General features: G+C 71.9%; 53 protein-coding genes and 1 pseudogene (1 of these 54 cut by a window edge). 34 read left to right on the forward strand and 20 right to left on the reverse strand.

Annotation, left to right across the window (positions count from 1 at the left end):
• Positions 1-117: 117 nt before the first annotated feature.
• Complete coding sequence (locus tag AB0367_RS16375; protein ID WP_366227133.1) at positions 118-939, reverse strand: hemolysin family protein; 822 nt, start codon at positions 937-939, stop codon at positions 118-120.
• A gap of 60 nt (positions 940-999) precedes the next feature.
• On the opposite strand from AB0367_RS16375, the gene galE reads away from it, so the two are divergent.
• Positions 1,000-2,007, forward strand: a complete 1,008-nt coding sequence (galE, locus tag AB0367_RS16380) for a UDP-glucose 4-epimerase GalE (protein ID WP_366227134.1) — start codon at positions 1,000-1,002, stop codon at positions 2,005-2,007.
• Between the two features lie 39 nt (positions 2,008-2,046).
• Here galE and AB0367_RS16385 read toward each other — a convergent pair whose 3' ends face one another.
• Together AB0367_RS16385 and AB0367_RS16390 are read right to left on the reverse strand one after the other, a co-directional pair.
• Positions 2,047-3,354: a sialidase family protein gene (locus AB0367_RS16385; RefSeq protein ID WP_366227135.1), complete on the reverse strand. Its 1,308-nt coding sequence runs from the start codon at positions 3,352-3,354 to the stop codon at positions 2,047-2,049.
• A complete protein-coding gene (locus AB0367_RS16390; RefSeq protein ID WP_366227136.1) occupies positions 3,344-3,940 on the reverse strand; it encodes a sigma-70 family RNA polymerase sigma factor in 597 nt (198 codons plus the stop codon). The genes AB0367_RS16385 and AB0367_RS16390 overlap by 11 nt, the downstream gene beginning before the upstream one ends.
• A gap of 87 nt (positions 3,941-4,027) precedes the next feature.
• On the opposite strand from AB0367_RS16390, the gene trpS reads away from it, so the two are divergent.
• From trpS to AB0367_RS16410, 4 genes are read left to right on the forward strand one after another with little or no spacing between them, the layout of a single operon-like run.
• On the forward strand, positions 4,028-5,053 hold the full coding sequence (gene trpS, locus AB0367_RS16395) for a tryptophan--tRNA ligase (RefSeq protein WP_366227137.1): 1,026 nt from the start codon (positions 4,028-4,030) through the stop codon (positions 5,051-5,053).
• Positions 5,010-5,594, forward strand: coding sequence for a 2'-5' RNA ligase family protein (locus AB0367_RS16400; protein WP_366227138.1), 585 nt, complete (start codon positions 5,010-5,012; stop codon positions 5,592-5,594). Before trpS ends, AB0367_RS16400 begins: the two co-directional genes overlap by 44 nt.
• 3 nt (positions 5,595-5,597) lie before the next feature.
• The gene (locus AB0367_RS16405) at positions 5,598-6,587 is read left to right on the forward strand and encodes a YihY/virulence factor BrkB family protein (RefSeq protein WP_366227139.1); all 990 of its coding nucleotides are present in this window, start codon (positions 5,598-5,600) and stop codon (positions 6,585-6,587) included.
• 8 nt (positions 6,588-6,595) lie between these two features.
• Complete coding sequence (locus AB0367_RS16410) at positions 6,596-7,012, forward strand: hypothetical protein (protein WP_366227140.1); 417 nt, start codon at positions 6,596-6,598, stop codon at positions 7,010-7,012.
• A gap of 116 nt (positions 7,013-7,128) precedes the next feature.
• Here the strand turns inward: AB0367_RS16410 and AB0367_RS16415 are convergent, their stop codons facing one another.
• A complete protein-coding gene (locus tag AB0367_RS16415) occupies positions 7,129-8,043 on the reverse strand; it encodes a MerR family transcriptional regulator (RefSeq protein WP_366227141.1) in 915 nt (304 codons plus the stop codon).
• 57 nt (positions 8,044-8,100) lie between these two features.
• Here AB0367_RS16415 and AB0367_RS16420 point away from each other — a divergent pair, with 57 nt between their 5' ends.
• From AB0367_RS16420 to AB0367_RS16455, 8 genes are all read left to right on the forward strand, one after another.
• Positions 8,101-8,448, forward strand: coding sequence for a hypothetical protein (locus tag AB0367_RS16420; protein ID WP_366227142.1), 348 nt, complete (start codon positions 8,101-8,103; stop codon positions 8,446-8,448).
• A gap of 210 nt (positions 8,449-8,658) precedes the next feature.
• Positions 8,659-9,717 (forward strand): BMP family ABC transporter substrate-binding protein, encoded by a 1,059-nt coding sequence (locus tag AB0367_RS16425; protein ID WP_366227143.1) that lies wholly within the window; start codon positions 8,659-8,661, stop codon positions 9,715-9,717.
• Between the two features lie 88 nt (positions 9,718-9,805).
• Positions 9,806-11,326, forward strand: a complete 1,521-nt coding sequence (locus AB0367_RS16430; protein ID WP_366227144.1) for an ABC transporter ATP-binding protein — start codon at positions 9,806-9,808, stop codon at positions 11,324-11,326.
• Positions 11,323-12,492 carry an ABC transporter permease gene (locus tag AB0367_RS16435; RefSeq protein WP_366227145.1) on the forward strand — a complete coding sequence of 390 codons (1,170 nt, stop codon included), beginning with the start codon at positions 11,323-11,325 and terminating at the stop codon, positions 12,490-12,492. The genes AB0367_RS16430 and AB0367_RS16435 overlap by 4 nt, the downstream gene beginning before the upstream one ends.
• Entirely contained in the window at positions 12,489-13,745 is a 1,257-nt protein-coding gene (locus AB0367_RS16440) for an ABC transporter permease (RefSeq protein WP_366227146.1), read from the forward strand. The genes AB0367_RS16435 and AB0367_RS16440 overlap by 4 nt, the downstream gene beginning before the upstream one ends.
• A 22-nt stretch (positions 13,746-13,767) precedes the next feature.
• Positions 13,768-14,493: a cytidine deaminase gene (locus tag AB0367_RS16445; RefSeq protein ID WP_366227147.1), complete on the forward strand. Its 726-nt coding sequence runs from the start codon at positions 13,768-13,770 to the stop codon at positions 14,491-14,493.
• Complete coding sequence (locus AB0367_RS16450; protein WP_366227148.1) at positions 14,490-15,767, forward strand: thymidine phosphorylase; 1,278 nt, start codon at positions 14,490-14,492, stop codon at positions 15,765-15,767. The genes AB0367_RS16445 and AB0367_RS16450 overlap by 4 nt, the downstream gene beginning before the upstream one ends.
• Positions 15,768-15,804: 37 nt before the next feature.
• Positions 15,805-16,488 (forward strand): DUF4272 domain-containing protein, encoded by a 684-nt coding sequence (locus AB0367_RS16455; RefSeq protein WP_366227149.1) that lies wholly within the window; start codon positions 15,805-15,807, stop codon positions 16,486-16,488.
• Between the two features lie 16 nt (positions 16,489-16,504).
• Here AB0367_RS16455 and AB0367_RS16460 read toward each other — a convergent pair whose 3' ends face one another.
• Positions 16,505-17,332: a putative RNA methyltransferase gene (locus AB0367_RS16460; protein ID WP_366227150.1), complete on the reverse strand. Its 828-nt coding sequence runs from the start codon at positions 17,330-17,332 to the stop codon at positions 16,505-16,507.
• 17 nt (positions 17,333-17,349) lie between these two features.
• On the opposite strand from AB0367_RS16460, the gene AB0367_RS16465 reads away from it, so the two are divergent.
• The 5 genes from AB0367_RS16465 (at position 17,350) to AB0367_RS16485 (ending at position 23,501) form a co-directional block, all read left to right on the forward strand.
• Positions 17,350-18,435 (forward strand): adenosine deaminase, encoded by a 1,086-nt coding sequence (locus tag AB0367_RS16465; RefSeq protein ID WP_366227151.1) that lies wholly within the window; start codon positions 17,350-17,352, stop codon positions 18,433-18,435.
• A 345-nt stretch (positions 18,436-18,780) separates the two neighbouring features.
• Positions 18,781-22,047, forward strand: a complete 3,267-nt coding sequence (locus tag AB0367_RS16470) for a nitrate- and nitrite sensing domain-containing protein (protein WP_366227152.1) — start codon at positions 18,781-18,783, stop codon at positions 22,045-22,047.
• Positions 22,044-22,448 (forward strand): roadblock/LC7 domain-containing protein, encoded by a 405-nt coding sequence (locus tag AB0367_RS16475; RefSeq protein WP_366227153.1) that lies wholly within the window; start codon positions 22,044-22,046, stop codon positions 22,446-22,448. Before AB0367_RS16470 ends, AB0367_RS16475 begins: the two co-directional genes overlap by 4 nt.
• A 92-nt stretch (positions 22,449-22,540) precedes the next feature.
• A complete protein-coding gene (locus AB0367_RS16480; protein ID WP_366227154.1) occupies positions 22,541-22,918 on the forward strand; it encodes a DUF742 domain-containing protein in 378 nt (125 codons plus the stop codon).
• Positions 22,899-23,501, forward strand: coding sequence for an ATP/GTP-binding protein (locus tag AB0367_RS16485; protein WP_366227155.1), 603 nt, complete (start codon positions 22,899-22,901; stop codon positions 23,499-23,501). The genes AB0367_RS16480 and AB0367_RS16485 overlap by 20 nt, the downstream gene beginning before the upstream one ends.
• Positions 23,502-23,802: 301 nt before the next feature.
• On the opposite strand, the gene AB0367_RS16490 is transcribed toward AB0367_RS16485, so the two are convergent.
• The 5 genes from AB0367_RS16490 to deoC all read right to left on the reverse strand — a co-directional run bounded on the left by AB0367_RS16490 (position 23,803) and on the right by deoC (position 31,913).
• Positions 23,803-27,225, reverse strand: coding sequence for a hypothetical protein (locus AB0367_RS16490; protein ID WP_366227156.1), 3,423 nt, complete (start codon positions 27,223-27,225; stop codon positions 23,803-23,805).
• 234 nt (positions 27,226-27,459) lie between these two features.
• On the reverse strand, positions 27,460-28,575 hold the full coding sequence (locus AB0367_RS16495; protein WP_366227157.1) for a DNA primase: 1,116 nt from the start codon (positions 28,573-28,575) through the stop codon (positions 27,460-27,462).
• Between the two features lie 92 nt (positions 28,576-28,667).
• Positions 28,668-29,537 carry an aldehyde dehydrogenase family protein gene (locus tag AB0367_RS16500; RefSeq protein ID WP_366227158.1) on the reverse strand — a complete coding sequence of 290 codons (870 nt, stop codon included), beginning with the start codon at positions 29,535-29,537 and terminating at the stop codon, positions 28,668-28,670.
• Positions 29,527-30,957 carry an aldehyde dehydrogenase family protein gene (locus AB0367_RS16505; RefSeq protein WP_366227159.1) on the reverse strand — a complete coding sequence of 477 codons (1,431 nt, stop codon included), beginning with the start codon at positions 30,955-30,957 and terminating at the stop codon, positions 29,527-29,529. The genes AB0367_RS16500 and AB0367_RS16505 overlap by 11 nt, the downstream gene beginning before the upstream one ends.
• 20 nt (positions 30,958-30,977) lie before the next feature.
• Positions 30,978-31,913, reverse strand: a complete 936-nt coding sequence (gene deoC / locus AB0367_RS16510; RefSeq protein ID WP_366227160.1) for a deoxyribose-phosphate aldolase — start codon at positions 31,911-31,913, stop codon at positions 30,978-30,980.
• 25 nt (positions 31,914-31,938) lie between these two features.
• Here deoC and upp point away from each other — a divergent pair, with 25 nt between their 5' ends.
• Positions 31,939-32,592 (forward strand): uracil phosphoribosyltransferase, encoded by a 654-nt coding sequence (upp, locus tag AB0367_RS16515; RefSeq protein WP_366227161.1) that lies wholly within the window; start codon positions 31,939-31,941, stop codon positions 32,590-32,592.
• A gap of 16 nt (positions 32,593-32,608) precedes the next feature.
• On the opposite strand, the gene AB0367_RS16520 is transcribed toward upp, so the two are convergent.
• Both AB0367_RS16520 and AB0367_RS16525 read right to left on the reverse strand, forming a co-directional pair.
• A complete protein-coding gene (locus AB0367_RS16520) occupies positions 32,609-34,240 on the reverse strand; it encodes a phospho-sugar mutase (RefSeq protein ID WP_366227162.1) in 1,632 nt (543 codons plus the stop codon).
• A gap of 19 nt (positions 34,241-34,259) precedes the next feature.
• Positions 34,260-35,978, reverse strand: a complete 1,719-nt coding sequence (locus AB0367_RS16525) for a serine/threonine-protein kinase (protein WP_366227336.1) — start codon at positions 35,976-35,978, stop codon at positions 34,260-34,262.
• Positions 35,979-36,839: 861 nt separating this feature from the next.
• Here AB0367_RS16525 and AB0367_RS16530 point away from each other — a divergent pair.
• Positions 36,840-38,150, forward strand: a complete 1,311-nt coding sequence (locus AB0367_RS16530; RefSeq protein ID WP_366227163.1) for an amidohydrolase — start codon at positions 36,840-36,842, stop codon at positions 38,148-38,150.
• A gap of 257 nt (positions 38,151-38,407) precedes the next feature.
• Here AB0367_RS16530 and AB0367_RS16535 read toward each other — a convergent pair whose 3' ends face one another.
• Complete coding sequence (locus AB0367_RS16535) at positions 38,408-39,640, reverse strand: DUF4349 domain-containing protein (protein ID WP_366227164.1); 1,233 nt, start codon at positions 39,638-39,640, stop codon at positions 38,408-38,410.
• 114 nt (positions 39,641-39,754) lie between these two features.
• On the opposite strand from AB0367_RS16535, the gene AB0367_RS16540 reads away from it, so the two are divergent.
• The 4 genes from AB0367_RS16540 (at position 39,755) to AB0367_RS16555 (ending at position 43,091) form a co-directional block, all read left to right on the forward strand.
• On the forward strand, positions 39,755-40,387 hold the full coding sequence (locus tag AB0367_RS16540) for an MBL fold metallo-hydrolase (protein WP_366227165.1): 633 nt from the start codon (positions 39,755-39,757) through the stop codon (positions 40,385-40,387).
• Positions 40,388-40,396: 9 nt separating this feature from the next.
• Positions 40,397-41,197, forward strand: a complete 801-nt coding sequence (locus AB0367_RS16545) for a hypothetical protein (RefSeq protein WP_366227166.1) — start codon at positions 40,397-40,399, stop codon at positions 41,195-41,197.
• A gap of 82 nt (positions 41,198-41,279) precedes the next feature.
• Entirely contained in the window at positions 41,280-42,029 is a 750-nt protein-coding gene (locus AB0367_RS16550) for a hypothetical protein (protein ID WP_366227167.1), read from the forward strand.
• 60 nt (positions 42,030-42,089) lie between these two features.
• Positions 42,090-43,091 (forward strand): GNAT family N-acetyltransferase, encoded by a 1,002-nt coding sequence (locus tag AB0367_RS16555; RefSeq protein ID WP_366227337.1) that lies wholly within the window; start codon positions 42,090-42,092, stop codon positions 43,089-43,091.
• Positions 43,092-43,548: 457 nt separating this feature from the next.
• On the opposite strand, the gene AB0367_RS16560 is transcribed toward AB0367_RS16555, so the two are convergent.
• Entirely contained in the window at positions 43,549-44,004 is a 456-nt protein-coding gene (locus tag AB0367_RS16560) for a gamma-glutamylcyclotransferase family protein (RefSeq protein ID WP_366227168.1), read from the reverse strand.
• A 185-nt stretch (positions 44,005-44,189) separates the two neighbouring features.
• On the opposite strand from AB0367_RS16560, the gene AB0367_RS16565 reads away from it, so the two are divergent.
• Complete coding sequence (locus tag AB0367_RS16565) at positions 44,190-45,593, forward strand: NAD(P)H-quinone dehydrogenase (RefSeq protein ID WP_366227169.1); 1,404 nt, start codon at positions 44,190-44,192, stop codon at positions 45,591-45,593.
• 5 nt (positions 45,594-45,598) lie between these two features.
• On the opposite strand, the gene AB0367_RS16570 is transcribed toward AB0367_RS16565, so the two are convergent.
• Complete coding sequence (locus tag AB0367_RS16570) at positions 45,599-46,114, reverse strand: 2'-5' RNA ligase family protein (RefSeq protein WP_366227170.1); 516 nt, start codon at positions 46,112-46,114, stop codon at positions 45,599-45,601.
• Complete coding sequence (locus tag AB0367_RS16575) at positions 46,114-46,926, reverse strand: DNA-formamidopyrimidine glycosylase family protein (RefSeq protein WP_366227171.1); 813 nt, start codon at positions 46,924-46,926, stop codon at positions 46,114-46,116. Before AB0367_RS16575 ends, AB0367_RS16570 begins: the two co-directional genes overlap by 1 nt.
• A 139-nt stretch (positions 46,927-47,065) precedes the next feature.
• Between AB0367_RS16575 and AB0367_RS16580 the strand changes: the two genes are divergently transcribed.
• From AB0367_RS16580 to AB0367_RS16595, 4 genes are all read left to right on the forward strand, one after another.
• Entirely contained in the window at positions 47,066-47,800 is a 735-nt protein-coding gene (locus tag AB0367_RS16580) for a DUF3152 domain-containing protein (protein ID WP_366227172.1), read from the forward strand.
• 57 nt (positions 47,801-47,857) lie between these two features.
• Positions 47,858-48,376: a SigE family RNA polymerase sigma factor gene (locus tag AB0367_RS16585; protein ID WP_366227173.1), complete on the forward strand. Its 519-nt coding sequence runs from the start codon at positions 47,858-47,860 to the stop codon at positions 48,374-48,376.
• Positions 48,373-49,425, forward strand: a complete 1,053-nt coding sequence (locus tag AB0367_RS16590; RefSeq protein WP_366227174.1) for a hypothetical protein — start codon at positions 48,373-48,375, stop codon at positions 49,423-49,425. The genes AB0367_RS16585 and AB0367_RS16590 overlap by 4 nt, the downstream gene beginning before the upstream one ends.
• Positions 49,426-49,505: 80 nt before the next feature.
• Positions 49,506-49,847 (forward strand): heavy metal-binding domain-containing protein, encoded by a 342-nt coding sequence (locus tag AB0367_RS16595; RefSeq protein ID WP_366227175.1) that lies wholly within the window; start codon positions 49,506-49,508, stop codon positions 49,845-49,847.
• A gap of 57 nt (positions 49,848-49,904) precedes the next feature.
• Here the strand turns inward: AB0367_RS16595 and AB0367_RS16600 are convergent, their stop codons facing one another.
• Positions 49,905-51,656, reverse strand: coding sequence for a biotin carboxylase N-terminal domain-containing protein (locus AB0367_RS16600; protein ID WP_366227176.1), 1,752 nt, complete (start codon positions 51,654-51,656; stop codon positions 49,905-49,907).
• A 115-nt stretch (positions 51,657-51,771) separates the two neighbouring features.
• Between AB0367_RS16600 and AB0367_RS16605 the strand changes: the two genes are divergently transcribed.
• The 3 genes and pseudogenes from AB0367_RS16605 (at position 51,772) to AB0367_RS16615 (ending at position 54,243) form a co-directional block, all read left to right on the forward strand.
• Positions 51,772-52,404: a PadR family transcriptional regulator gene (locus AB0367_RS16605; RefSeq protein WP_366227177.1), complete on the forward strand. Its 633-nt coding sequence runs from the start codon at positions 51,772-51,774 to the stop codon at positions 52,402-52,404.
• An 80-nt stretch (positions 52,405-52,484) separates the two neighbouring features.
• Positions 52,485-52,946 (forward strand): annotated as a pseudogene (locus AB0367_RS16610) (ATP-binding cassette domain-containing protein); the annotation flags it as partial.
• A gap of 139 nt (positions 52,947-53,085) precedes the next feature.
• A complete protein-coding gene (locus AB0367_RS16615; RefSeq protein ID WP_366227178.1) occupies positions 53,086-54,243 on the forward strand; it encodes an MFS transporter in 1,158 nt (385 codons plus the stop codon).
• Between the two features lie 137 nt (positions 54,244-54,380).
• On the opposite strand, the gene AB0367_RS16620 is transcribed toward AB0367_RS16615, so the two are convergent.
• Positions 54,381-55,040: an O-methyltransferase gene (locus AB0367_RS16620; RefSeq protein ID WP_366227179.1), complete on the reverse strand. Its 660-nt coding sequence runs from the start codon at positions 55,038-55,040 to the stop codon at positions 54,381-54,383.
• Positions 55,037-55,648, reverse strand: a complete 612-nt coding sequence (locus AB0367_RS16625; protein ID WP_366227180.1) for a Maf family protein — start codon at positions 55,646-55,648, stop codon at positions 55,037-55,039. Before AB0367_RS16625 ends, AB0367_RS16620 begins: the two co-directional genes overlap by 4 nt.
• Positions 55,649-55,686: 38 nt before the next feature.
• Here AB0367_RS16625 and mscL point away from each other — a divergent pair, with 38 nt between their 5' ends.
• On the forward strand, positions 55,687-56,253 hold the full coding sequence (gene mscL, locus AB0367_RS16630; RefSeq protein WP_366227181.1) for a large conductance mechanosensitive channel protein MscL: 567 nt from the start codon (positions 55,687-55,689) through the stop codon (positions 56,251-56,253).
• On the opposite strand, the gene AB0367_RS16635 is transcribed toward mscL, so the two are convergent.
• Positions 56,159-56,455 (reverse strand): acyl-CoA carboxylase subunit epsilon, encoded by a 297-nt coding sequence (locus AB0367_RS16635; protein WP_366227182.1) that lies wholly within the window; start codon positions 56,453-56,455, stop codon positions 56,159-56,161. The two genes, mscL and AB0367_RS16635, sit on opposite strands and share 95 nt — an antisense overlap.
• A 35-nt stretch (positions 56,456-56,490) precedes the next feature.
• Here AB0367_RS16635 and AB0367_RS16640 point away from each other — a divergent pair, with 35 nt between their 5' ends.
• Positions 56,491-56,554, forward strand: partial view of a hypothetical protein gene (locus AB0367_RS16640; protein WP_366227183.1) — the start only. Its footprint extends 2,108 nt past the window's final position; the window shows 64 of its 2,172 coding nt (coding positions 1-64); its start codon is at positions 56,491-56,493; the stop codon falls past the right edge of the window.

Below are 56,554 nucleotides of genomic sequence, written 5' to 3' on the forward strand. Positions count from 1 at the left end.
GCTGCTGGCGGACGAGTATCGGCGCAACCGGACCACGGGCGGGTTCATCATCATCGACGAGTCCACCAACCGCACGGTCGGCGCCGGCATGATCATCGAGGCTGGCTGACGCTCGGGTTACGACGGCTGGCGCGGCGGGGGAACCGGCCGCGCCACCGAGATGCGGGCCACCCGGCGGCCCTCCACGGTGTTCACCCGCAGGTTCCAGCCGTCGTGGCGCACGTTGTCGCCCACCTTGGGCAGCTTGCCCAGCCGCGCCATCAGGAAGCCCGCCACCGTCTCATAGGGGCCGGTCGGCAGCGTCAGGCCGGTGCGCTCGGCGAGGTCGGCCAGGTTGAGCCGGCCATCGACCTCGTGGCTGCCCTCGTCCACCCGAGGCGGGGCGGGCGGCGCGTCGTACTCGTCGTGGATCTCCCCGACGAGCTCCTCGATCAGGTCCTCCAGCGTCACGATGCCGGCCGTGCCACCGTACTCGTCGACGACGACCGCCAGTTGGTGGCGCTCGCGGCGCATCTCGGACAGGGCGGCGAGCACGCGCTTGCTGGCCGGCAGCCGCTTGACCTCGCGGGTGAGGTGGCGCAGCGTGACCGTCGGGTCGACCGCGGGCAGCAGGGTCAGGTCGCGCACGTGGACGAAGCCGAGGACGTCGTCCGGGTCGCCGTCGATGACCGGGAAGCGGGAGTGCGTTGCCCGGCGTACTGCTTGAATGGAATCGGCGACCGTGAGCGACGCGTCGAGGAAGACCACCTCGGTGCGCGGCACCATCACCTCGCGGACGTGCCCGGTGCCGGAGTTCACCGTGATGAGGGTGCGCAGCTGCGCCTCGGATATGCGTGGCGGGGGCGGGGTAGCGTGAAGACGCTCCGCCCAGCGGTTCAACAGGGCGGCCACAGCCTGCCGTATGGTTCCGGGGCCAGTTTGATGGCCGGGCTCCGGCATAGCACAAAGTGTAGGCGTCCCGCTCCCGGTCGTTCACGCGCGAAGTGCGAATTTGTTGGAATGCGTCGAGTTTTGGAGGTTGCTGTGAAGCTGCTCGTCACCGGGGGTGCCGGGTACATCGGCAGCGTCGTCACCGCGCTGCTGCTGGACGCCGGGCACGAGGTGGTGGTGCTTGACGATCTCTCCACCGGGCACGCCGAGGCCGTGCCCGAGGGCGCGCGCTTCGTGCGCGGCCGGGTGCACGACGCGATCGGCGACCTGTTGACGCCGTCGGCCGGGTTCGACGGCGTGCTGCACCTGGCGGCCTTCATCGCGGCCGGCGAGAGCGTGCAGCGGCCGGAGAAGTACTGGGACAACAACGCGACCGCCACGCTGCGGCTGCTCGACGCGATGCACGCGGCCGGGGTGCGCCGCCTGGTGTTCTCGTCCACCGCCAACGTGTACGGCGACCCCGACGTGGTGCCGATCCCGGAGACGGCCGCGGTGCGCCCGCCCAACCCGTACGCGACCTCGAAGCTCGCCGCCGATCACGCGCTCACCGGCTTCGCCGTGGCGCACGGATTCTCCGCGGTGAGTCTGCGGTACTTCAACGTCGCCGGCGCCCTGCGCCGCCCCGACGGCTCGCTGATCGGCGAGCGCCACGACCCGGAGACGCACCTGATCCCGATCGCCCTGCAGGTGGCCGCGGGCCGCCGTGAGAAGCTGCAGATCTTCGGCGACGACTACGACACCCCCGACGGCACGAACATCCGCGACTACATCCACGTCGCCGACCTGGGCGCGGCCCACCTGAAGGCGCTGCGGACGATGGACGACCCGGGCTCCCTGGCAAGCCACCGGATCTTCAATCTGGGCAACGGCACCGGCTTCTCCAACCGCCAGGTCGTCGAGGTGGTGCGCCAGGTCACCGGCCACCCGATCCCGGTCGAGACGGCCCCGCGCCGCCCGGGTGATCCGGCCCGGCTGGTCGCGTCGTCGGACAAGGCGAAGCGCGACCTCGGGTGGACGCCGCAGTTCCCGGACCTGACGACGATGGTCGCCGACGCCTGGTCCTTCATGAACCGCTGACCGGCTACTGGGCTTGTTCCCCCGGTCAGTTCCCCCCGGTCAGTTCGGCAGCACGATGGCGGACAGGGTGGCCTCCCGCCAGGCGTGGGCGTCGGTGGAGACCTGTGTGGGATCGCCCAGGGACGCGTAGCCGTTGCCGACGGGGACGATGGCGCCGCCCGGGCCGGCGACGGCGCCGAAGTGCTCGCCGTCGTTGCTCTCCAGGACGATCGTCTCGGCGTCGGCCTGGAACCACAGCAGCACCGAGCGGTCGGGGCGGACCAGCGCACCGAAGGGGCGGTTTTCCAGCGTCTTCAGCGATGCCGGGAGCTCGATCGGGGTGCGCACCTCGCGCCAGTTCGCGCCGCCGTCCGAGGTGCGGAAGAAGCGGACGGCGTGGCTGTATCGCACGAAGGCCCACGCGTTGCGCCCGTCCAGGGTCGTCACGGTCGGCACGTCGATGCCGGGCGGGGCGTCCAGCGTGCTCGCGGTCCAGTGCTGGCCCTGGTCGACGCTCACGCTCACGGCCGGCGCCCCGGTGTGCAGGTCAGCGCCGGCGACCCACCACCCGGTCCCGGCCGGCAGCCCGTTGAGCACGGTGCGGCGGGCCAGCGGCGGCTGGCCGACGAGGCTCAGCGAGCCGTCGGTCCCGCGCACGCCGAACAGGTCGCCGTACTGCGCCAGCTGCACCGCCAGGTCGCCGCCGCCGAGCGCAAGGCGCTCGCTGGGCCCGATCACCGGCGAGCCGGTCTGCGCGGGCAGCGGGGCCTGGGCGTCACCGGTGAGCCGGAACTGCAGGCAGGAGCGCGACCCGCCGCTGACCTCGCCGCTGAGCATGTAGGTGCCAGTCGCGATGCGGGTCAGCTGGACGTTGCTGATCTTGTCCAGCGGGCTCTCGCGCAGCGCGTCGAGCACATATGGCGTCCGTCGCTCGGTGGTGCCGCCCAGCCTGGTGACCTGCAGGCTGCATCGGTGCGCCTGCGACACCTCGACGCAGACGTCGACGGCGGCGACCAGGTCCGGCAGGTCGCCCGCGGCGGCGAGCGGCGTGATCGTGGACGGAAAGCGGCCGGCGGTCGCCGCGGTGGAAATGCTCGGCGTGACCGTCGGCCCCGGGTCGTACGCCCCGCTGAGGTCGGGGTTGGGGCCCAGCACGGCGGGGGCCGGCCGGTGGGCCGGCCGGCCGAAGATGCCGGCGAGCGCGACCGGCGCGAGGACGCCGAGCGTGCCCAGCAGCGCGCCGAGCACGGCCAGCCGGTCGCGCATGCGAACCCGGCCGGCGCGCTGGTAGAGCATGCTGAAGTCGGGGACCCAGGTGGCCGCCTCGATCTGCGTGCGGAGCGTGTGGAAGTCCAGCTCAGGGCGCATCTCGCACCTCTTGCGGCTGGATGGCCCGCGCTACGGTCGGCTGCGGCGGCCGCCGGCGCGCTGAGTCCTCTCTGGCCGGCGAACCCACCTCGACGTCGCTGAGCAGGGTGGCGAGCATCGCGCGGCCGCGGGACAGGCGCGCCTTGACCGTGCCGACCGGCACGCCGAGCGCCTCGGCGACCTCGTGCACGGACATGTCCGCCAGGTGGTGCAGCACGATCGTCTCCCGTGTCGCCTGCGACAGCTGCTGCAGGGCGGCGACCAGGGCGACCCGGTTGGGGTCGACGCCCGGCACGCTCTCCACCGGCCGTGCGACCCGGCCGCTGCGCACCAGTGTGTCGAACAGGCGCCGCCGCCGCCAGCGGGTGCGTGCGAGGTTCATGGCGACGGTGCGCAGCCACGCCTCCGGGTCGGCGACGTCGAGGAACTGCCGGGGCCGGGCGAGGGCCCGCGCATACGCCTCCTGGACGAGATCCTGCGCCTCCGCGTGATCGCCGGTCAGCGCGTAGAGCGCGGCCACGAGACGGCGGTAGTGCGCCTGGTACGCGTCGCGTACGGCCTCGCGGGCCTCCAGCTCGTCGCCCACACGCCACCTCCCTCGTCCGCCACCCGTCTCGCTAACCAGACAGACGTCTGTGTGGAGCTTCCGGTTGCGCCTGACAGAATGGCGGGCATGTCGTCTCCCGCCAGGCCGCGGGTCCTCTCCGGGATCCAACCCACCGCCGACTCGTTCCATTTGGGCAACTATCTCGGTGCCCTGCGCAACTGGGTGGCGATGCAGGAGACCCATGACGCGTTCTACTGCGTCGTCGACCTCCACGCGATCACCGCGGGTCACGATCCGGAGCTGCTGCGTAAGCGCACTCGGGTGGGCGCGGCCCAGCTGCTCGCCGTGGGCCTCGACCCGGAGCGGTGCACGCTGTTCGTGCAGAGCCACGCGCCCGAGCACGCCCAGCTCGCCTGGGTGATGAACTGCCTGACCGGCTTCGGTGAGGCCAGCCGGATGACGCAGTTCAAGGACAAGTCGGCCAAGCAGGGCGCCGACCGCGCCAGCGTCGGGCTGTTCACCTACCCGATCCTGCAGGCCGCGGACATCCTGCTGTATCACGCGGACGCCGTGCCGGTCGGCGAGGACCAGCGCCAGCACCTTGAGCTGACCCGCGACCTCGCGCAGCGGTTCAACACCACGTTCGGCCCGACGTTCACCGTCCCGGTGCCGTACATCATCAAGGACACCGCCAAGATCACCGACCTGCAGGAGCCGACGGCGAAGATGTCGAAGTCGGCGTCGACCGCCAACGGCCTGGTCGAGCTGCTGGAGGAGCCGGCGCGGATCGCCAAGAAGATCAAGTCGGCGGTCACCGACACCGGCCGCGAGATCATCTTCGATCAGACGAACAAGCCCGGCGTGTCCAACCTGCTCACGATCTACGCCGCGCTGACCGGCCGGACGGTCGACGAGCTGGTCGAGGCGTATGCCGGGAGGGGCTACGGCGACCTGAAGAAGGACCTCGCCGAGGTCGTGGTCGAGTTCGTCAAGCCGATCCAGCAGCGCACCAATTCCTACCTCGACGACCCGTCCCAGCTGGACAAGCTGCTCGCGGTCGGCGCCGAGAAGGCGCGCGCGGTGGCCGCGCCGACGCTGAAGTCGGTGTATGACCGCATCGGCTTCCTCGCCCCCGGCGCTGCCGCGCACTGAGGTGGACAAGAGCACCATCGGAGTCGCGATCGACCTCCCGCAGCCGTGGGGCGGCGAGCTCACCGCCGCCCGGCTGGCCGCCGGTGACCGGGTCGCGGAGTATGTGCCGGCTCACGTCACCCTGCTCGGCCCGACCGAGGTCGACGCCGCGGACCTGCCCGGGATCGACCGGCACCTGGGCGACGTCGCCCGGGCGCACCGGGCGTTCACCGTGCGGCTGCGCGGCACCGGCACGTTCCGGCCGGTCACCCAGGTGGTGTTCGTCGCGGTCGCGGCCGGCATCAGCGAGTGCGAGCAGCTGCACGAGGCCGTGCTCGCGGCGCACGCGATCCGCGACCCCGCCCGCAGCACGGCGCGGTTTCCCTTTCACCCGCACGTGACGGTGGCCCACGACGTGCCGTCCGCGCAGCTCGACGCTGTGTTCGCCGACCTGGCCGGCTACGAGGCGTCGTTCGCGGTCGGCGGGTTCACGCTCTTCGAGCACGATGACGGGGGCCGGTGGCGTCCCTATGCGCAGTACCGCCTCGCGACGGACGATTGAGGGGTGAGCACCCTCGACCGGCTGGAGGCCGGTTTCGACCGCGTGGTGGCCGCCGCCCGGCACCGATCGCGGGGGTTCGACCATGTCTGGCGGGCGCAGCAGCGGTATTTCGAAGTCGACGCCGTCCGCCTGGCCGCCGCGACGGCCTATTACGGCTTCTTCGCCGTGTTCGCCATGGTGGTCGTGCTGTTCTTCGTCCTCGGCCGGGTGCTGGGTGGCAACAAGCTCGTCGTCGAGCGGGTGCAGGTCTATCTGCAGACCAACCTGCCCCAGCTGCACTCCGACGAGATCTTCGCCGGCAGCCAGCAGATCGGCCTGCTCGCGCTGGCCGGCCTGGTCTTCGCCGGCGTCGGCTGGGTGGAGAACGTGCGCTCGTCGCAGCGGGCCCTGTGGCAGCTGCAGCAGCACCCGGGCAACGCCGTCGTGCGCTGGCTCGTCGACCTCGCCGTTCTGGTCACGCTTGGCCTGCTGCTGCTGATCTCGATCGGCATCTTCGCCGGGATGCAGGAGCTGCTGTACTGGCTGGCCGGCGACGCCAGGCAGGACCCGGTTCGGGTCGCCCTGCGCGCCTTCTCCACGCTGCTGTCCGGCGTGGTCGACGTGTTCCTCGGCGCGGCCCTGCTGGTCGGGGTGCCCCGGCTGCGCATGTCGCTGCGGCGCCTGTGGCCCTCGGCGTTGCTGTTCGCCGTCGGGCTGGGCCTGCTCAAGACGGTGGGGAAGTGGTACATCACCCGCGCCGAGCACAACCCGGCCTACCAGCTGGTCGCCGGCACGATCGGGCTGCTGCTGTACATGTACCTGCTGCACCAGCTGCTGCTGTTCGCCGCGGCGCTGGCCGCGACCAGCCCGTACGGCCGGGTCGTCGACCTGGCCAGCGGCCGGCTGCGGACCGAGGTGCGGGCGGCGGAGACGACGGAGGGGGCGGGGGAGATCGCCGCGCACGTCACACCCTCCGGCGGTTCGGCGGGTGCCGAGCGCCCGAAACCGTCATGATGGGCGCCGTGGGTGCACTCGTGACTTTGGACCTGCCGGCCGACGCGCCGGCGCTGACCCTGCCGTGGATCATCACCTTCGGCCCGATGAACGACGAGGAGGAGTGGGAGCCGGTCGTGTGCGGCCCCTACGAGCGCGCGCACGCGCTCGCGCTCGCGGAGGCCGTGGTGGCCGACGAGGAGCTGATGGCGGTCGTGGAGCCGCTACAGCCGCACGTGACCGTCGCGCAGATCCAGGGCGACATCGCCGCCTCCCGGCTGGCGGCCGAGAACGAGGACGTGGAGGCTGCGTTCGACGCGGAGCTCGCCGGGTACGACGACGACCACGACCACGACCACGATCACGGCGACCACACGCACGAGCCGCCGTCGGTCGAGGAGATCCGCGAGGGCTTCGCCCGCATCGCGGCCAAGCTGACGAACTAGGCCCGGCTTGAAACCTGGCCTGAAGCTGGCTTGAATCCGGCCTGATCTCGCCCAGCGGCTCGGCGCCAGCGGTGCGCCGGGCCGCTGAGGCCTGCCGCCACGGCGCGAGATCGACGCTACCGGCCGCAGGACGCCTTCAGGGCCGACAGGAACCATGCCCAGCGGTGTGTCGTGGCGGGGATCGGCGGCCAGCCGTTGATGGTGGCCATCAGCTGCCAGTAACGCTCCGCCCGGGGCTCGATCGCCCCCTCCAGCGCCTCGATGACCTCGTCGCGCAGCTCGGGCCCGTCCGCGCGTCCGGCCGCCTCCGACCAGCGGCCCATCACCTCGTCGACCACCGCCGCCGGGTCGGGCGCGCCGCCGTCCTGGGCCTTGCCGACCCGCTCGACGAACCAGTTGATCTGCGACATGTCGGTCGGCACGACCCACCGCGCGCCCGGCTCGAAGCTGCGCCGGCCCATCTGTCGCAGCTTGTCGCGGAAGTCCTCCTGCCGCAGCATCTCGGCCAGCTCGATCCAGGCGTCGACCTGCTCGTCGGTCGGCTCGTCCGGCAGGTCCGCCGACACGCTGCGCATGCCCTCGGTGAACCGCCGTGCCGCATCGCTTTCGGCGATGTCGCTGAAGATGCTGTCGAAGAACTCCCCGACGATCCGCTTCCGCTCGTCGGCGCTGGCCTGCGCGATCTTCGTCAGGCGCTCCAGGTCGGCGGGGGTGGCGTCGCGGCCGGCCACCGCGCGCAGGGCCGCACGGCGCAGCCGCAGCACCCGGATCTGCGCACCGAGCGCGTCGGCGTGCGCGGCCGCCACCCCGCGCAGGTCCGCCCCGCGGTCGAGCACCTGGCGGATCGTGGCGAGGTCGAACCCCAGCTCACGCAGGGTGCGCACGAACTCCAGCCGCACGATCGAGCCGTGGTCGTAGCGCCGATAGCCGGCCCGCGACCGTTCGGCCTCGGGCACCAGTCCGACGTCGGAGTAGTACCGGATCGTCTTGACCGGCAGCCCGGTGAGGCGGGCCAGCTCGCCGATGTTCATGCCCGGATTCTGGACCCTCCAGTAAGGGGAGAGTCAACCGCCAGCTACCTTGCCCGGATGGAAGCTTTGCGCCTCACCCTCCTGTTCCTGCACCTCATCGGCTTCGCGATGCTGCTGGGCGGCTCGATCGCGCAGTACCTGACCGGCAAGCTGCGCATCAACCCGGTCATGCTGTGGGGCGCCGGCATCCAGGTGGTCACGGGCCTCGGGCTGGCGGCACCGCTGCGCGGCGGCGGCGAACACGAGCCGCCGTCGGCCAAGCTCGCCGTCAAGCTCGTGCTCGGCCTCATGATCTTCGTCATGGCGTTCTTCTCCCGTAAGCGGGACGAGGTCAACCGCGGCCACTTCCTCGCTCTGGCTGGATTGACGATCGTGAACGCCGCGGTTGCCGTGTTTTGGAAGTAACCCTCCGGCTTCCTGACGTGACTGCGGTGTACAAGGTCGGTCCCAGAAGGCGAAGCGACCCTCGACACGTCACGGCCCTGTAACGCACTCCTCCCAACCCGGCAGCGAAGGCGGGAACGGCACCATCTAGGGCGTACGCTCCCGCCGTTGGGTTCACCGCGTTGGGGCGGTGCATTGGGAAGGGAGACCGTCTTGCGCCGAGTGCGTGGGATGAAGGTTCTCGCGGCCGCCTCGGTGGCGTTCGTCGCGTTGGGCAGCGTCGCCGCTTGCGGTGGCGACAAGGGCAGCACGGGCAGCGGCAGCAGCGCGGCACCCGAGAAGAAGCACCTCAAGGTGGGCCTCGCCTTCGACATCGGCGGCCGGGGCGACAAGTCCTTCAACGACTCCGCCGCCGCGGGCCTGGACCGGGTCAAGAGCGACATGAACGTCGAGGTCAAGGACCTGGCGGCGGTCGCCAACGAGAGCGAGAACGACAAGTACTCGCGCCTGAAGCTGCTCTGCGACGCCGGCTACAACCCGGTCATCGCCGTCGGCTTCGCCTACGACGGCGCCGACGCCAAGAACGGCCCGCTCGCCCGCGCGGCCAAGGACTGCCCGACCACCAGGTTCGCGATCGTCGACGGCGGCACCCAGGCCGACAACGTCGCGGCCCTCACGTTCGCCGAGGAGCAGGGCTCCTACCTGGTCGGCGTCGCCGCGGCCCTGAAGTCCAAGACCGGCACGGTCGGCTTCATCGGCGGCTGCCAGGTCGACCTGATCAAGAAGTTCGAGGTGGGCTTCGCGGCCGGCGCCAAGGCCATCAAGGCCGACATCAAGGTGCTGACCAACTACCTGTCGACCCCGGCCGACTCCTGCAAGGGCTTCAACGACCCGGCCGGCGGCAAGACGGCCGCCAGCGGTATGTACGACCAGGGCGCGGACATCGTCTACGCGGCGGCCGGCGGCTCCGGCACCGGCGTCTTCGAGGCCGCCAAGGACAAGAAGACCCTGGCCATCGGTGTCGACTCCGACCAGTACAACACCGTCACCGACGACTCGCTGAAGCCGGTCATCATGACCTCGATGCTCAAGCGCGTCGACAACGCGGTGTTCAACTTCGTCAAGGACTACGCGGCCAACAACTTCAAGGCCGGCGGAACGGTCTTCGACCTCAAGACCGACGGCGTTGGTTACGCCACGTCCGGTGGTCAGGTCGACGACATCAAGGACAAGCTCGACGCGGCCAAGGCCGACATCGTGTCGGGCAAGGTCACCGTACCGAGCAAGTAAAGAATCCACCGAGTCGACGTAGACATCGGGTGTGCGGCGGGGGACTGTGATCCAGTCCCCCGCCATTCATCTTGTTAGAGGAGCCTGGATGACCGCGGACCCACCCGCCGTCGTACTGAAGGGGATCACCAAGAGGTTCCCCGGCGTTGTGGCCAACTCCGACGTCAACCTCACCGTGCGCAAGGGCACGATCCACGCGATCGTCGGTGAGAACGGTGCCGGCAAGTCGACCCTGATGAAGATCTTGTACGGCATGCAGCCACCGGACGAGGGCGAGATCGTCATCGACGGGCGGCCGGTTCGGTTCTCTTCGCCGCAGGGCGCGATCGAGGCGGGCATCGGCATGGTGCACCAGCACTTCATGCTCGCCGACAACTTCACGGTCACCGAGAACGTCGTGCTCGGTGCCGAGAAGCTGCACGGAATCGGGGCGGGGGCAAAAGCCAAGATCGCAGAGATTTCCCAGCGGTACGGCCTGGGCGTGCGCCCGGACGAGCTGGTGGAGAACCTCGGCGTCGGCGACCGGCAGCGCGTGGAGATCCTCAAGGTCCTCTACCGTGGCGCCCGGATTCTGATCCTGGACGAGCCGACGGCGGTGCTCGTCCCGCAGGAGGTCGAAGAGCTCTTCGGTAACCTGCGCGAGCTCATCCGCGAGGGCCTGACCGTCCTGTTCATCTCGCACAAGCTGGACGAGGTCCGCATGGTGGCCGACGACATCACGGTCATCCGCCGTGGCACCACGGTCGCCTCGGTCAAGCCGGCCGACGTGACCGCCCGCCAGCTGGCCACGCTCATGGTCGGCAGCGAGCTGCCCAGCCCGGAGGCACGCGAGTCGACCGTCACCGACGAGCCCGCGCTGGTCGTCGAGGGGCTCACCGTCCTCGGCGCGGAGGGGCGCCCGGTCGTCGACAACGCGACCTTCACGATCCACCGCGGCGAGGTCGTCGGTATCGCCGGCGTCGAGGGCAACGGCCAGGCCGAGATCGCGGAGGCGATCCTCGGCATGCGCCCCGCGACCGGCACGATCCGGCTCGGCGGCGAGGACGTCTCCGCCTGGCCGACCCGGCGCCGCCGCGAGGCTGGCATCGGCTACGTGCCGGAGGACCGCCACCGCCAGGGCCTGCTGCTGGACGCGCCGCTGTGGGAGAACCGGATCCTCGGTCACCAGACCGAGCGGCCCAACGCCCGCGGGTTCCTCATCGACGTCGGCGGGGCGCGCCGCGACACGCAGCGCATCGTCGAGGAGTACGACGTGCGCACCCCGAGCATCGACGTCGCCGCCGTGGCGCTCTCCGGCGGCAACCAGCAGAAGCTGATCGTCGGCCGGGAGATGAGCCACCAGCCGAAGGTGCTCATCGCCGCGCACCCGACCCGCGGGGTCGACGTCGGCGCCCAGGCCGCGATCTGGGACCACATCCGTAACGCCCGCATCGCCGGCATGGGCGTACTGCTGATCTCGGCCGATCTCGACGAGCTCATCGGGCTGTCCGACTCCCTCAAGGTCATCTACGGCGGCCGGCTCGTGGCCGACGCCGACCCGGCGACCGTCACCCCCGAACAGCTGGGCGTCGCCATGACCGGCGCCACGACCGAGGAGGCCTCGGAGTGAGCGCAGGATCCGCCGCGCCGCCCGCTTTCTGGCGGCGCATCGACCCGGCCAAGCTGGTGCCCCAGCTCGCCGCCCCGGTCGCCGCGCTGCTGCTGGCCGCCGTGATCTCGTCCATCGCGCTGATCATCACGGACAAGGACCCGCTCCAGGCCTTCTCCGACATGTACACGTTCGGCATCAAGCCGGACTCGCAGGTGGAGATTCTGAACAAGGCCAGCGAGTACTACATCGCCGCCGTCGCGGTCGCCATCGGCTTCAAGATGGGCCTGTTCAACATCGGCGTCGAGGGCCAGTCCAAGATCGGCGCCTTCATGGCCGGCGCGCTGGCCAGCGCGTCCTTCATGAGCTGGATGCCCGGCGCGTTGCGCATCGCGCTGATCATGGTCGTGGCCATGCTGGTCGGCGCGGCCTGGGCCTCCATCGCCGCGTTGCTCAAGACCCGGCGGGGCGTCAGCGAGGTCATCTCGACGCTGATGCTCAACGTGATCGGCGCCCAGGTGGTGACCTGGCTGCTCAACGACCACTGGGGCGTGCAGGCGCCGGGCGCGCAGATCAAGACCACCGGCATCCTGCCGGAAGAGTCGTGGATGCCCGGCCTGCCGATCGTCTCCGGCACCGACCAGAAGGTGCTCGGCTTCCTGGTCGTCGCGGTGATCCTCGGCGTGGCGTACTGGTTCGCCATCAACCGCACCCGCTTCGGCTTCGACCTGCGGGCCACCGGCTACAACCCGTTCGCGGCCACGGCCAGCGGCGTCAACGCCAAGAAGATGGTCATCACCGCGATGCTGGTCTCCGGCGGGATCGCCGGCCTGGTCAACCTGCCTCGCATGCTCGGCGAGACGCACACCTACACCGAGGGCTTCGGCGGCATCGGATTCACCGGCATCGCGGTCGCCCTGCTCGGCCGCAACCACCCGGTCGGCATGGCGCTCGGCGCGATCCTGTGGGGCTTCCTGGCCCGCTCGCAGCTGATCCTCGACCTCGACGGCATCCCGAAGGAGATCGTGCTGATCATGCAGGGCGTCGCGGTCCTGTCCGTGGTCATCGCCTACGAGCTCGCCGCCCGCATCGGCCGCCGTGCCCAGCAGCGGCGGGTCGGCGCCGCCACCGCGGCCCCGGCCGGCTCGGCCCCGCTGGCCCCGGCTATCACCGAGGAGTCGAAGTGAGCACCGACGCCATGCTCTCCACCGCCGCGGCGGTGACGGCGGCGCCGAAGCGACGCCGGATGGGCACCTCCCGGATCCTGCTCATCATCGCCGGCACGCTCGTCGGCCTGTCGCTGGTGCACCTGCTCACCGGCGCCGACGACGTCACCTCGCAGGGTGCCGTCCAGGCCGCGCTGCAGGCGGCGATCCCGATCGGGCTGGCCGGGCTCGGCGGCCTGTGGGCGGAGCGGGCCGGCGTGGTCAACATCGGCCTTGAGGGGCAGATGGTCCTGGGCACCTGGTTCGGGGCCTGGGGCAGCCTGCAGTACGGGCCGTGGGTCGGGCTGCTCATCGGTATCGCCGGCGGCGCCGTGGGCGGGCTCATCCACGCGCTCGCGACCGTCACCTTCGGCGTCGACCACATCGTCTCCGGCGTGGCGATGACGATCCTGGCGCCGGGCATCACGAGGTACCTTTCGTTCATCACGTGGGGCAGCGGCGGGGCCACCCAGTCGCCGGCGCTGAAGCCCGACCAGACCGTGCCGCGGGTCTCGGTGCCGTTCGTGAACCGGCTGGAGGGGCTGGAGAAGCACCACTGGTTCCTGATCAGCGACCTCGCGGGGGTGCTGCGCGGCCTGCTGGTCCAGGTCTCGCTGGTGACGATCCTCGCGGTACTGCTGATCGTGCTCACCTGGGTGGTGCTCTGGCGCAGCCCGTTCGGCCTGCGCGTGCGCTCCGTCGGCGAGGATCCGCGGGCCGCCGAGAGCCTCGGCATCAACGTGTACAAGTACAAGTACTACGGCGTGATCATCTCGGGCGCGATGGCCGGCCTGGGCGGCGTGTACCTGTCCACGGTCAGCGCGGTGATCTTCCGCGAGGGTCAGACCGGCGGCCGCGGCTACATCGGCCTCGCCGCGATGATCTTCGGCAACTGGCGACCGGGCGGCCTGGCGCTGGGCGCCTCGCTCTTCGGCTACACCGACGCGCTGCAGCTGCGCCGGGGCTCGGAGTCGGTGCACGCGCTGCTGATCCTGGTCGGTGCGCTGCTGCTGGCGCTGGCCGTGTGGGAGCTGCGGCGGCGCAACAACATCGTCGCGATCGCCTCGGCGGTGCTGGGCATCCTGTCGTACGTCATCTTCTTCGCCGTCGACAAGATCCCCACGGCACTGGTGCAGGCCGCGCCGTACATCACCGTGCTGGTGGTGCTCGCCCTCGCCGCCCAGCGGTTGCGGATGCCCGCCGCCGCCGGCAAGCGCTATCGCCGCGGCGGATGACGCCGAGAAGCAGAATGGAACCGTGAATTCTCAACAGACGGTGAACGTGGACTGGGCCGCGCTGCGCAGCGCGGCCATCACCGCCATGGGCCGGGCCTATGCGCCGTACTCGAAGTTCCCCGTCGGCGCCGCCGCCCTCGTCGACGACGGCCGGGTCGTGGTCGGCTGCAACGTCGAGAACGCCTCATACGGGCTCGGGCTGTGCGCGGAGTGCGGGCTGGTGTCCAGCCTGCAGATCACCGGCGGTGGCCGGCTGGTCGCGCTGGCCTGCGTGGACGCCGACGGCCGGCCGCTCATGCCGTGCGGCCGTTGCCGGCAGTTGCTGTGGGAGCACGGGGGCGCTGGGCTGCTGATCGACCACCAGAGCGGCCCGCTGCCGATGTCGGCGCTGCTGCCGTACGCGTTCGACGACGCAGACCTGGAGCGAGTGTCGGATCGGGACCGGGCGCCGGCGGTACCAGCGGCGCTGGCGCTGAAGGTCGGCAGCGGCACGGTCTTCGTCCACCCCGACATCGCCGGTGGCCGGCAGGTCTGGACGTCGTACTGGGAGCGCTCGTCCGGCTCCGGCGACGACGAGCCGGCGGGCATCCTCGAGGAGGGCCCCACTTTCGCCGCGGCCGCGGAGGCGGTCGAATGGGGGCGGATCCGCACCCCGCGGGTCGTGGTCGTGGACGCGCAGGGCACCGCGAGCTGGGCCGGGGACACCCCGCGTCCGGCCGGCATCGAACAGGACTGGAGCAGCCGATGAGCTTCGCGGCCGTGGACGTCATCCGCGCCAAGCGCGACCGGGGCGTGCTGAGCGACGAGCAGATCGACTGGGTGGTCGCCGCCTACACCCGCGGCGAGGTCGCCGACGAGCAGATGTCGGCCCTGGCGATGGCGATCCTGCTCAACGGCATGACCCCGGGGGAGATCGCCCGCTGGACCGCGGCGATGATCGCCTCCGGTGAGCGGCTGGACCTGTCCAGGGTCGGGCGCCCGACCGTCGACAAGCACTCCACCGGCGGCGTCGGCGACAAGATCACGCTGCCGCTCACGCCGCTCGTGGCAGCCTGTGGTGCCGCCGTCCCGCAGCTGTCCGGCCGCGGCCTCGGCCACACCGGCGGGACGCTGGACAAGCTCGAGTCGATCCCCAACTTCGGCACCAAGCTGTCCAACGAGGAGTTCGTCGAGCAGCTGCGCACCGTCGGCGCGGCCATCTGCGCCGCCGGCGAGGGTCTGGCCCCGGCCGACCGCAAGCTCTACGCGCTGCGCGACGTCACCGGCACCGTCGAGGCCATCCCGCTCATCGCGAGCTCGATCATGAGCAAGAAGATCGCCGAGGGCACCTCCGCGCTCATCCTCGACGTCAAGTTCGGCTCGGGCGCGTTCATGCGGGACGTCGCCGACGCCCGCGAGCTGGCCCGCACCATGGTCGAGCTGGGCAAAGCGCACGGGGTGACCACGGTCGCGCTGCTCACCGACATGGAGGTACCGCTCGGCCGGGCCGTCGGGCACTCGGTCGAGGTCGAGGAGTCCCTGGCGGTGCTCGCCGGCGGCGGCCCGCGGGACGTCGTCGCGCTCACCCTGGCACTGGCGCGGGAGATGCTCGACGCCGTCGGCCTCGGCGACGTCGACCCGCTCGACGCGATCGCCGACGGCCGGGCCATGGACTCGTGGCGGGCGCTCGTGCGCGCGCAGGGCGGCGACCCGGACGCGCCGTTGCCGGTCGCGAACGAGGTCGAGACGGTCACCGCGGACGCGGACGGGTTCGTGGCCACCATGGACGCCTACGCGGTCGGCGTGGCCGCCTGGCGCCTCGGCGCGGGCCGCGCCCGCAAGGAGGATCCGGTCAGCGCCTCGGCCGGCATCCTGCTGCACCGCAAGCCCGGCCAGGCGGTCCGGGCCGGCGACGTGCTCATGGAGCTGCGCGCCGAGGACGCCGCGAAGCTTCCGGCCGCCCTGGAGGTTGCCCGCGGCGCGGTGACCCTCGCCGAGAAGCCCCCGGCCAAGCGACCCTTGGTCCTCGACCGCATCTCCTGATGCACGGACCGCCCGAACGGCCGGTTATTGTGCGCGGGTGAGCGACACGGCGCCGGATCCCCAGCGGGTGCGGGAGGCGAGCCTCGAGGAGCTGCACCGCCTGCGGCTCCCTCTGCCCCCGCCCGACTTTCCCCTGGTCTGGGAGCCGGGGGACCAGGTCGAACTGCGCCCCGGGGGTGAGATCGAGGCGCGGGCCGCCTGCCTCAACGTGGTGCTGGCCCGCGCGCTCGGCATGCCGCCCGAGCTCGCACTGCAGTGGCTGGCCGAGTCGCGGCTGGTCGACCGGCTGACCCCGCCGGAGTGGCAGTTCGTCGCCGACGGCGCGGGCGACGAGCACTCGTTCGCGCTGCACATGGAGGCCCTGTTCGCCCTGGCGTGGCTGCTGGGCATCGCGATGGACCTCGACCCGCTGCTGGGCTGTGCCGCGGCCGGCCTCATGGAACGGTTGCCCAACCTGGCGCACGGCGAGAGCTTCGACGCCTGGCGCCGGCGCACCCTGGCCGCCCCGCGCTCGGCGATCGCCGCCGCGGAGCAGCTCGACCTGTACTACTGCCTGGACTGGTCGATCCTGGAGGCCGAGCGGCGCCGGTTGCCGCTGCCGGGCCAGGCCGACTCGAACACGGTGGGGCAGCGCCGGTGGGCGTTGGAGTGGGCGGTGGTCTTCACCGGCCCGTACCACGGCGCGGCGCCCAACTGGGAAGAGGTGGACCTCTCCACCTGATCCACCTGACGCCGTGTCACGGGCGCGGTCGCCAGACCGTCAGGTCCACGTCGAGCGTGGCCGGAATCGGTTCGGGCATGCCGCCCAGCGCCGCGGCGATCGCGGCCGGGTCGGAGTGCCACGCGCTCGGGCCCATGCCCACCAGCGCGTGTGCGTCGGCCCGCGACAGGGAGAGTGACGCGCGCACCCGTCGCTCGGTCTCGGGTACGAACCATTCGTCAAGACTCTTGTGCAGTCGCTCCCGCTTCGCGGGGTCGACCCGGATCAGGCCGAGGGCGTCGACCAGCTCGCCCAGGTGCCCGGCGCCGGGCGTGGCCACGACGAGGGCGCCGCCCGGGCTTAGCACCCGGGCGAACTCCGCGCCCGAGCGCGGGGCGAAGACGTCGAGGACCACCGCGGCGGACCGGTCGGCGACCGGCAGGCCCTGCCAGATGTCGGCGCGGACCGCCCCGATTCGCTCGCCGGCGCGGGCGGCGCGCTTGAGCGCGGCCTTCGAGGTGTCGACGGCGAGGCCGACGCTGCCGGTGTCGCGGATCGAGCGCGCCAGGTAGTGGGCGGTGCCGGCGCCGACCTCGACCACCAGCCCGGCGCCCTCCTGTGCGACCGCGTCCGCGACCGCCGCGGTCAGCGCCTCGAAATGGCCGGCCGCGAGCAGCGCCGTCCGGGCCGCGACCATATCCGCCGTGTCCCCGGTGTGCGCGGGGCGGCCGGCGGTGAGATCGGCGTACCCCTGACGCGCGATGTCGAACGAGTGCCCCTGTGCGCACCGCAGCGCCCGTTGCGCCGATGCGAGCGGCGCGCGGCAGACCGGACAGCGCAGATGAGTGATGACGACGGGGTGCACACCACTAGTGTCGTTCCATGGCCGCATCCACTCCTTCCACGGGCCCCTCCCTCGACGAGATCCGTCGCGCGCCCAAGGCTCTGCTCCACGATCACCTCGACGGCGGGCTGCGCCCCGCCACGATCCTCGAACTCGCCGCCGCGATCGGTCACGACCTGCCGGCCGCCACGCCCGAGGGACTGGGGGAGTGGTTCGTGGCCGCGGCGGACTCGGGGTCGCTGGAGCGGTACCTGACCACGTTCGCGCACACGGTCGCGGTGATGCAGACGGCGGACGCGCTGCACCGGGTCGCGCGGGAGTGCGCGCTCGACCTGGCGGCGGACGGGGTGGTGTACGCCGAGGTCCGCTTCGCCCCGGAGCAGCACCTGGAGCGCGGCCTGGCCCTGCCCGAGGTGGTCGAGGCGGTGCTGGAAGGCTTCCGGGCCGGCTCGGCCGAGGCGGCGGCGCTCGGCAATCCGATCCGCGTCGGCACGTTGCTCACAGCGATGCGCCACGCCGCGCGCTCGATGGAGATCGCCGAGTTGTCGGTCCGCTACCGCGACGCCGGCGTGGTGGGCTTCGACATCGCAGGAGCCGAGGCCGGATTCCCGCCCACCCGGCACCTGGACGCGTTCGAGTACCTCCAACGCGAGAACTCACATTTCACCATCCACGCCGGCGAGGCGTTCGGCCTGCCGTCGATCTGGCAGGCCATCCAGTGGTGCGGCGCGGACCGGCTCGGGCACGGCGTGCGCATCGTCGACGACATCGGGCCGGGCAACGCTCTCGGCCGCCTCGCCGCATACGTGCGGGACAAGCGGATCCCGCTCGAGCTCTGCCCGTCCTCCAACGTGCAGACCGGCGCCGCCGCCTCGATCCGGGAGCACCCGATCGGGCTGTTGCGTGATCTGCGCTTCCGGGTCACGGTGAACACCGACAACCGGCTGATGAGCGGGACGAGCATGTCCCGGGAGATGGCTCTGCTGGTTGAGGCGTTCGGGTATGGATGGGCGGAGCTTCAGTGGTTCACGGTGAATGCCATGAAGAGCGCCTTCATCCCGTTCGACGAACGCCTCGCATTGATCAACGACGTCATCAAACCGGCGTACGCCAAGTTGGCGTGATGTCCTGAATTGTCGCCTGCGATCATCTGGGTGTATCGGGTAAATCGCCCAGCGTAGGCGGATCATCGGCATAAATACGAGCTATTTGGACATTTATTTCAACATTGCACATAAGGTTCAGCGGGTGACCTGGACTTTCTTCTTGGCACGGGACATGGTGGAATCTCGGAGGTCCGGCCCAGTAGGGTCGGCCGGTCGCGGGTGCCTGCTGTTCCATAAGGCGCCGGTTCGGAGGGCGGTGAAGTGAGCAAACGGCCATCGACACGGGAGCCGGACTCGACGCGTCTGCGTTTCCCGATCGGCCGGCTCCGGGACCTGCCGATCTGGTCGAAACTCGGCCTGATCATGATCGTTCCTATCATCGCGACGATCGCGGTCGGCACGGGCGGTCTCGTCGGCAACATCGGTGAGGCGAGTGCAGCCGACAATGCGCGCACCCTTTCCGGTGTGTCCGCCCAGGCCTCGGCCCTGGTTCACGAGCTGCAGAATGAGCGGGCCAACGCGGCCGTGCTGCTGGGCGTCATGGGTGGCTCGGCCGACGTCGAGGCCCGCTCCGCCTTCGAGCGGCAGATTCAGAAGAGCGACGACGCGAGCCGTAACTACCAGCTCACCCGGTCCGGCCTGGCCGAGCAGCCGGAGGACTTCCGCAGGCGGCTCGCCGCGATCGACGCGCAGTTGCTCGATTTGTCCGGGATGCGCAAGCAGATCGCCGACGGCGCCAAGGACATCCTGGCCAGCACCGTGTTGAGCCGCTACCGCACGCTGATCGACGATCTGCTCGGTATTCGCGACGCCTCGGCCGGTCTGTCGAACAACCCGTCGCTCGCCGCCGACATGCGCGCCGCCGCCGCGATCTCGGAGATGAAAGAGCAGGTGTCCCTCGAACGGGTGGTTGTGCTCCGGGCGCTCACCAGCACGAGGTTCACGCCGCAGCTGCGCAAGGAGTTCGATTCGTCGCTCGCCGGCTACGACCGGGCCGAGGAGCAGTTCCGCGTCAGCTCCCGGCCGTGGCACCGTGACCTGTTCGACAAGAAGATCTCCGGCTCCGACCTGCGTGAGGCCAAGAAGTTCGAGGGCGTGCTGACGCCGCTCACCAGCGAGCGGCTGCCCGAGGGCATCTTCAGCACGTCGCAGTGGGACAACGCCATGATCAACCGGGCGAACCTGCTGCGCGGCATCGAGGCCGAGTTCGACGAGCACAACGTCGAGGCCGCCACCACGCACCACAACGACCTGCAACGCCAGGTGCTCCTCACCGCCGCCATCCTGCTCGGCATTCTGCTGCTCGCGATCTTCTTCGCCTGGGTCGTGGCCCGGTCGATGGCCCGCGCGCTGCGCGAGCTGCGCCACGGCGCGCTCACGGTGGCGCAGTTCGGTCTGCCCCATGCGGTGCAGCGCCTGCGCGACCCGGCGCTGACCGCGCAGATGTCGCCGCAGCAGCTCGCCCTGCAGATCGCTGAGCCGCTGCCCATCCGCAGCCGCGACGAGTTCGGTCAGGTGGCCGAGGCGTTCAACGCCGTTCACCTGGAAGCGGTGCGCACCGCGGCCGAGCAGGCCGCCCTGCGGGCCAGCGTCGCGACGATGTTCGTCAACCTCGCCCGCCGCTCCCAGATCCTGGTCGACCGGCTCATCGGTCACCTCGACCGGCTGGAGCGCGGCGAGGAGGACCCGGACCGGCTGGCCGAGCTCTTCCAGCTCGACCACCTGGCCACCCGGATGCGCCGCAACGACGAAAACCTCCTGGTTCTCGCGGGCGCCGACTCCACACGCATCCAGCGTGAGCCGGCCCCGCTGATGGATGTGCTCCGCGCGGCGCAGTCCGAGGTCGAGCACTACACGCGCATCGAGTTCGGCATGATCGACCGGGACATCGAGATCTCGGCGCACGCGGTCAACGACATGGTTCACCTGATCGCCGAGCTGCTCGACAACGCGACGGCGTTCTCGCCGCCGGACTCGGCGGTCATCGTCGAGGCCCGCCGCGTCGGCGACCGTTCGGTGCTGCTCGTCGAGGACCACGGCATCGGCGTCTCACCCGAGCAGCTCGCCGAGCTCAACGACCGGCTCGCCAATCCGCCGATGGTCGACGTGGCCGTCTCCCGGATGATGGGCCTGGTCGTGGTCGCCCGGCTGGCGGCCCGGCATGGTGTCAAGGTCGAGCTGCGGGCTGCGCGTGAGCGCGGCACCATCGCCGACGTGACGGTTCCGGCGGGTGTACTCGTGCCGCGGGCGCTGTCCGGGCGGCCGGCTGCCGGGATGCCCACCGCCGGCATGCCCGCCGCAGGCCCCGACGACGTCGTCCAGGCACGGTCGATCCAGTCAGGCCCCGCGCCGCACTCCCCGCTTGCCCTGGAGAGCGGGCCGACGGCCGATGGTCTCGACAGCGACCTGAGTTCCTCGCAGGGCCCGGGCCCACGCTTCGGCACGCTCACCAACAGCGGCCTGTTCGGTCCCGGCGGCAGCACCGGCGAGCGGCCGACGGTCAACGGCTTCGCCAACGGCGCCACGCCGCGGCCGGCCCCGCCCGCACCCCCGTCCCGTCCGAGCCTTCCACCGACCGGTGGCTTCAATGGCTTCGGTAGCCAGGGCGGCTACGGCGGATCGAGCAACGGCTTCGGCGCCGGCAGCGGTGCGGGGCACGACCGCAACGGCGCCTCCGGCGGCGGTCGTAACCTCCCGGCCTGGTCCGACCTCACCGGCGTGGGCGACGACCCGCAGGTGTCCCGCCCGGAGCCGCCGAGCGACCTCAGCCCGCTCCCGCAGCGCCGCGCGAATGAGAACTGGCCGACCGACGGCGACATCGACGGTGAGGAGGCCGGCGGCCCGATCTCGCGGCAGCGTCCCGGCTCCCACGACGAGGCGCTCGCCGGCCCGGCCGGCCTTTCGACGCCGCCCGCGCCCGCCCAGCCGCCGGCCGCCTGGCCGCCGCCGGAGGCCGTCCCGCAACCCGAGCCCCTCGCGCCGGTCGACCTGACGGCAGAGATCCCGCAGGTCCGGCTCGACTGGGACCCGGCGCCGAACGAGAGTGATGCTCACGACTCTCGGCAGCGGTTCGTCGACGAGACGATGGAACTGCCGATCTTCCGGGAGCTCGAGTCGGCCTGGTTCACGACCAGCCTGCCGCCCCTGGAGGACCCGACGCCAGCGGCTCCCTCTCCTGTTCAGCAGCCCTCGCCGGGCCCTCGCCCGGTCGAGGTCACGTACAGCGACGCACCGTCCCAATACGTGCCGCCGCAGCGATTCGAAACCCGTAGTCCGGGTGAAGCTTCGCGAGGTTCGGCCGACCGGGCGACGAGTGGTTCGGCAGTAAACTGGCACTCTGCGGCAGACGAAGGATGGCAAGCGGCAGCAGCACTCGCCCAGGCGCAGGAATTCACGAAGACCGACATTGGTTTGCCTAAGCGCGTCCCGATGTCGCAGTTGGTTCCAGGCGGGGTTGAAAAGAACCCCGCCGTTGCGCACAAGCGGACGCCGGAGTCCGTGCGCGGTCTGCTGTCGGCGTATCACCGAGGCGTTCAGCGCGGCCGCACGCGGTCCGACGACTCGAAAACCCCGGAGCCGACTTCGGCCGGGCCTCAAAACTCGCAGGTTGGCAAGGAGCAAGAGGCATGACATCTACGCAGGATCTCGGTTGGCTGCTCGCCAACTTCGCGGACCGAGTGCCGGGGGTCGCCCATGCGGTCGCCGTCTCGGCGGACGGTCTGCTGTTGGCTGCTTCTCGTGACCTGCCCCGCGACCGCGGTGACCAGCTCGCCGCGATCGCCTCCGGTCTCGTGAGCCTGACCCAGGGCGCGTCCCGCTGCTTCGAGGGCGGGGCCGTGCTGCAGACTGTGGTCGAAATGGACAACGGCTTCCTGTTCCTCATGTCGATCTCCGACGGTTCGTCGTTCGCGGTCCTCGCGGCTCGGGCCTGCGACGTCGGTCAGGTCGGCTACGAAATGGCGTTGCTCGTGGACCGGGTCGGTGACGCGCTTACGCCGTCGCCACGGCCTGCCGCGTCGATGCTTGGCTGAAGCTGAACTAGGTGACAGAGCGATATCCCTTAGCTGTAATAAACTTATTGGCTGCTTACGAGGCCCGACGAGTGAGGAGGTGAACGGCGAACATGGCCGAACGCGATGAGCCAACGGGCGCGTTGGTAAGGCCGTACGCCGTCACCCGAGGTCGCACCCGGCCCAAGCTGGACATTGCGATCGAGGCGCTGGTCGAGACCACCGTGCGTGGCCGGGCGGCCAATAGCCGGCCGGGCAGTGCGCACGGTCAGGAGCAGCAATACATTTCCACGCTTTGCGACGGTCGCCTGCAGTCCCTCGCCGAGATCGCGGCGCGCATGCAGCTCCCGCTGGGTGTCGCCCGCGTCATCGTGGCGGACATGGCTGCCGACGGACTGGTCGCGGTGTACGAGCCGACCTCGCTCGACGAAAACGAGTCGGTGGGCACAGAACTGCTTGAGAGGGTGCTGAGTGGACTTCGGAGGCTCTGACGTGGCGCACCGCCCAGGGCGGGTCACGTCAGCGAAGATCGTCATCGCCGGAGGTTTCGGCGTAGGCAAGACCACACTGGTCGGCTCGGTATCGGAGATCACGCCGCTGACCACCGAGGCCATCATGACCTCCGCCGGTGTCGGTGTGGATGACACCCGCAATGTGCCCGGCAAGACGACGACCACGGTCGCGATGGACTTCGGTCGTATCTCGATCGACCGGGACCTGATCCTGTACCTGTTCGGCACCCCGGGCCAGACCCGTTTCTGGTTCATGTGGGACGAGCTGGTGCGCGGCGCCATCGGGGCGGTCGTGATGGTGGACACGCGGCGCCTCGCGGACTGCTTCGCCGCCATCGACTTCTTCGAGCACCGGCGACTGCCGTACCTGGTGGCCATCAACTGCTTCGACGGCGTGCAGTACCACAACGCCGACGACGTGCGCGAGGCGCTTGCGATCTCCAGCGACGTGCCCGTCGTGTCGTGCGACGCGCGCACCCGCGAGTCGACCAAGAACGTGCTCATCTCTCTGGTGGAGTACGTGCTGTCGATGCGGCGGTCCCGCGCCACCGCGCCGGCGTAACCCGCGCTCCCCAACGCAAGACACCCCTCTCAGCCGCACCGCGCACCGAGTAGCCCGCAAGGGTCGCCCGGTGCGCGTTCGCGTTGTGCGGCCATTACGCTGCGTGCCTGCCCGACCCCCGTCGGGAAGCGACCAGCCCTGTGCCGCGCTGCCGTCAGTCGGGGTCTCTGGGTTGTCCGCGGCCGCGGGCAATGCCGCAGCGTGCTTCTCAGGCGGCTGGCCGCGGTGCTTCAGTCAAGGTCCGGGGCGTGGAAAGGGCCGCTCCCCGGGAAACCCCGGGGGCGGCCCTTTTCAGGCGTTGCTAACGGCGGGCGGAGCGGTATTCGTACTCGCGCTCCTGGTACTCCCGGCTCGCCGCGTCGCGGCTGAAGTCCCAGCCGCCGGCGGACTCGCGGCCCGGGCGGCCGCCGACCGAGAAGCCGCCGACCTCCTGGCCGCGGCGCCAGCCGCGGAAGTAGCCGGTCGTGTGCGCCGCGATCTGCGCGGCGTCGCGGACGATCCGCAGCGGGCGCTCCGGGCTGTCGTCGACCGGGGCACCGGGCACCAGGTTCTGCTGCGGCACGCGGCGCGGCAGGCCGGAGCCGGTCTCGTCGCCGATCTGCGGTGCGCTCGCGCGCTGGGCCGCCTGCCAGGCCGTGTCGTTCGAATTTTCCCAGCTCACGGACGGGCGTTCGGTCTCGCCGGTGGAGTCGGCGTCCCAGTCGGTGAACCAGGCGGACCGCGCGGCCGCGAAGATCAGCAGGTCGCCGTCGCCCTCGTCGGTCTGCTTGGCGGCCTCGCGCTCGGCGGCGGCCCGGCGGCTGCGACCGGCGGCGCTGCCGCTGCTGCGGGCCGTCGCGCGCTCGGCCGGGCGGTCCGAGTCGACCAGGCGGAGGGCCGGGGGCTCGAAGCGGAACTCGCCGCTGTACTCCCCGCTGAGCTCGTCCGAGTAGCCGCCCTTGAGCGCCGGGTCCGGCACCGGGGCCGGCTCGACCAGCCGCAGACCCGCGGGCTCGATCGGGAACTCGCCGGTCTGCCATGGCGGGGGCACCCGGCCCTCGCGCTGGCGCGGCAGTTCGACATGCCGCTCGGCGGAGCCGGATCGCTCGCTGGGCGGGATCTCGGTCCGGGACCGCTCGGAGCGGGGGATCTCGGTGCGCGAGCGCTCCGGCCGCGGGGCCTCGGTGCGGGACCGCTCGCTGCGCGCCGGCTCACCGCGATCTTCGGCCTCGGCCTCGGTCCGGCTGAGATCGGCACGCCGGGACTCCGACCGGGTCGGCTGCTCGGCCCGCTCCGCCCGTTCGCGCTCGGCGCGGTTGCGCTCGGAGCGGGAGAGACCGGACGTGGCCGACGGGGCGCCGGACGCGGCCGACGGGTCGGAGCGGGAGAGCTCGGGCCGGGAGAGCTCGCTCAGCTCGCCGCGGCCGCCCAGCGCCGGGAACTCCCCGGAGCCGAACGAGCCCAGCGAACCGCCGGTCTCCAGCGTCGAGCGCGACCCACCGGTGGCGGTCGGGGAAAGCGACGCGGTGGTCTCCAGCGGCGCGGAGGTGCCGAGCGCGCTGAAGTCCGGCGGCTGCGGGATGTCGCTCAGCTTCGGCAGGCTGCTCAGCTCTGAGGGGGAGGTGAGCGGGTCGGCCCCGAACGCAAACGACGGGGACTCCGGGGACGGCGTCTGCGCCCCGCCGAGCGTCCAGCCGGCGCGCGAACCGGCCGCTGGGCTGGTCGTGTCCAGCGTCGGCGGCTCCCCGAGCGCGCTGAGGTCACTGAGCCGCATCGCGCTGCTGTCCTGGGTGCCCGTGCGCCCGCCGCCCGAGGTGGGCGCGGAGGACACGGACGCGGCCGGCGGCGCCGAGGACGGGCCGGACAGCGGGTCCTGGCCGAACGAGTCGAAGCGCGCCGGCTCGGTGGACTCCGACCCGCTCAGCAGCGGGGCGATGCCCGGGGGCGGCGGTGGCATCAACGATGTGAACTGCGGTTCGCCCGCCGTCGGCTGCGGCGGGATCACCGGCGTCGGGGCGACGGGCGGCGGCGCGACCGGCGCGGGCGCCACGGGCAGCGGCGCGACGGGCACGGGCTGCGGCGGGGCCGGCTGCAGCGGCATCGGGATCGACTGCATCGACGCCGGCACCGGCGGTTGGTAGGTCGGCGGGACCGGTGGCGCGGGCGCGTACATCGGCGTCGGCGGCTGGTAGGCGGCCGGCTGGTACGGCGGCGGCGTGGCCTGGGAGCCGTGCGTGGGCGGCGTGTACCCGGGCGGGGTCGACGTCACCGGCGGCGCGGAGGGGACCCCGTACGCCGGAGGCGCCGATGCGACCTGCCCGTAGGCGGGCGGCGCGGACGGGACACCACCGTAGGCGGGCGGGGCCGAGGTGACCTGGCCGCTCGCGGCGGCGGGCGTGTAGCCGGGCGGGGTCGAGATGACCGGCGGCGTGGAGACCACGGCCGGCGGCCCGGAGACGACCGATGAGACGGAGCCGACCGAGGACGGCATCCCCGTCTGGGCCGGCGGCGCGGAGGCCACCGACGGCTGGGCCTGGCTCGGCGTGCCCGAGGTGTCCTGGGCGCGGCGGCGACCGCCGACGGCGCGGGTGACGGCCGACTCCTCGGCGCGAGCGGCCTCGGCGGCGCGGGCCGCCGCCCGCGAGCGGGTCGGCGCGGCGTCGGTGGAGGCGGCGGGCGGCCGGGCGTTGGACGCGCTCGCGGCGGCCCGCGAGCGGGTCGGCGTGCTGTCCTGGGTGCCGGCGGGGCGCAGCGGGGTGGCCGGGGAGAGTGGCGACCCCGGACTCATCCCGGTCGGGGCGAGCGGCGAGGCCGAGCGGCGAGGCGGCGCGGTCCGCTGCGCGGCCGGGCTCATCTTGTCCGCCAGCACCGCGACCAGGGCGGCGGCAGCCGCGTCGCCCGCGCGCACCGCGGCGACCGACTGCCGGATCGTCTCGGCGACGGCGTTGTTCACGGCCCGGTTGACGCCGGTGCGGCGCGGGGTCTCGGCGATCGCGACGCGCAGCGCGGTGATCGCCTCGCCCAGCGTGTCGGCGTCGGCGACGCCGGCCTTGGCCAGCTCGTCGACGACGGCGGCGTCACCCTTGCGGCCGTTGGCGCCGCCGCCGAGGATGCCCGGCTCCGGCAGCGCGTCGAGGATGGCCAGCGGGATCGCCTCGGCCGGGTCCGGGTAGGCCCGCAGCGCCGCAGGGTAGAGCTCGCGGAGCACCTCGCGCAGCGTGGCCGCGGCGCTCTGCCGGCCGGCGACGACCGCGGCGTGCGCGGCGAGCACCGGCTTGAGTGGCAGCATGTCGCGGGGCGGGCTCTGGCCGACCGCGGAGAGCACGCCGGCCTGCAGCGCCCGGGCGAGCCCGACCGCGCGGCGCTCGGCGGCGTTGGACTGGATCTCCTCCGGCGACTCGTCGTCGGCGAAGCGCTCGGCGTAGTCGTCGGCCGAGTCGTCGTCGGTGAAGGCGAGGTTGCGGCCCGCCGCGGTGAGCAGCTGCGTGACGACGTGGTCGTCGCTCTCGGCCGCGACCGCCACGGCGGAGGTGCCGCCGGAGCGCTGCGCCAGCAGAGCGCTCAGCTCGGCGTAGCCGCCGGCGTCGTCGCTCACCTCGCAGATGTCGATGAGTCGGCCGGCGTCGTCGACGACCGCGACGGTCAACCAGATGTCGGAACCCGACTGCGGCTCGGCGAGGTCAGCCGACGCCAGACCGCAGTACACCCGAACGAGCGCCACCGCGTCGTCCTCCTCTCGGGACATCAGTTGAGCTTTCGTCACGTCGGCGGGGACTGTCCCGGCGCCCCGCCGCCGTGTTGCCGCAGGTCAAACTGAACGACCTCTAGTGAACAGGTTGACGGCCGGTGACGCGATCAGCCGTTTCGGCTGAATGCCACTCTGGCTGATCGTCGTCCACCGCCACCACCCGTCCGGCTAGGGATCGCGTCGGTCCTGCCGTGCCAAAATGCCCACGGCTTAGATCCTGTCGGTCACAAATCAATCACGCCAGTCCACGGCGGCAGAAATCTTGCCGATAATCGTCCGCCAGCCCAGCGCTGTCTGTTGTGCCCCGATTTTCTTGAGCCGGCGCTTGGCGAAGAAGCCCCCGACACCCCCGGCCGCCGCAGCTCGCAGGCCCTCGTCGAGGTCGTCGAGCGGCGAGCCCGCGGCGAGCGCCGTGCGGACCGGCTCGAGGCGCAGGGCGTAAGCAAGGTCACGCGCGACCTCGCCGGCGGCGAGCAGCAGATCGGTGTCCCAGGCGTCCTGGCCGCCGCGGAGGTTCTCCACCACGAGGTCGAGCTCGTAGTGGTTCTCGTCGGTGGGCACGACCGACGACGCGGTGATGCGGGTCTTGAGGCTCTCCCAGGTGTCCAGCTGGGTCAGGTCGTGCTCCGCGTCGGACTTCACGAACTCGACCAAGCCCTCGACGCTGCGGAAGAGCAGGAGTTTGCCGTGGTGGCTGAGGAACGCGGGAACCTCCTCGGGCTCCGCTTCCTCCTCCTCTTCGTCTTCTTCCTCGGCCTCGTCCGCTTCCTCGTCCGCTTCCTCTGCCGATTCCTTGTCCGATTCCTCGGCTTTTTCCGAAGTGTCGGACTTCTTCGACTCGTCCAGTTCAGCGGCTTCGTCCGTCTTGTCGGAGTCCTCGTCGGCCGCGTCGTCGGCGCGCTTCTTGGCCGGCTTCTTCTTCGAGGCGGCGACGGGCTCCGGCTCCTCGTCCTCGAACAACTCCGCGTTCTCGAGGATCACGACCCGGTCGTCCTCCTCGTCCTGCGGCCGCCGGTGGAGGATCGCGAAGTCGTCCTCCTCCTCTTCGACCTGCGTCGGGGTCAGCTCGGTCGACAGCCGGTACGCCCGAAGCGTGTAACCGACGCCCTTGGGCAGCGCCAACTCGATCGGCTCGATCTTGACGTCGCTCCACAGCGCGTCGGCCTGGGCCGAGCGCTCGCTGCCGCCGTCCTCCTCGTCGAGGTTGGCATCGTCCTCGAGATCGGCGTCGTCATCAACCTCGGCGTCGACGTCCTCGACGGCGTCGAGCTCCTCTTCCACCTGCTCGGCCTTCTTGGTCGGCCGCGACGACGCGGACCGGGAAGACTCGGAAGATTGGCGGGCCACTGTGACCTCCGTAGTCGGACTCGGCGTGCGGGCACACTAGGGCGTGTGTGGCCTCGCGCACAAAACACCCTAGTGTGCCCGGTCAGCGACGATCAGACCCCCTTGGGGTGCCAGACCGTCTTGATCTCCAGCAGCGAGAGCATCCGGGATACACCTGGGTCGGCGGCCCAGTCCGGATCGCTCGGGCGGATCACCCGCTTGAGGTTCTCCGCGGCCGCCGCCTCAAGATCTCTCGCCAGTGTGGGGTCCGTCACACCGGTCAGGTCGATGGCGTTGACGTCCATGTGCGCCGCGAGCCAGGGCGCCATCTCGGCGACCGACCCGGTCAGCAGGTTGACCACCCCGCCGGGCAGGTCCGAGGTCGCCAGCACCTCGCCCAGCGTCACGGCGGGCAGCGGTCGGTCGGTTGAGGCGAGCACGACGACGGTGTTGCCGGTCACGATCGCCGGCGCGACGACGCTCACCAGGCCCAGCAGCGACGAGCCGGCCGGCGCGACGACCCCGACCACCCCGGTCGGCTCGGGCGTGGAGAGGTTGAAGTACGGCCCGGCGACGGAGTTGGACCCGCCGTGCACCTGGGTGATCTTGTCGGCCCATCCGGCATACCAGACCCAGCGGTCGATGGCGGCGTCGACGAGCCCGGCGGCCGTCTCCGGGGCCGCGCCCTCGGCGGCGGACACCTCGGCGACGAACTGCTCGCGCCGGCCCTCCAGCATCTCCGCGATCCGGTAGAGGATCTGCCCACGGTTGTACGCGGTGGCACCCGACCACTTGGCCACGGCCGCCCGGGCCGCTTTCACGGCGTCGCGGACGTCCTTGCGTGAGCCGAGCGCGGCGTTGGCGAGGAAGTCGCCGGAGGCCGAGTGCACCTGGTAGGACCTCCCCGACTCGCTGCGCGGGAACGCGCCGCCGATGAACAGCTTGTAGGTCTTGCGGACGGTGAGCCGCGCCTCAGTGCTCAAGGTAGGCCTCCAGCCCGTGGCGGCCGCCCTCGCGGCCGTAGCCCGACTCCTTGTACCCGCCGAACGGCGAGGCCGGGTCGAACTTGTTGAACGTGTTGGCCCAGACGACCCCGGCGCGCAGGCGGTCCGCGATGCTGAGGATGCGCGAGCCCTTCTCGGTCCACACCCCGGCCGACAGCCCGTACGGCGTGTTGTTCGCCTTCTCGACCGCCTCGTCCGGGGTGCGGAAGGTGAGCACCGACAGGACCGGCCCGAAGATCTCCTCGCGGGCGATCCGGTGCGCCTGGGTCACGCCGGTGAAGATCGTCGGAGCGAACCAGAATCCGCGCTCCGGCAGCTCGCACGGGGCCGACCAGCGCTCGGCGCCCTCGTCCTCGCCGACCCGGGACAGCTCGCGGATCCTCGCCAGCTGCGCGGCGGAGTTGATCGCGCCGACGTCGGTGTTCTTGTCCAGCGGGTCGCCGACCCGAAGGTGCGCCATGCGCCGCTTGAGCGCGGCCAGGAACTCCTCGGCGACGGACTCCTGCAGCAGCAGCCGCGAGCCCGCGCAGCACACGTGGCCCTGGTTGAAGAAGATGCCGTTGACCACGCCCTCGACCGCCTGGTCCAGCGCGGCGTCGTCGAAGACGATGTTGGCGGCCTTGCCGCCCAGTTCGAGGGTGAGCCGCTTGTCGGTGCCGCTCACCGCCTTGGCGATCGCCCGCCCGACCTCGGTCGAGCCGGTGAAGGCGACCTTGTCGACGCCCGGGTGCTCCACCAGCAGCCGCCCGGTCTCCCCGGCGCCGGTGATGATGTTGACGACGCCCGGCGGCAGGTCGGCCTGCCGGCAGATCTCGGCGAACAGCAGCGCGGTCAGCGGCGTCGTCTCGGCCGGCTTGAGCACCACCGTGTTGCCTGCGGCCAGCGCCGGGGCGATCTTCCAGGCGAGCATCATCAGCGGAAAGTTCCACGGGATGACCTGGCCGGCGACGCCCAGCGGGCGCGGGGCGGGCCCGAAGCCGGCGTACGGCAGCTTGTCGGCCCAGCCCGCGTAGTAGAAGAAGTGCGCGGCCACCAGCGGCAGGTCCACGTCCCGTGACTCGCGGATCGGCTTGCCGTTGTCCAGCGATTCGAGCACCGCGAGCTCGCGAGAGCGCTCCTGGATGATCCGGGCGATGCGGAAGAGATACTTCGCCCGCTCCCGCCCCGGCATCGGCCCCCAGACGGTGTCGTAGGCGTGCCGGGCCGCGCGCACCGCCGCGTCGACGTCGGCGGCGTCGGCGCAGGCGATGTCGGCGAGGATCTCCTCGCTGGCCGGGTTGATCGACTTGAAGGGCTCCCCGCGGCCGTCGACGAACTTCCCGCCGATGAACAGCCCGTATGAGGAGCGGATGTCGACGATCGAGCGCGATTCCGGCGCCGGTGCGTATGAAAAGTCCATCGTGCCGCGTCCCTGGTGACCTAGTCGAGGGTGAAGTAGTCGGGGCCGCTGTAGCGGCCGGTCGCGAGCTTCGTGCGCTGCATCAGCAGGTCGTTGAGCAGCGTGGACGCGCCGAAGCGGAACAGGTCCGGGTCGAGCCAGTCCGGCCCGGCGGTCTCGTTGACCAGCACGAGGTACTTGATGGCGTCCTTGGCGGTCCGGATGCCCCCGGCGGGCTTCACGCCGATGATCCGGCCCGTCTCGGCGCGGAAGTCGCGGACCGCCTCCAGCATCACCAGCGTCACCGGCAGCGTGGCCGCGGGCTGCACCTTGCCGGTCGAGGTCTTGATGAAGTCGGCGCCGGCCAGCATCGCCAGCCAGGAGGCACGGCGCACGTTGTCGAGCGTCGCCAGCTCGCCGGTCTCCAGGATGACCTTGAGGTGTGCGTCGCCGCACGCCTCCTTCACCGCGGCGATCTCGTCGTGGACCTCGGCGTAGCGGCCGGCCAGGAACGCGCCGCGGGAGATCACCATGTCGATCTCGTCCGCGCCGTCGGCGACCGCGGCCCGGGTGTCGGCGAGCTTGACCGACAGCGGCGCCTGGCCGGACGGGAACGCGGTCGCGACGCTGGCCAGGTGCACCCCGGTGCCGCGCAACGCCTCGGCGGCGACCTGGATCATCGCCGGATAGACGCAGATGGCGGCGGCGCTCGGGCAGGTGGCGTCGGCGGGGTCCGGCCGGACCGCCTTGGCGCACAGGGCGCGCACCTTGCCAGGGGTGTCCGAGCCCTCCAGCGTGGTCAGGTCGACCATGCGGATTGCCAGGTCGAGGGCTTGGGCCTTGGCCGTCGTCTTGATGGACCGGGTGCCCAGCATCGCGGCGCGTTGCTCGGCGCCGACCTGGTCGACTCCCGGCAGGCCGTGCAGGAAGGTTCGCAGAGCGCCTTGTGAGCGCGCGACCTCGGCGGTGAGGGTCATGTCGAAAATATTAGGCTGTCCGCTCGTGGACGTACTCGTGGTGGATCACCCGCTGGCCAAGTCGCGACTGACCGCGATGCGCGACGAACGCACCGACAACGCGGCCTTCCGCGCCGCGTTGCACGAGCTCACGACGATGCTGGTGTACGAGGCGGCGCGGTCCTTCGCCACCGAGCGGTTCCCGGTCAAGACGCCCGTCGCGGTCGCCGAGGGCACTCGCCTGGCCAACCCGCCGCTGCTCGTGCCGGTGCTGCGGGCCGGGCTGGGCATGGCCGACTCGGCGCTGGCACTGTTGCCCGAGTCGTCCATGGGCTTCGTGGGGCTCGCGCGCGACGAGCGCACCTTCGAGCCGCGCGCCTACATGGAGTCGCTGCCGCGCGACCTGGCCGGCATCCCGGTGCTGGTGCTCGACCCGATGCTCGCCACCGGCGGCTCGCTGGAGCACTGCGTGCGGCTGCTCGTGGACCGCGGGGCGAGCGACATCACGGTGCTGTGCGTGCTCGCCGCGCCGGCCGGCGTCGAGCGGCTGGCCGCCTCCGGGCTGCCGATGCGCCTGGTCACCGCCGCGATCGACGAGCGGCTCAACGAGCACATGTTCATCGTTCCAGGGCTCGGCGACGCGGGCGACCGCCAGTTCGGCGGCATGCCCCGCTTCGGCGGCGACTCCGTGACGCTTTAGTGGGCGGCGCGGCCGGCTACTTCAAGCCCAGCGCGGTCGCCGTCTCGGTGCGCAGGGCGGCCAGCCCGGCGGCGGCGCGCTCGCGGGCGCCCGGGAGGTCGGCGGGGTCCGCGACCGGCTCGACGACCTCGAGGTAGGCCTTCAGCTTCGGCTCGGTGCCCGACGGGCGCACCACGACCCGGGTGGTGCCGGCGCGCAGGATGAGCACGTCGGCGTCGGGCAGCCGGTCCTCGATCGAGATCACCGGCTCGTCGAGCAGGTCGACCGGCGGGCGGGCCCGGATCGTGGCCATCATCTGCGCGATCTCGCCCAGGTCCGCGACCCGGATCGAGAGCTGGTCGGTGGCGTGCACGCCGTAGCGCAGCGCCAGCTCGTCGAGCCGGTCGCCGAGCGTGCGCAGTTCGGCCCGGAGCCCGGCGGCGAGCTCGCAGACCAGCAGCGCGGCGGTGATGCCGTCCTTGTCGCGGACCAGGTCCGGGGCCACGCAGTAGCCAAGCGCCTCCTCGTAGCCGTACACGAGGTCGTCCCCGGCCCGCACGATCCACTTGAAGCCGGTCAGCGTCTCGCCATACGGCAGGCCCTGGTCCTCGCACATGCGCGAGAGCAGGCTGGAGGACACGATCGTGGTCGCGTAGCGGCCCCGCACCCCGCGGCGCATGAGGTGGTCGGCGAGCAGCGCCCCGACCTCGTCGCCGCGCAGCTGTTGCCACCCCCCGTCGCGCGCGAAGGCCACGGCGCAACGGTCGGCGTCGGGGTCGTTGGCGATCGCGATGTCGGCGCGCTCGCGGGCGGCGAGCGCCAGCAGCAGGTCCATCGCGCCCGGCTCCTCCGGGTTGGGGAACGCCACGGTGGGGAAGTCCGGGTCCGGCTCGGCCTGCTCGGCGACGACGAACGGCGCCGGGTACCCCGCCGCGGCCAGCGTCGCGGCGAAGACCTCCCGGCCGACGCCGTGCAAGGGCGTGTACGCCACGGCCAGCTCGCGCGGCACCTCGGGGTCCACGACGCCGAGCGCGGCGTCGACGTACTCCCGCACGATGTCCTCGGTCAGCACCTCGCCGGGAGGCCCCAGCGGCACTTCGGCGAGCGGGCCGACCTCGCGGATCGCGCGCTCGATCCCGGCGTCGGCCGGCGGGACCAGCTGGGCGCCGTCGGCCAGATACACCTTGTAGCCGTTGTCCTGCGGCGGGTTGTGGCTGGCGGTGACCATCACGCCGGCGGCCGCGCCCCGGCGGCGGACCGCGAAGGCGAGCACCGGCGTCGGCAGGGGCCGCGGCATCAGCAGGGCGCGGCGCCCGGCGCCGGTGGCGACCCGGGCCGTCTCCATCGCGAACGCGTGCGATCCGTGCCGGGCGTCGTAGCCGATGACCAGGGGCCGGTCGTCCGGCCCGGTCTGCTGCGCGGCGAGCCAGCGCACCAGGCCGGCCGCGGCGCCGCGGACCACGGCGAGGTTCATGCCGTTGGGCCCGGCGCGCAGCGGGCCGCGCAGGCCGGCGGTGCCGAACCGGAGCGGCCCGGCGAAGCGGTCGGCCAGCTCGGAGGGATCGTCCAGCACGGCCCGCAGCTCGTCCCGGCTCGCCGGATCGGGGTCGTCGGCGAGCCAGGCCTCGGCCGCCGCGCGCAGAGACGGATCACGCTCCGTGGAGGTCATCTGCCCTTCATAACACGGGTCACTGGCTCGTCAACTTGAACGAGGTGACCATCTCGTCGAAGATCGCCTTGCTCTCGGTGAACCGGGAGTCGGGCACGGTGACGAAGAAGTGATACGCCTTGCCGTTGACCACGACGGCGTTCCACAGCGCGTGACGCTGCTTCTCGCCGGCACCGCAGGTGTACTCCAGCACCGCCGCTGCCTGCCCGTCGAGCTTGTCTTCGGTCATGTCGACCCGGCTGTACGGCGCCTCGCAGCTGGTCGGCGTGGACTTGAGCCGGTTCTCCGCGGACTCGAGGAAGGTCCGGGGGTTGGCCGGGGCCTTCTCGATGTTGACGCGGATCCGCCGGTTGGCGTCCGACGGGTCGATGATGTCGTAGTAGGGCGCGTTGGCGTTGCCCAGCTTGGAGGTCTTCCAGCCCTTCGGCACGTTGACCGTGATGCCGCCCGGGTGCGTGAACGCCTCCACCTCGAGCGTGTGCTTCGCCGGGGTGCTGGAGGCCGCGCCGGTCGGCGTCTGTCCCTGCTGGCCGCCGCCGTCGCCGGAGAAGAGCCCGGCCGCCGCGCCGACGCCGAGGAACAGCACCACCACGACGCCGGCCGCCACGGCGATCTTGGCCCACGTCGGCGCCGCCTTCGCCCGGCCGACCAGCTGCTGGCCCACGCCGCCCTGGTGCGGCGGTGCGGGCGGCGGGCCCAGGGTCCAGTCGTCCTGCGTGTACTCGGGGGCATACGCGTTGTAGTTGTCCGCGCCGGTGCGCTCCAGGTCGGCCTCGTTCGGGGCGGCCGGGTTGGCTGGGGCGGCTGGGGCGGGCCCGTCGGCGTGCATCCGCCGCATCGCACCGCTGACGGTCTCGCCGGGGGCGATCATGGCCCGGCCGCCGATCTGGCCGGTCGGCTGCTGCGGGTGGACCATCGTCGGCTGGTGCACCGGGCGGACCACCGCGTAGGGGTCGGTCATGTGCGCCGGCGCGTTGCTGGCCAGCGGCCCTGCGAGCAGGTCGCGCAGCACCGCGCGGGCGGTCTCCACGTTCCAGCGGCGGTTCGGGTCCTTCTCCAGCAGGCCGTAGAGCACGCCCGCCAGCGGGCCCGCGCGCATCGACTGCGCCGGGGGCTCCTCGACGACGGCGCGCATGGTCTCGAACGGGTCGCGCCGGTCGAACGGCGGGCGGCCCTCGACCGCGGTATACAGCGTCACGCCCAGGGAGAACAGGTCGCTCGGCGGGCCGAACTTGGCGCCGATCGCCCGCTCGGGGGAGATGAAGTGCGGGGAGCCGAGCACCATGCCGGGCGTGGTCAGCTCGCTGTCGGTGGGCATCCGGGCCACGCCGAAGTCGGTGAGCACGCAGCGGCCGTCGCCGCAGATGAGCACGTTGGCCGGCTTGACGTCGCGGTGCAGCACGCCGGCGGCGTGGGCCACCTCGAGCGCGCCGAGCAGGGCGATGCCGATCTTGGCGACCGCCCGGGCGGCCAGGGGACCGTCCTCGACGATCATCTCGGCGAGGCTGCGGGCCTGCAGGAGTTCCATGACGATCCACGGCCGGCCGACCTCGGTGACGACGTCATACACCTGCACGACCGACGGGTGCGACAGCGCCGCCGCTGCGCGGGCCTCGCGCAGGGTCCGTTGATACATCGAGTCGCGGTCGCTGGGGGCCAGGCCGGGCGGGAGGATCACCTCCTTCACCGCCACGTCGCGGCGCAGCAGCGTGTCGCTGGCGCGCCACACGGTGCCCATGCCGCCGTGTCCGATCGCCGTGCGCAGTGCGTAGCGCCCGCCGATCACCACGCCCGGCGCGGCGCGCTGCCCCGGCACCGGGGGCGCGACCGAGCCCGGTTCTCGTGGTTCCCGAGCGGGTCCGTTGGAGGGAGAGTCGGGGCCGCGCGCAGGATCGCGCCCGGCACCGGCCGAGGCCAGAGCACCGGTGGGTGGCTGGGGCTCACCATGCCACGTCGGAAGCTGAGTCACAGGCAGTAAACCGTCATGGGAGGGGGAGGTTGACTTCTCGCCCCACTATCTTGCGTGGTCTTGCCCGGTTAAGAAAGGTGGGGTCCGCTCCTTCACCGTACCGTGACCCGCGAGCGACCGAGCGTGTAGATCTCGCCGTTCCGCGGACCGTCGCAGGATTGAATTCGTTCATTCGGGGAACCTGCGCGCCCGAGTGAAGCGTCTAGGCAGGTGACGGAAACCTCGGCGGAACGTCGGCGAACCGGGTTTCCTGGATTTCTTGAATGCCACCGCCGATGGTCCGACGAGCGGTGCGTCGCCAGGTAACGGGTCCGTGCCACCCTGCGACGTCTCTCGTCACTGTGCGTCAACAGTGGCGACCGTTTTATGGACGCCGCTGCGAAAAGTTATCGCGACACCACGTGACCGTGGCGCCTGTCACCCGTTATAGGAGGTGAGGGGTACGTGTCTGGGGCCGAAGCCGCCATCCCGCCCGTGCCTGCTGCTTTGCACCTCAACGAGGGTCTGAGTGACGCTCAGCTATATCAACATCACGAGAATGATGTTGCGCTCCGTCACCTTGACCCAGTTAGTCTGTCCATGGCACGCATGAGGCGGGCCGCTCCATTAGACCGAAACAGAGAACTCACCGTGACGAGAGCGCTGACGCTGCCCGAGAACGCCGCCACTGCGGTGCGACCGGTCGGCAAGTTGACGTCGTCCAAAACCGAACGACTGTCCGACGGCTGGCCCGAGACACCCCCCGGAGCCGATCCACTGCCGGGCCAGCTCGACCGCTGGCTGGCGTCCCGCGGTGCCGAGCTCGTAGCGATCCGTCGTCACATCCACGCGCACCCGGAGCTGTCCGGCCAGGAGTTCGAGACCGCCGCGCTGGTCGCCCGCGAGCTGACGCGCGCCGGCCTGTCCCCGCGCATGCTGCCCAAGGGCAACGGCGTCATCTGTGACATCGGCTACGGTGAGCGTGTCATCGCGCTGCGTGCCGACCTCGACGCGCTACCGCTGCCCGACACCAAGGACGTGCCCTACCGCTCCACCGTGGACAACGTCTGCCACGCCTGCGGCCACGACGTGCACACCACCATCCTGCTCGGCGTCGGGCTCGCCCTGGCCCAGCTGGCCGAGCGCGACGAGCTGCCCGGCCGGGTCCGGCTGCTGTTCCAGCCGGCCGAGGAGACCATGCCCTCCGGTGCGCCGGAGGTGATCGCCGCCGGCGGGCTCAAGGACGTCGCCGCGATCTTCGCGCTGCACTGCGCGCCGCACCTGCCGGTCGGCTTGGTCGGCGTGCGCTCCGGGCCGTTCACCGCGGCCGCCGACAAGATCGAGGTCCGGCTGACCGGTCGCGGCGGGCACACCGCCCGGCCGCACCTGACCGCCGACCTCGTGCACGCGCTCGGCCGCATCCTCGTCGACGTGCCGTCGCTGCTGGACCGCAAGCTCGACGCGCGGGCCGGGGTGTCGATGGTCTGGGGCGCGGTGCGGGCCGGCGAGGCCGCCAACGCCATCCCGATCGAGGGGATGGCGCGGGGCACGATCCGTGTCCTGAGCCGCGATGCCTGGCGCGACGTGCCGGAGCTGGTCACCAAGCTGGTCCACGACGTCATCGCGCCGACCGGCGCCGACGTCGAGGTCACCTACACCCGCGGCGTCCCGCCGGTGGTCAACGACCGGCTCGCCACCGCGATCATCGCCGGGGCGGCCGGCGCGGCGCTGGGCCCCGACCGGGTGGTCGAGGCCGAGATCAGCATGGGTGGCGAGGACTTCGCGTTCTACCTCGACAGCGTGCCCGGCTCGATGATCCGTCTCGGCGTCGGGGTGCCCGGCGCGGAGGCCAAGTTCGACATCCACCAGTCCGCGTTCGACGTCGACGAGCGCGCGATCGGCCACGGAGTGCGGGTCATGGTGCACACCGCCCTCGCCGCACTGAGCGCCGGCGCGTTCTAGAGGTTTCAGACAGCTCGATCGATCCACGTCTGCTATTGCGTAGGCGTGGGCAGCGAGCTGTGCGTGCACGGTCCTGCGGCTGCCACCCGAGGCGCGAGCCCGCACTGCGCTGGCGGTGCTGGAGCAGGTCGGCGCCGTACTGGCCCGGCCCCCTGCGGAGCCGGGCCAGCACACCCCCCGTTGGGTCAACCTGTGCGTGTTCGCTCAGGTTGACGGTTGTTCCGGCTATCAGTTGCGGCCGGAGTTCGGTGCGGTGATCAGCGGCCTGACGCAGAGCCTGACGGCTCGTCGTCCTCAGACTGCGGCCGGTGCGGGGCCGCAGCCTCAGGTGCCCGCTCAGGTTGAGCCTCTGCCCCCTCCGCCGCGTCCGAAACCGGCCCATCGCCATCTTCCTTCCCGGCCGGTGCCGAAACGGGCGGTGCCGAGACCGGCGGTGCCGAGACCGGCGGTGCCGAGACCGGCCGCTGTTGCGGCGGGATCCAGCGCCCACCCTGCGGTGGCATCGGCCGGCCGGGCTGCTGCATGGGCTGCTGCACGGGGTGGCCCGGGAACGCGGGCACGGCCGGGGCGCGCGGCGGGGCCGGGTGCTTCGCGCGGTACCGCCGCAGCAGCCAGACGATCAGGTAGATCGGGCCGCCGACGAACACGATCCAGGGCAGCAGCCAGCCAAGCACCGTCAGCGCGACCCGCAGCGAGGCCACGAACGCGTGCCAGCCGTTGCGCAGGCCGAACACGATGCCGGTGTCCTCTTCCTTGGACACCACCGGCGCCTCCGGGCCGTGCAGCATCAGCGTGATGGTCGACAGCGCGGTCAGCCCCTCCAGCCGCCGCTTGCGTGCCTGCAGCGACTCGAGGTCGGACTCGCGCCGGGCCAGCTCCGACTCCAGCGACGTGATCTCCCCGATCGTCTGCGCCTTCGCCATGAGCGCGCGGATCCGATCCACGCTGGCCTGCGCCGTCTTCAGCCGCGAGTCGACGTCGGCCACCTGGTCGGTGACGTCCTGGGCCGAGACCTGCCGGCTCTTCTCGTCGCCGATGCCCTTGAGATTGTCGAGCGTGGTCTGGAACTTGGCCGCCGGCACCCGCAGCGTCAGCGTGGCGGTCGAGCTCTGCCCGTTGATCTGCCGGTTGTCGCCGCTGACGAAGCCGCCCGCGCCGGTGGCGAGCGCGACGGCCTGCGCCGCGGCCGCGTTGACGTCCTTCACTTGTACCGTCATCGTGCCCGAATAGATGATCGACCGGTTCTCGGCGTCGAGGTTGTCCGGCGCTTTCTGTGGGTTCGACTGCGGCTTGTCCTGGGCCTGCGCCTGCTCCTGGGCCGGTCCGGCACCGGCGCCGCCGGCGGCCGGCGCGGCCGGCGCGACCTGCTCGGCGCGGTCCGGCATGCTGCTGGTGCTCGAGTCGTTGCCGTTGGCACCGCATCCGCTCAGTGCGAGGACCAGCGCGCTGGCGGCCGCCGCGACGAACACGGTGGTGCGCCTGACTGACATGACGCCTCCTGGGTAGGGTCGATCCGGAAGCTGGAACTGCTACCTCGGACGCGGGCCGGTGAGGTTCCGGTTCCATCCGCTCGGGTCACTTTTCTGCCACGAGGAGGTCACCGGATGCGCATCACGAAGTACACCCACGCCTGTCTGCGCCTGGAGCACGGCGGCGGGGTACTGGTGATCGACCCCGGCGTGTTCAGTGAGTCCGAGGCGCTGGAGGGCGCCGATGCCGTGCTCATCACCCACGAGCACATGGACCACGTCGACCTCGACAAGCTGCGCGCCGCGGCGGCCAAGCAGCCCGCGCTGACCGTGCACACCCATCCCGACGTCGAGGCACAGCTGACCGACCTGGACGCCGACGTCTTCGCCGTCAACCCCGGCGACATGTTCGTCGCGGCCGGCATGACCGTGCGCGCGCACGGCGGCCGGCACGCGGTCATCCATCCCGACATCCCGCGCATCGTCAACCTCGGGTTCGCCATCGAGGCCCCGTTCGGGACGATCTACCACCCGGGTGACTCGTTCCACGTGCCGGACGAGGAGATCGCGACGCTGTTCGTGCCGGTCTCGGCGCCGTGGCTCAAGCTCTCCGAGGCGATCGACTTCGCCCGCGCGGTCAAGCCGGAGCGCGCGTTCGCCCTGCATGACAGCCTGCTCGTGGAGGCGGGCCAGCAGATGGTCACCGGACACATGACGCGCCTGTCCGGCACGCAGTACACGCGGCTCGAGCCAGGCAGTTCCATATAGCTTGCCCGTATGGAAGACGCCCTCGCCGCCCTCGCCGCCCGCCTCTACTCCGCGCCGCCCGAGGACTTCATCGCGCTGCGAGGCGAGGAGATCGCCAAGGCCCGGCAGGCGCGCGACACCGCGCTGGCCGCCGCGATCGGGAAGCTGCGCAAGCCGACGGTCGCGGCGTGGCTGGTCAACCGGCTCGCCCACGAGCGGCCGGACCTGGTCGCGGAGCTGCTCGAGCTCGCTGACGAGCTCCGCGCCGCCCAGCGGGAACTGCGCGGCGCGGACTTGCGGGAGCTGTCGGTGCGCCGCCGGGCCACCGTCGCCGCGCTGGGCCGCGAGGCCGTGCGGCTGGCCGGGCCGCAGCGCGGCAACCTGCCGGTCGCCGAGGTCGAGGCCACGTTCGCCGCGGCGCTCGCCGATGCGGAGGTGGCCTCGGCCGTACGCGAAGGGCGACTGACGAAGGCGCTGGAGTACACCGGCTTCGGCGAGACCCCGCGCCCGAACCTGCGCCTGGTCCAGGGCTCCGGGCCGGGCGGCGGCACCTCGACCGTGACCCCGATCCGCTCGGCACCGGACGAGGGCGAGCGGGAGCGGCGGGCCGAGGCACGCCGCCGCGAGGAGGAGCGCCGCCGCGCCGAGGAGGAGCACGCCCGGGCGGTGAAGCAGGCGCGCCGGGAGCTCATGACCGCGCTGCAGCAGCTCTCTGATGCCGAGACCACCAAGGCCGAGGCCGAGCGCGCGGTCGCCGCCGCCGACAAGGCCATCCGGCAGGCCGAGAAGCGGGTCAAACTCGCCCAGGACGCCCTGGCCGACCTCGGCTGAACCGTTCGTCCGTCCGCGCGCACGGTTACTCCTCGAACGGATGCCTTCACCGTGATCCGGGCCGCAGGGCAGAATGATCTGGATGACTCCCGAGCAGGCGGCCGCAGCGGCGAAGCAGGCGGTGCTGGTCCTGGGCGGCGCGTTCAGCGACGACCCGAAGACCATGCGCCGCGCTCGCCAGATCGGCCTGACCGGGTGGGCCTTCTACGTCGCCGGCCGGGGCGGCGCGCTGGGCGACGTCCGTGCCGACACCGTCGCCGCCGCGCTCGGCTTCATCGCGCCCGAGGCCGTCCAGGACGGCTGGGACGCCGCGCGCAAGGTCGCGGCACCCGAGCATATCGCCGCCGACATCCTTGAGGAGTGCTGCCGCTGGGGCCGCGAGCACCTCGAGAGCTTCTACGCCCTGCCGAAGCTCGTCGAGCTCGCCGAGCGGGTCGTGGTCAGCGCCGAGACGGCCGGGATGCCCCTGTTCGCGGCCTGGCGCGCGATGCCGCTGCCCGACGACTCCCCGGGCGCCCGCGCCGCGGTCCTGGCCCACCTGCTGCGCGAGCACCGCGGCGCCGCGCACCTGCTGGCCATCCGCGCCAGCGGCCTGAGCCCGCTGGAGGCCATCATCTCCGGCCCCGACGGCGAGGCCGAGGCCACCGCGTTCGGCTGGCCGCCGCCGTATCCCGCCTTCGAGCCGCTGGTGCGCCGGCGCAGCTGGGCCGAGGCCCTGACCGACCGCATCGCCGGCGAGGCGTTCCGGGCGCTGGCCCCGACCGAGCGCAACGAGCTCGTCAACCTCCTCGACGCCGCCGTCCTCTCCCTGACCGAAGCGCAGCCTTCCTGAGTCCTTTTCCCGTCGCCGTTTTTGTCGTACCCCAGGATTAGGGTCCTCATCGTGGCGCTGATGGGGTTACCGGGCTGGACGGTGCGGGGGTGCACGCTGCACGACGTGGCCGCGATCCTGTCTGTCACGCGCGCGAGCGATGTCGCCGCGCTCGGCGAGCCGGACTGGACCGAGGACGAGGTCGTGGCGACGCTCACCGCGCCCAACCAGGATCCGGCGGTCGACTCGTGGCTCGCGTCCGGCCCCGGCGGGAAGCCGCTCGCCTGGGCCTATGTGGACAATCCCGAGCGCGGCACACGGGACAACGTGCAGGTCTACGCGGTGCCGGAGCGCGGCGCCGCGGCCTATGGCCCGCTGCTCGACCTGGCCCTGGAGCGGGTCGCCGCACGCGCCCGCGAGGCCGGCCACGTGGAGGTCACCCTGCGCGCGGGTGCGGTCGCGAGCGAGTCGGCGTATGTCGACGCGCTGACCTCACGCGGCTTCGTGTTCCGCAAGCGTCACGCGCGGATGACGCGGCCGTTGACTCCAGAGGATCGTTCTCTCGCAGCCGGCGTTCGTCCCCTCGCGGCCGGCGACGGTCCGCTCGTGGCCGACGATCGCCTGCTCGTTCGCGCGGTGCGGGCCGGCGACGAGGCCGAGATGCGGCGGTTCCACGAGGTGCTGCAGGTTGCGTTCGCGGACACGCCGGACTTCCAGCCGGTGCCGTATGAGGCGTGGCGCGAGTCGCTCGCCGCCCTGCCGTCGATCAGCTGGGACGAGTGGCTGGTCGCTGAGGTCTCCGGCCGGGTCGTCGGCGTGCTGCAGTCCGCGGACCAGGGGGTGGAGCGCGGCGAGGGGTGGGTGAAGAACCTCGCCGTGTTGCGCGAGCGCCGAAAGGAGGGCATCGGCGGCGCGCTGCTGCGGTCGGCGTTCACGATCTACGCCGCCAAGGGACGCACCACCGCCGGCCTGGGCGTCGACCTGACCAACCCGACCGGGGCGCACCGGTTGTATGCCAGCGTCGGCATGACCGTCGCCTTCGCGGCCGACATGTTCGAGCGGACGGTCACCGCCCCGCCGTAACCCACACCGACCCACGGCGCCGCGGTCCCCGCCGTGCCCGCCCTCCTTCGCCAGGCGCGCGACATCGGCCGGCGACGGCGCTGACCGGCAGCGCCCGGCCCAGCCCGGCTCGATGTCGGCCCAGCCCGGCGCGGCGTCGGCCCAGCCCGGCGCCGCGTCGGCCCGGCCCGGCGGCCCGACCCGACGCGGCGTCGGCTCAGCCCGACTCTGGTGTCAGTCCGGCTCGGTGCCTGCTCAGCCCAGCTCGGTGACGGCCCAGTCCGGCTCGCTCGGCCCGGCGGCGGCCCCGCTCAGCCCGGCTCGGCTCGGCCTGACCCGGCTCGGCCTGACCCGGCCCGGCCTGACCCGGCCCGTGTGGCGGCTCTGCTCGCCGGGCGGTCACGGTTATCGGCTCATGGCCGTGTCCGGCGGGTCCGGCGTCGGTGTTGTCCGCCCTGTTGCCGTCCTGGGTGGGCGGTTAGGGCATCGCCGTCTTCGTCGGGCGGGAGCGCAGGGCGTCCAGGTAGTCGGCGGGGGCGCCGGCCTTGGCGGCGGCGTTGGCGATCTCGGCCAGATACCACGCGGTGGGCAGGCCGCCCTCGTAGCCGTTGAACACGTAGACCCACGCGGTCTCTTCGCCGTCCAGGGTCGCCACCCGCAGGTGCAGCTTCCGGTAGGTGCCGGCCAGGGCGCCCTCTACCTCGTCCAGCTGCTTCTCGTCGTTGGGGTGCACGTCATACAGCGCGACGAAGACCCGGTCACCCGGCGATTCGACGATTGTCGTGACCGAGCCCTCCCAGCCTAGGACGTCCTCCCCGGCGAAGGTCAGGCGCCAGCCCTCGAGCCAGCCGGTCCCGATCATCGGTGAGTACGGACAGTAGGCCCGCATGCGGGCAGGGTCCAGGTTCGAGCCATACGCGGCGTAATGACGCACGGCGATGACGATAAACCCGACCGGGGGCGCGAGAGAATACTGCCGAGCGTGTCGGATTCAGATCCACCCGTCGGCGGGGCATGCGCCGTTCGGACGGGGGTGGGCCCGAGGGACCTGGCGGGCGAGGGAGAATACGTCGGACGGGGGAGTAAAAGGGCAGTGGTAGCCGAGGAGGGGTGGCTGGCGTGGGCCGGATCGTGATCATCGGAGGTGGGCCGGCGGGCTACGAGGCAGCCCTGGTCGCCGCGCAGCTGGATGCCCAGGTGACCGTGGTCGAGGCCGAAGGCGCGGGTGGCGCCTGCGTGCTGCACGACTGCGTGCCCTCGAAGACCTTCATCGCCAGCTCGTCTGTCGTCACGGCGCACCTCGACACGGAGGCGTTCGGGGTGATCGGGCCCGACGGGCCCGATGTGCGGGTGGACGGGCCCGCGGTACACAAGCGGGTCAAAAGGCTCGCGACGGCACAATCCGGCGATATCAACGCAAAGTTGGTCAAGGCCGGTGTGGAGTTCGTCACCGGCACAGCGCGCCTCGGTGAGGATACGCTCGGTCACACCCACGCGGTGGAGGTCACGCCGGCCGACGGTGACGCTCCGTATGTGATTGCCGCATCGACCGTGCTGATCGCCACCGGTGCGACGCCCCGGGTGCTGTCGACCGCGACGCCCGACGGCGAGCGGATCCTGAACTGGCGCCAGGTGTATGACCTGCCGCAGTTGCCCGAGCGCCTCATCGTGGTCGGCTCCGGCGTGACGGGCGCCGAATTCGCGTCGGCGTATCTGGCGATGGGTGTCGACGTGACGCTCGTCTCCAGCCGCGACCGCGTCATGCCGCACGAGGACCCCGACGCCGCCATGGCGATCGAGCGCGTCTTCCGCACCCGCGGCATGACGATCCTCAACAACTCCCGCGCGGCCGCCGCCCGGCGCACAGCCGACGGCGTCGTGGTCGAGCTGGCCGACGGGCGGTCGGTCGAGGGCTCGCACGTGCTGATGTGTGTGGGTTCGGTACCGCAGACGTCGGCGCTCGGCCTCAGCGAGTACGGCGTCGAGGTGGCGCCCGGCGGCTACGTCACGGTCGACCGGGTCTCGCGCACCAACGTCCCCGGCATCTACGCCGCCGGCGACTGCACCGGCCTACTCCCGCTGGCCAGCGTCGCCGCCATGCAGGGCCGCATCGCGATGTGGCACGCGCTGGGGGAGGCGGTGGCCCCGCTGAAGCTGCGCACGGTCGCCGCGAACGTCTTCACCGACCCGGAGCTGGCGTCGGTCGGCATCACGCAGTCCGACATCGACAGCGGCCGGGTGCCGGCCCGCGCGGTGATGCTGCCCCTGGCCGGCAACGCGAGGGCCAAGATGGACGGCCTGGACGACGGCTTCGTGAAGATCTTCTGCCGCCCGGCGTCCGGCCAGGTGGTCGGGGGCGTCGTGGTGTCCCCGAAGGCGAGCGAGCTGATCATGCCGATCGCGATGGCGGTGGAGAACCACCTGAGCGTCGACCAGCTCGCCCACACGATCACGATCTACCCGTCGATCTCGGGCTCGATCGCCGAGGCCGCGCGCCAGCTGATGCAGCACGACGAGGACTGAGGAGACTAGGGGATCTCGCGGTAGATGTCGCGGGCGTAGTCGGCGACGGCCGCCCGCGTCACCGTGGCCTCGATGGGCAGGGACTCCAGGCAGCGGCGCAGGGTCTCGGTGAGCAGTGGGCGCGGGACGCGCATGGACACGGTGGAGTGGGGGATCCACTCGCCGGGGGTGTACAGCGGCAGCGACTCCATGCCGGCCCCGTCCAACAGGCGCCACACCCGGGCCTGGTGCTCGACCAGCTCCGGGGTCGGGGCGGGGCCGAGGAAGACCACGCGGCCGACGAAGACGCCCGCGTACTGGAAGTTGATCCGCAGCGGCTCCGCCACGCGGATGGTGGCGAGCGTCTCGGCGACCGCCTCCGGGTCAAGCTGCCGGGCCACGGCCAGCGTCACGTGCGGGCGGTGCCGGCCATCGTGCGGGGTGCGCAGCGACTGCACGCCCATCTCCTCCAGCTGGTCCCACAGCACGCGGATGCGGCGGGAGGCGCGCTCGTCGAGGTACATCTCGACCGACGCGACCATCAGCGGGCCTTCTGGCAGCGCGGGCACCAGTAGGCGTTGCGCGCGTTGAGCACCGCGGTCCGCACGGGGCTGGTGCACACCAGGCACGGCTGGCCGGTGCGCCGGTAGACGTAGACCTCGCCGCCGTGCCGGTCGACGCGCGGCGCCCGGCCCATCGCCTCCGGCATGTGTGCACTGTGGACGGTGTCGATCCGGCCCTCGGCGACGCCGGCGCGCATGAGGGTGCGCAGGTCCTGCCAGATGGCTTGCCAGCGCTGGCGGCTCAGCTTCGTGCCGGGCGTTGTCGGTGGCAGCCCGGCCCGGAACAGCGCCTCGGTGACGTAGATCAGGCCGGCGCCGGCGACGATCGACTGGTCCATGAGCAGCGCCATGAGCGGGCGGCCCGAGCTCTTGATGACACGGTACGCCCGGTCGCCGTCGCTGCTCTCGTCGAGCGGGTCGGGGCCGAGCCGGGCGTGCAGGGCCTCCAGCTGCGCGGGGTCGAGCAGCTCGCAGGCGGCGGGACCACGAAGGTCCAGCCAGTGCTCCTCGTCGGCCATCCGCATGCGGATCTCGCCGACCGGCGCGGGGGCCGGGCCGTCGCCGTCGCTGAACTTGCCGTAAAGCCCCAGGTGGACGTGGACCGTCTCGCCGCCGGCGTAGTGATGGAACAGGTGCTTGCCGTGTGCCGAGGTGTCCTCGAGCACGCGCCCGTCGACGCGTCGCGCGTCCACGGCGAAGCGGCCCTGCGGGCTGCCGACGGCGACCGTGCGGCCCGCGAACAGCTCGCGGTGCCGCTCGGCGAGGCGGTGGATGGTGTGACCTTCGGGCACCCGAGCATTTATACCCGCTCCGTTCGCGGGCGCGCTGGATCGGCTGGTCGCCGCGTGCCGGCCGCCACGCCCGGAGCGGATCGGGCGCTAAACGGGTCGGCGCGGTCGGGTCGTCAGTTCCCGTGTGAGTGTCTCCCGCATGATCGGCGCTGGGCTCGTGGTGCTCTGCCTGGCCGCGTGTTCCGCGCCGACCTTGTATTCCTCGTCGGAACCGGCCGCCCATCCCTTGCCGGCGCCCGAGCCTTCAACCACGACGGCGACCCCCGGCCCGGCGACCGTCTCCGTGCCCGAGATCTCGTATCCCGCGGCCGGTGGCAATGCCTACGAGTACGCCGCCGCCGGCGGGCCGGTCGCCGGTACCTCCGGCTCGCTGCTGACCTATCGCATCGCCGTCGAGCGCGACATCACCGGCATCACCGCCGGTGAGTTCGCCGAGGCCGTCGAGGCGGTGTTCGCCGACCCGCGCAGCTGGCCCGGCACCGGGCAGTGGCGGCTGCGCCGGGCCGGCTCCGGCGAGCGGTACGGCTTCACGATCTTCCTCGCCACCCCCGCGACCCGGGACCGGCTCTGCGGCAGCTCCTACGACCGGTACACCAGCTGCCGCAACGGCAACAACGTGGTCATCAACGTCGACCGGTGGGTGCACGGCGTCCCGGACTACGGCGCCGACCTGGTCACCTACCGCCAGTACGTGATCAATCACGAGACCGGCCACCGGCTCTACCACGGCCACGAGCTGTGCCCCGGCCCAGGCCGCCCGGCGCCGGTGATGCAGCAGCAGACGCTCGGCCTGCACGGTTGCGTGGCCAACGCCTGGCCGATCGTCGAGGGGCGGCTCTACGCCGGTCCGTCCGGTCAGTACGACGAAGCGTAAACGCCCTGGCCCCCGGCCCTCGTCTACCTCGGTGGAGGCGCCATCCGGGGAGGGTTCGTGCAGGTCGAGTTCACCGAGTTCGTGCTCGGCCGGTCCCATGCCCTGCTGCGCTTCGCGTACCTGCTGACCGAGGACCGGCACCTGGCCGAGGACCTGACCCAGGAGGCGCTGGTGCGGGCGCACCGACGCTGGTCGGGCATCGTCGGCGAGGAGGGGCCGGAACCGTACGTGCGAAAGGCGATCCTGCGCCAGTACCTCTCGTGGCGCCGGCGTCGCTCGTCCACCGAACGGCCGATCGCCGAGCTGCCCGACGCCTTGCCCGGGGCGGTCGCAGCCGACGAGGCCGGCCGGGTCGCCGAGACCGACGCGATGTGGAGCCTGCTACGCACACTGCCGCGGTCCCAGCGCGCCGTCATGGTCCTGCGCTACTACGAGGACCTCCCCGACGCGGAGATCGCCCGCCTGCTGGGCTGCTCCGCCTCCACCGTTCGAGTCCACGCGTTCCACGCCCTGCAGAAGCTTCGGGCGGCCCTGGTACCGGACCGGGCCGCTCCCGCGCCGGGAGGCAGAAGATGATCAACGACGAGTACGTCGAGGACCGGCTGCGCGAGGCCCTGCGCCTGCACGCGGCCGAGGCCCCGCCCGGCGGGACCATGCTGACCGGCGTCGCCGCCGAGTCGGCCCGCCGGGGCCGCCGGGGGCGCCTGGCGACGCTCTCCGCCGGCGCCGCGGCCCTGGTCGCGATCGGCGCGGCGGTCCCGTTCGCGCTGCGCGCCGGGCCGGATGCCGCCCCGGCCCCGGCGGTGGCCGACCAGCAGCCGGCGGCGTCCGCCCCGGTCCCGGCCGCGGCGCTGGTGCCGGCCGCCGTGCCCACATCGGTGATCTTCCCGTACTCCCCGCCAGCCGGGGCCGGCTACGGGCTCCCCATGGTCATGCTGAGCGCCGGCCGTCCGACCCTCGTGCAGCAGCTCCCCGCGGGCGCAGGCCCGGCGACCCTGACCCTCTACGATGCCCGGCCGCCCGTGCCGACCTCGAAGGCGACCGCCGCCCCCGCCACCGTGCACGGGCAGCCCGCGATCCTGTATTCGTGGCGCTGGTCGGACGACGACCCGCTGAACCCGGACTCCGGCACGCGGAACACGCTGGTCTGGCAGCCGGCGTCCACGGCCTGGCTCTCACTCACCGTGCAGGCCGGCAGCCGGGCCGACCTGACCGGCTACGCCGAGCGGATCCGGCCGGGCGCGATCGAGGCGCAGGCGCCGTTCACGTTCGGCCTCATGCCGGCCGGCTGGACCGTCGACAACATCAGCGCCGCCGTCGTGACGTTCTGCCCGCCGGGCGTGCGACCGGACCCGACCTTCGTGAACAAGATCGCCGTGCAGCTGGACGAGTCGCCGGGAACCAAGCCGAAGTACTCGGCCGGGTCGGCCAGGTCCGTGCAGGTCGGCACGCGCACGGGCTGGCTCGTGACATCCTCGGAGGGGCAGGTGCTGCAGGTGCCGGCCGACGGCGGCCGGTCGCTGCTGCTGCAGATCGGCCCGGAGGCGCTCCTGCCGCTCGACGCGCTGCTACCGTTCGCGGCGTCGATCGGCGTGACCACGGCCGCCCAGGTGAGCCATGGCTGAGGGACGAGCTCCAGGGGTAGATATCGGATGATTCGGACCAGATCGCCTCGAAGCCGCATATATCTGCATACGATCATGCGGTGCTGGTAGTTACGACCGAGGGCCTTCCGGGTTACGAGATCACGACCGTGCTCGGGGAGGTCCTGGGGGTGGTCGCCACCTCCCGAAACCCGTTCGCTGCGGGCATCAGGTCCACGGAGGGCGGCCCGGGGCAGGACCTGTCCCAGTTCCTGGTGAAGACCAGGTCCCGGGCGGTCGGCCAGATGGTCCAGGCCGCCGAACACCGCGGCGCGAACGCGATCGTCGGCATGCGCTTCGACCACCGTGACGTGACGAACACGTGGGTGGAACTGTGCGCCTACGGCACGGCAGTGGTCGCCGTGCCCCTGCACGCGAGGACAGGAGTCCACGCCGCCGCATGACGCCCACCACGGCCCGGCCGGGACCGCCGGACCGCGGGAACGGGTCGCGCGGGTGTCCTACTTCAGCTCGGTGATGACGGCGCCGGCCGGGACGACCTCGCCGACCGTGGCCTTCAGGCCGGTGACGACGCCGGCCTTGTGCGCGTTGAGGGGCTGCTCCATCTTCATGGCCTCCAGGACGACGATGAGGTCGCCCTCGGCCACGGTGTCACCCTCGGCGACCGCGATCTTCACGATGGTGCCCTGCATCGGGCTGGTCAGGGCGTCGCCGCCGGCCGCGGCCGCTTGTTTCTTCGAGGCCGAGCGCTTGCGCGGGGCCGCCTGGGCGGGGGAGCCGGGGAGGCCGCCGGTGGACAGGCCCGCGGGCAGGGTGACCTCGAGCCGCTTGCCGGCGACCTCGACCACGATCGTGTCGCGGCCGGCCGGCTCCTCGTCGGGCTGGGCCGGCGCGGTGAAGGCCGGCACGTCGTTGGCCCACTCGGTCTCGATCCAGCGGGTGTGCACGCGGAACGGCTCGTCGGTGAAGGCCGGGTCGCGCAACACCTTGCGGTGGAACGGCAGCGCGGTGGCCATGCCCTCCACGACCATCTCGTCCAGGGCCCGCCGGGCGCGCTGGATGGCCTGCTCGCGGGTCTCGCCGACGACGATCACCTTGGCCAGCAGGGAGTCGAAGTTGCCGCCGATGACGCTGCCCGCCTCGATGCCGGTGTCGACCCGCACGCCGGGGCCGGTCGGCAGGGTGAGCGCGGTGACCGTGCCGGGCGCGGGCAGGAAGTTGCGGCCCGGGTCCTCGCCGTTGATGCGGAACTCGATCGCGTGCCCGCGCGGCGCGGGGTCGGCCTCGAAGCGCAGCTTCTCGCCGTCGGCGACGCGGAACTGCTCGCGCACCAGGTCGATGCCGGCGGTCTCCTCGCTGACCGGGTGCTCGACCTGCAGCCGGGTGTTGACCTCCAGGAAGGAGATGGTGCCGTCGTTGCCCACGAGATACTCGACGGTGCCGGCGCCGTGGTAGCCCGCCTCCCGGCAGATGGCCTTGGCCGACTCGTGGATCTGCGCGCGCTGGGCGTCGGTGAGGAACGGCGCGGGCGCCTCCTCGACGAGCTTCTGGTGGCGCCGCTGCAGGGAGCAGTCGCGGGTGCCGACCACGATCACGTTGCCGTGCTGGTCGGCGAGGACCTGGGCCTCGACGTGGCGGGGCTGGTCGAGATAGCGCTCGACGAAGCACTCGCCGCGCCCGAACGCGGCCACGGCCTCGCGGGTGGCCGACTCGAACAGCGCCGGGATCTCCTCCAGCGTGCGGGCGACCTTCAGGCCGCGCCCGCCGCCGCCGAAGGCCGCCTTGATGGCGACCGGCAGGCCGTAGGTCTCGGCGAACGCGATGATCTCGGCGGCGTCGGCGACCGGCTCGGGCGTGCCCGGCACCAGCGGCGCGCCGGCGCGCTGGGCGATGTGCCGCGCGGTCACCTTGTCGCCGAGGTCGCGGATGGCCTGCGGGGCCGGGCCGATCCAGGTGAGGCCGGCGTCGATGACCGCCTGGGCGAAGTCGGCGTTCTCCGACAGGAAGCCGTAGCCGGGGTGCACCGCGTCGGCCCCGGCCTTGGTCGCGGCGTCGATGAGCTTGTCCATGCGCAGGTAGGAGTCGGCCGCGGTGTCGCCGCCGAGGGCATAGGCCTCGTCCGCCAGCCGCGCGTGCAGTGCGTCGCGATCGGAGTCCGCATAGACGGCCACGCTGCCCAGCCCGGCGTCGCGGCAGGCACGGATGACGCGGACCGCGATCTCGCCTCGGTTGGCGATGAGTACCTTGCGCACTGAACGCTCCCTTGGTATTACCCTCCGGCGCAGTCTAAGCCCAGGATCCGGCACTTTCCGTTGCCAACAAAGTCACTACCGGGTATTAGTCAAGTTTCCCTATTACGCTTATATCGTGTCCACAACGCGCCTGATGATCCTCGGCCTAGTGTCGTACCTCCAGCCGGTTCACGGATACGACATCCGCAAGGAGCTGGCCAGCTGGAACGTCGAGAGCTGGGCCAACGTCCAGCCGGGGTCGATCTACCACGCCCTGCGCAAGATGACCGGGGAGGGCCTGCTCGAGGAGGTCTCGACGGAGCGGGTCAACAACCGGCCGGCCCGCACCGTGTACCGGCTCACCGCGTCGGGCACGGCGGAGTATCAGGCGCTGCTGCGTAAGTACTGGTGGGAGTACCAGGAGCCGCAGGGCCCGTTCCTGGCCGCGTTCGCGTTCCTGCCGCACCTGCCGCGCGCGGAGGCGGTCGGCGCCCTGCGCGCCCGGGCCAGGCTGCTTGAGGGCTGGAACGCGGCCTATCGCGACAATGTCGAGGAGTGGACCGAGTACAAGCCGCCGCACGTCGGCTGGCAGTTCGAGCTCACCATGCTGCGCTGCGAGGCGGAGGCCCGCTGGTGCCACGACATCGCCGCGCGCATCGAGGCCGGCGAGGGTGTGCACGTCAACGAGCAGCCGGAAGGGCCGACGGCCGAGGAGTGGCGCAAGGCGATCCGGGCCGAGCACGGCGAGCCCGCCGACGAAGACGAGTAGTACGCGACATATTAAAACTTGACCCATCGAATTATATCGCGTTGCGGTCTCCCCGCTAACACACAGACAGGGAGACCGACATGATCGAGACGAGGGGGCTGCGGAAGTCGTTCCGCTCCCGCGCCGGTCGCGAGGCGAAGGTCGTCGAGGCCGTCCGCGGCGTCGACCTCTCCGTCAAGGAGGGGGGAGATCTTCGGGTTCTCGGGCCGAACGGTGCCGGCAAGACCACCACGCTGCGCATGCTCGCCACCCTCATCATCCCTGACGGTGGCGAGGCCCGCATCGCCGGCGCCGACCTGCTCAAGGACCCGGGCGAGGTGCGGCGGCGGATCGGCTACGTCGCGCAGGGCGGCAGCACCTGGGACGAGAGCACCGCACGCGAGGAGCTGGTCCTCCAGGCGCGCTACTACGGCATCTCGAAGTCCGAGGCGAAGCGCCGCGCGGCGAAGGCGCTCGACGCGTTCCAGCTCACCGACTATGCGGACCGCCGCTGCAAGACGTATTCGGGCGGCCAGCGCCGCCGCGTCGACATCGCGCTCGGCTAGGCCGCGCTGGTCATCGGCGGCTTGACGGTCGTGACCGTCGCCTGGGCCTCCCGGGCCTTCGCCAAAGGCGTCCGGTAACAACCGTCACGGTCGCGGCCCCTTCCCGCGCGGGGAGGGGCCGTGGCAGCGTGTGCCGGTGCCACGTCTCGTCCGCGACCGCCTGACCTGGGTCATGTACATCCAGTTGTCCCTGTGGGTCTACTTCCTCTACGGCTTCGGGCCGGTCGCCCCGCTGCTGCGCGACGAGTTGGACATCAGCCGCACGCTGGCCGGCCTGCACGGCACGGCCTTCGCCGTGGGCGGGATCATCGGCGGGCTCGTGCTGCCCGCGCTGACCCGCAGCCTGGGTCGCAACCGCCTCATCTGGGCGGGCCTGAGCTGCATCGGCGGTGGCGCCCTCGGCATGTACGCCGCGCACCACCTCGCGCTGACCCTGACTTTCACCACGCTGGCCAGCCTCGGCGCCGCGATGGCGGTCAACGCCATCAACGCCGCGCTCACCGATCACCACGGCCCCGCCGCGCCCGCCGCGATCAGCGAGGCCAACGCCGTCGCGGCGATCGTCGGGCTGGTCGCACCGCTCGCGGTCGGCGCCACCTACGCCGCCGGCTTGGGCTGGCGCCTCGGGCTCGCCCTCGTCGTGCTGCCGGTGGTGCTGATCGCCCTGTACGCGCGGGCGAAGGCGGTACGCCCGCCGGAGCCCGCCGGCTTCGGCCAGCCGCACACCGGCCACCGGCCGCTGCCGGGCACCTTCTGGCTGGCGATGACGAGCCTCTTCGCCACCGGTTCGATCGAGGTATGCCTGACGCTGTGGAGCAGCGACGTCCTGCGCGACCGCGTCCACGTCTCGGCCGGTGTGGCCACGGCCGCGGTGTCCGCCCTCATCGCCGGCATGGTCCTCGGGCGCCTCGCCGGCGGCCGGCTGCTGCTGGTGTTCCGCCCCACGCGGATGCTGCTGGCCGCCCTGGCCGTCAACCTGGCCGGCTTCGCCGTCTTCTGGTCGGTGACGGTCCCGTGGCTCGCCGTGGCCGGGCTGTTCGTCTGCGGTGTGGGTATGGGCCTGCACTACCCGCTCGGCATCGGTCTGGCCCTGGCCTACTCCGACGGCCAGCCCGACCTGGCGGCGGCGCGCGCGTCGTTCGCGATTGGCATCGCCTTCGGGGTGGCGCCGTTCGCCCTGGGCGCCCTGGCCGACCGCGCCGGCCCGCACCCGGCGTTCCTGCTGGTGCCGCTGTTCCTCGCGGTGTCGGCGCTGGCGATCGCCCGGCTGGATCGCATCACGCGGCCTGCCTGACGGCTCTTGGCCGGCGCTCTTGGTCATTGCTCTTGGCACCGCGAACCCGGCAGGGCCGGGGCCGCCCTTCAGGCAGGCCCCGGCCCGTTGTCTCACGGGAGGAACGGTCGTGCGTCGCACGGACCGGAGTCATCTTCTTACAGGCGGCGCGCGATCGTGAGCCCGTCGGCGATCGGGACCAGCACGGACTCCACGCGCGGGTCTTCGAGCACGCGCCGGTTGAACTCGACCATCGCGACCGTGCTCGCGTCGGACGGCGAGGGGTCGACGATCTGGCCGTGCCGGAGCACGTTGTCGACCAGGATCAGGCCGCCCGGGCGCATGCGCGGCACGAGGTGCTCCCAGTAGCCGAGGTAGCCGGTCTTGTCCGCGTCGATGAACGCGAGGTCCAGGTGCGGCTCCAGCGGCAGCGCGCCGAGCGTCTCCGCGGCCGGGCCCAGGCGCAGCTCGATGCGGTCGGTCAGGCCGGCCCGGGCCCAGTAGCGCCGCGCGATGCTCGTGAACTCGTCGGACACGTCGAAGCAGATCAGCCGGCCGCCCTCGGCCAGGCCGCGGGCGATCGCGATGGACGACAGGCCGGTGAACGTGCCGATCTCCACGGCCTGCCGGGCGCCGAGGATGCGCGTCAGGAGGGTCATGAAGGCCGCCTGCTCGGGGGCGATCTGCATGATCGCGTTCTCGGGCAGCACCCGCGCCGTCTCCGCGATGAGGTCCCGCACGACCTCGTCGGGCTCGCTGCCGTTGGCCACGACGTAGTCGTGCAGCGCTTCGGTCAGCGTCAGCGTCTTATTCGTCATGGGTCTATCCTGCCCCGCGTCCACAGGGATGTGATCGGCACGCCGAGCCGGGCCAGCAGCAGCCGCAGTGTCGGTACCGACAGGCCGACGACGTTCGTGTGATCGCCCTCGATGCCCCGCACGAACGCGCCGCCGAGGCCGTCGATGGTGAACGCGCCGGCCACGTCGAGTGGCTCACCCGAGGCCACGTATGCGGCGATCTCGTCGTCGTCGGGCTCGGCGAAGTGCACGGTGGTGGTCACGACCTCCTCGGCCGTCGCGCCGGTCGCGGCGTCGAGCAGGCAGTGGCCGGTGTACAGCACGCCGGAGCGGCCCCGCATCGCCTTCCAGCGGGCGGTCGCCTCGGCGGCCGAGCCGGGCTTGCCCAGGATCTCCCCGTCGAAGGCGAGCACCGAGTCGCAGCCGAGGACGAGCGCGTCGGTGCCGGTGAGGGACGCGACGACCGCGCGGGCCTTCAGGGCGGCGAGCGTCCCGGCCAGCGTGGCCGCGTCGTCGGTCGCCACGACGGACTCGTCGACGCCGCTGACGACGACCTTCGGCTCGATGCCTGCTTGGGTGAGCAGTCGTCGCCGGGCGGGGCTCGCCGAGGCGAGAATGAACGTCTTCACGCGATGGAAGGTTAGCGAATTCTCCGTACCATCGACGGGTGCGAAAGCTCTGGGCGGAGTTCAAGGCGATCGCGATCGGGGGCTCGGTCCTCGATCTCGCGCTCGGGTTCATCATCGGCACGGCGTTCGCGACGCTGGTCCAGTCGTTCGTGACCAACCTGTTCTCGCAGGCCGTCGCCGCCGTCGTCGCCGAGCCGGACTTCAAGGAACTGCACGTCACGATCCACAAGACGCCCATCCGGTACGGCATGTTCCTCAACGACCTGCTGCAGTTCCTGCTGCTCGCCCTCGGGCTGTTCGTGGTCATCAAGCTGATGACGCTGATCGGCGTCGAGCGGGGACGGCCGCTGGAGGTGCGCAACTGCCCCTACTGCCTCGACCGCATCCCCGCGGGCGCGCTGACCTGCCGCTCCTGCGGTCAGCAGCTGGTCGCCGACCTGCCCTCGCCGGAGGAGGCCGAGCGGCTGCAGCTGGCGCGGGAGGCGCGGCGCTGGCCGACGCTGCCGCCGATCACGATCCCGCGACGGCGCCCCACTGGCGTTGCCGGCCCGGACGAGCGCTCCGCATCCACCGGGAGCGCGGACGCGACCCGGCTGGGGAGCTAGCGGGCGCGAGGCTGAACAGCGCGCCCACGATCGCCGCGACCTCCTCGGCGGTCGGTGTGCCCCGCACCACTCTGAACAGCGGCTCCTCGGTCACTAAACCCTCCCGCACATGTTCGTGAAACGTTGTCGTCCTGCGAGCATACGCACATCCACCGGCGCATACTCGACGGAACGGGAGTCGATGGCGAATTGGGGGGCGCATTGACGAACGTCCGATTTGGCCGAATATGCGCGTTGATGTCGGCAACCCTCGCCGCAGCCGTCCTCGCCACCGCCGACCCGGCGTCGGCGCGGGAGGGCG

This window comes from Dactylosporangium sp. NPDC051484, assembly GCF_040689395.1.
Taxonomy (GTDB): Bacteria; Actinomycetota; Actinomycetes; order Mycobacteriales; family Micromonosporaceae; genus Dactylosporangium.

What these genes read in the sequence shown, in the direction of transcription:
- AB0367_RS16475 (WP_366227153.1), top strand. Translation starts at nt 22,044, where the DNA reads ATGACATCTACGCAGGATCTCGGTTGGCTGCTCGCCAACTTCGCGGAC.
- AB0367_RS16400 (WP_366227138.1), top strand. Translation starts at nt 5,010, where the DNA reads ATGACCGCATCGGCTTCCTCGCCCCCGGCGCTGCCGCGCACTGAGGTG.
- AB0367_RS16425 (WP_366227143.1), top strand. Translation starts at nt 8,659, where the DNA reads ATGAAGGTTCTCGCGGCCGCCTCGGTGGCGTTCGTCGCGTTGGGCAGC.
- AB0367_RS16620 (WP_366227179.1), bottom strand. Translation starts at nt 55,040, where the DNA reads ATGACGAATAAGACGCTGACGCTGACCGAAGCGCTGCACGACTACGTC.
- AB0367_RS16505 (WP_366227159.1), bottom strand. Translation starts at nt 30,957, where the DNA reads ATGGACTTTTCATACGCACCGGCGCCGGAATCGCGCTCGATCGTCGAC.
- AB0367_RS16375 (WP_366227133.1), bottom strand. Translation starts at nt 939, where the DNA reads ATGCCGGAGCCCGGCCATCAAACTGGCCCCGGAACCATACGGCAGGCT.
- AB0367_RS16450 (WP_366227148.1), top strand. Translation starts at nt 14,490, where the DNA reads ATGAGCTTCGCGGCCGTGGACGTCATCCGCGCCAAGCGCGACCGGGGC.
- AB0367_RS16590 (WP_366227174.1), top strand. Translation starts at nt 48,373, where the DNA reads ATGATCAACGACGAGTACGTCGAGGACCGGCTGCGCGAGGCCCTGCGC.
- AB0367_RS16480 (WP_366227154.1), top strand. Translation starts at nt 22,541, where the DNA reads ATGGCCGAACGCGATGAGCCAACGGGCGCGTTGGTAAGGCCGTACGCC.
- AB0367_RS16555 (WP_366227337.1), top strand. Translation starts at nt 42,090, where the DNA reads ATGGGGTTACCGGGCTGGACGGTGCGGGGGTGCACGCTGCACGACGTG.
- AB0367_RS16580 (WP_366227172.1), top strand. Translation starts at nt 47,066, where the DNA reads ATGATCGGCGCTGGGCTCGTGGTGCTCTGCCTGGCCGCGTGTTCCGCG.
- AB0367_RS16540 (WP_366227165.1), top strand. Translation starts at nt 39,755, where the DNA reads ATGCGCATCACGAAGTACACCCACGCCTGTCTGCGCCTGGAGCACGGC.
- AB0367_RS16385 (WP_366227135.1), bottom strand. Translation starts at nt 3,354, where the DNA reads ATGCGCCCTGAGCTGGACTTCCACACGCTCCGCACGCAGATCGAGGCG.
- AB0367_RS16545 (WP_366227166.1), top strand. Translation starts at nt 40,397, where the DNA reads ATGGAAGACGCCCTCGCCGCCCTCGCCGCCCGCCTCTACTCCGCGCCG.
- galE (WP_366227134.1), top strand. Translation starts at nt 1,000, where the DNA reads ATGCGTCGAGTTTTGGAGGTTGCTGTGAAGCTGCTCGTCACCGGGGGT.
- AB0367_RS16535 (WP_366227164.1), bottom strand. Translation starts at nt 39,640, where the DNA reads ATGTCAGTCAGGCGCACCACCGTGTTCGTCGCGGCGGCCGCCAGCGCG.
- AB0367_RS16550 (WP_366227167.1), top strand. Translation starts at nt 41,280, where the DNA reads ATGACTCCCGAGCAGGCGGCCGCAGCGGCGAAGCAGGCGGTGCTGGTC.
- AB0367_RS16490 (WP_366227156.1), bottom strand. Translation starts at nt 27,225, where the DNA reads ATGTCCCGAGAGGAGGACGACGCGGTGGCGCTCGTTCGGGTGTACTGC.
- AB0367_RS16570 (WP_366227170.1), bottom strand. Translation starts at nt 46,114, where the DNA reads ATGGTCGCGTCGGTCGAGATGTACCTCGACGAGCGCGCCTCCCGCCGC.
- AB0367_RS16525 (WP_366227336.1), bottom strand. Translation starts at nt 35,978, where the DNA reads ATGGGCACCGTGTGGCGCGCCAGCGACACGCTGCTGCGCCGCGACGTG.
- AB0367_RS16420 (WP_366227142.1), top strand. Translation starts at nt 8,101, where the DNA reads ATGGAAGCTTTGCGCCTCACCCTCCTGTTCCTGCACCTCATCGGCTTC.
- trpS (WP_366227137.1), top strand. Translation starts at nt 4,028, where the DNA reads ATGTCGTCTCCCGCCAGGCCGCGGGTCCTCTCCGGGATCCAACCCACC.
- AB0367_RS16430 (WP_366227144.1), top strand. Translation starts at nt 9,806, where the DNA reads ATGACCGCGGACCCACCCGCCGTCGTACTGAAGGGGATCACCAAGAGG.
- AB0367_RS16635 (WP_366227182.1), bottom strand. Translation starts at nt 56,455, where the DNA reads ATGCGCCCCCCAATTCGCCATCGACTCCCGTTCCGTCGAGTATGCGCC.
- AB0367_RS16520 (WP_366227162.1), bottom strand. Translation starts at nt 34,240, where the DNA reads ATGACCTCCACGGAGCGTGATCCGTCTCTGCGCGCGGCGGCCGAGGCC.
- AB0367_RS16470 (WP_366227152.1), top strand. Translation starts at nt 18,781, where the DNA reads ATGATCGTTCCTATCATCGCGACGATCGCGGTCGGCACGGGCGGTCTC.
- AB0367_RS16465 (WP_366227151.1), top strand. Translation starts at nt 17,350, where the DNA reads ATGGCCGCATCCACTCCTTCCACGGGCCCCTCCCTCGACGAGATCCGT.
- AB0367_RS16415 (WP_366227141.1), bottom strand. Translation starts at nt 8,043, where the DNA reads ATGAACATCGGCGAGCTGGCCCGCCTCACCGGGCTGCCGGTCAAGACG.
- deoC (WP_366227160.1), bottom strand. Translation starts at nt 31,913, where the DNA reads ATGACCCTCACCGCCGAGGTCGCGCGCTCACAAGGCGCTCTGCGAACC.